The sequence below is a fragment of the Paenibacillus sp. FSL K6-0108 genome, from assembly GCF_045040695.1.
In the GTDB taxonomy this organism is placed as follows: Bacteria; Bacillota; Bacilli; order Paenibacillales; family Paenibacillaceae; genus Paenibacillus; species Paenibacillus pabuli_B.
Genome location: NZ_CP150288.1, coordinates 1 through 57671, shown reverse-complemented (window position 1 = coordinate 57671; position 57671 = coordinate 1). Strand labels below are relative to the sequence as shown.

Genomic DNA, 57671 nt, shown 5'->3' with positions numbered 1-57671 from the left:
CGCGGTGGTGTGGAACCCCCGGCCTTATTGTGGTTTCATCCGTTTGACAAGCCCCTTGCCGACAGGTCACTTGTCTGATTTTGAACCGGACGCGCTTCGCCATCGCCACAATTTGAGCAGGATACCTGTGGAATGCCACGGAAACCTGTCGGTAAAAAATGGTAGACGACAAATGTTCTTATGTAGTTTCTTTCCTGTGCAGAAAAACTGGGGATATGGAGCTTCACTTTACAAAAACGGCAATGAATGCGGTTAAATGTCTATATCTAAACGGATAACTTCAAAATTAAAAAAGACGCAAAAAAACCGCCAGCCCCAAGGCTAACGGTTTTTCTTATATTTTAAATCAGGTTGAACCAGATTACACGCGTTTGGCGCCACGGCCACCACGTTTGCCTTCTGTGTTCTTCTTCAACGAAGAAATCCGTTCTTCGCTATCTTTCAGGAAGCGTGACATTTTATCCTCAAATGAAGGTTTGCCTGCTGCGGGCTTGAAAGAACGGCCTCCGCGGTCACGGTTGAATCCACCACCGCCGCCACGGCCTTGGCCACCACTTGGGCCTCCACCGCTGAATCGTTCGCGATCTCCTCCACTGCGTTCCGGTCTAGGAGCTCTTGGGGGTCTGGACTGCGTTTGTTGCTCAACCGGTTTGTCAACAGCCTGTTTGATGGAAAGTCCGATCTTGCCGTCTTTGTCAACGTTGATAACCTTTACTGTAACTTGGTCATTCAGCTTCAGGTGGTCGTTGACATCTTTGACATAATTGTCGGCGATTTCCGAGATGTGAACGAGACCCGTGACACCTCCTGACAGATCCACAAATGCTCCAAAATGCGTGATTCCTGTCACCTTGCCCTCTAACTTGGTGCCCACTTCAATTGCCATAGAATAAAATGATCCTCCCTTAAAAATATACAACCCGATTTTTTGAATGCCAAAATCATGCTGTGCTACTTGTAATTATACCTTATGCCACAAACCAAGGTCAACTGAGCACTGCCCCATAAGGCAGCCTAATTTTTCCGGTATAACGGCTTCAGACATATAGATAACAATCCTTGCTCAATAATGAGCCAAATTACATCAGTTCCCTGACTCTTCAACCTGAATTGGTGTTTCTTCAGGTAGATAGTATCCTTTTTTTCGAGCCAGCTGTCCTATGTATTCGGGATCCTTCAACCGACTGACTTCGTACTTCAATTGATCCAGCTTCTTCAATGTCTCTTCCTTTGAAGATTGCTGGGCAGCCAGATGAGAGCTCTTGTCCGAAATTTGCGCAGTCTGCACAAGGAACGTATAACCTGCCCATATGATAAAGACAACCATAAAAGTCATCCAGAGCATGAGACGCCTTTTGGCACCTGCAGATTTTCCTTGGCCTGCCGGAACTTTTGATTTGCTCATAGGTGTTCTACCCATTTTGGACCTCCTTAAAACCAGCGTTTCCACATCGCTGCGATACTTGAACCCGCACGGATCAGGAAGCGTGGTGTAACCCAATGTTTCAGGATTGGCCTAAACATCCAGCGGAACAACTTGCCGAAAGGTACCAAACATTGCAGCACCAGCTTACCAAGGAATAACAATAGCGCGAGTACAAAACCAACTAATACGCGCACTAACTTATATAGTCCTTTAGCGGGCATAACGATCAGGATGTTAAGGATATGTCCACACCAATGAATCAGCGTTCTTGCGAGTTTAATTAACATTACCACAAAACGCTGGGTTGTAACACTTAAAAGCCAAAAATAGAAGCAAACCCCTATAATCAGCCCCAAAAAGACATAAAACCGCAGCTGTCCGTGATTCCCGGCATACAGCATCCGGAAGACGAACAGCGCGGAAGCAACCCAATACAACAGATCCAGCGTGTGGACGCTCCATCGCGGGAACCGAAGCTGACCGGACAGTACCCGGTAACTGTCGTAGGCCATCCCCATCACGGCTCCCGACATCAGCATCCACATCAATGTGATCCATTGAGTATCCGGACTCATCGGAACATCTTGCCGAACAGGCCCTTACCGTTTTTGGACTGGGAACCGGGGTCCAGATATTGAAGAGAACTGACTGTACCTTCGATGGATAACAGACCATCCTCCAGGCTCAGGTTTTTAATATGTAAATTGTGCCCCCGGATGGTCAGATGCCCAAGTTCAGTTTGCAGCAAAAATTCCTCACTGTCGAAGCTCTCCACATTGGAGACACCCGTCAGATCCAGCAGTTTCCGATTCTGCAAGCTCAGATGATGCTGTTTCGTCTTACTTTGCTCAACCATGGCATGTACCCCTCCTTCTTAACCCTAGCTTATGGATCAGAAGTGCAGAATAGAACCAAGGTTGGATGAAAGCAAAGATCTGAATATGACGCAACACAAAAAATGCCCTTCCCTGTACGGGAAAGGCATTTCTCTTCATTTTGCAATGAATGTGTACAAAAGTATATCAGGCATCCCTGTTACCAGTTCAGACCGTTATCCTTGGCGATCGGCTCTTCCTTAACCAAGGTGTAGAGGCTGCTCGCCTCATCCTTCTTGGTACTCTCGGCAAGACGCTCCACCTTCACGGTGACCAGCTTTTGACCGAACTGAACCGTAAGCTCATCGCCCACTTTGACAGCGGCGCTTGGCTTCGCTTCACGTCCGTTCACCAGCACACGTCCCTGTTCGGAAACGTCCTTGGCTACAGTGCGGCGTTTAATCAGCCGTGAGACCTTCAGGAATTTATCAAGACGCATTATTTTACGGCTTCTTTAAGTTTGTTGCCTGCTTTGAACGCAGGAACAGTGGACTCAGGAATCACGATTTCATTCCCTGTTTGCGGGTTACGTCCGGTACGACCGGAACGTTTGCGGGTCTCAAAAGTGCCAAAGCCGATCAGTTGTACTTTGTCTCCGCTGGCAAGTGCATCTGTAATTTCTCCCAAAAAGCCGTTCAATACGGACTCAACGTCTTTTTTAGTCAAACCGCTTTTGGTGGAAATGTTGTTAATCAGATCTGTTTTGTTCATTTTTAAAAGCCTCCCAAATTGAAAAAAAAGTATCTGCGAATCCGTGACAGCAGATCTGCTGCTGCTGGCTCCGCGCAAGGTTACTACACATGTATTCTGGCTTGGCATCTGAAATCCTGCCTCGGTCTTCGACTTTTTTCACTTTTTGTCGGTCCTGCCCAAGAACAGTCTAAGTCCAGTACCCGAAACATCTCTCCGTTAATCACACGCTTTCTTGTGCAACCTGCCGGAGATGTTTCGACAACACGATACGCATGATGCAAAATGCTCGCCTATGTGAATGATATCGGATCAGCGCCCAAAATGCCAGAACCCTTTACAATCCAGCCTTCTTCGCTTCCTGCCAGTATTGCTCCATCTCATCAACATTGCTGTCTGATGGAGTTCTTCCCTGTTCACGCAGACGCTCCTCAATATACCGGAAACGCTGAATGAATTTCCGGTTGGTGGCGGCAAGCGCCTCCTCCGGATCGGTATCAATAAATCTCGCCACATTGGCAGCCGCAAACAATAAATCACCCAGTTCCAACTTCCGTTCTTCCGCAGACTGGTTATGCTGCACTGCTTCTTTTAGCTCTACCAGTTCTTCCTCGATCTTGGCAAAGACACCTTCCACGTCATCCCAATCAAAGCCGACCTTGGCCGCTTTTTTCTGTAATTTGTACCCTTTCATCAAAGCAGGCAAGTCGCGTGGAATACCGTCCAGCACGGAAGTCTGCTGCAGATGCTGCCCCTTGCGCTTTTTCTCCTCTGCCTTCATCTGTTCCCAGTTTTGCAGCGCTTCATCCGCATTCTCTGCCTGTTGTTCACCGAATACGTGCGGATGACGGAAAATCAGCTTATCGTTCAATCCTTCAATAACGTCGTACACATTAAACGTGCCAACCTCTTCTTCCATCTGGGAGTGCAGCAAAATCTGCAACAGGAGATCCCCCAGCTCTTCTTTCATGTGATCAGGGTCATCTTCATCAATCGTTTCGATGACTTCATAGGTTTCCTCGATCAGGTTTTTGCGAATGGATTGATGGGTCTGCTCCTGATCCCATGGACATCCGCCTGGGCTGCGAAGGATATTTACGATTTCATGCAGTCGTGCAAAAGAACGTCGACGAAGCGCGTCATCCGTATTTTTCGGTACATAGATCAATGAGAGATTACCGTACCCTTCAATCCGGTCCAGATCATGCAGCGGTACCTTGTGAATGATCTCCTGTCCCTGCACACCCAAGGCATGTCCGACAAATACCGGATAATCGTCAGGGTAAACGTCCATCAGACACAGTTTTACGTCAGAAGCGGTAAACACATCATATACTTGTCCAATCAAGGTATGAAGCTGCGGCTGCACCAACTCCGTATTCAGACTACTGGCATCGAGAAGCTGGAAACCCTCAATCGGATCGAATCCAAGACGAATAAACGCTTCATCCAGAAAGCTCTCCCCGCCCATGACACGCAGTGAAATGCCCATTTGTGGGCAGCGCTCCTTCAACAGGCGTACGCTCGCTTCAGCGACCATGGGATGCCCTGGCACGGCATAGACAATCTCGGTACCTGGCTCGCCCTTGCGTGCGGCCTCAAGCAGCCGGTCTGCAATTTCGTCATACACTTCCGGAAAAGAGTCCTTTGCCTCATAGATGGCATCGAAGGATGTCATCTCCAACCCCTCCTGCTTGAGATCATTCAATACGGGATGATCCAGTGTCCGTACGTACAGCGTCGCTGCATGTTTCATTTTTTTGATGATTCCTACCGTCAGCTGATCTGCATCTCCAGATCCAAGACCAACCACTGTTAAAGCTGCACTCATCTTAATAAGCCTCCATCCGAACTATCCTGTTCCGAATTTCCATCCTTGATCAAAACCAATCGTGGACGGGCCATACGTTGTACAGAACAGGGCTCTATAATTACACGTATTATAACAGAATTAGACATTATCCTATAATTGCATTTGCATATGAAACGGTGTGACTCTTTCAATCTCTTCTGCCCAGCTTCATCGTGTGAGTGCTGGGTTGAATGGACGGCGTAGCGCTAAGTGTAGCGGCACAACGCGGGGGTTAGCGCAGCACTCGCAGTCTGCGCAGCAGCTTGGCCAGCAGCGGCCCCAGCTTGGGCACAGCCGCCAGCTCTGCGGCGGTCAGCAGCCCCGTCCGGGCAGCGGCCAGCACGAACACGGCCGAGCCTGCGGCAATGCCAAGCAGGCTCACGCCCATCGCGGCCAGCCTGCGGTCGGCCGCGATCCCGATGCCGCCGAGCACTGCTTCGGCGGCCCAGGCCGTGCCTGCCGCCGCCAGGCTCATGGCGGCGATGACCAGCGCCGGCTTCGCCAGGACGGCGCCAGGGGCCGGGCGCAGGGCGACAAGCCGTGCCAGCAGCGCCACATTCAGGCCAGCCGCCAGCATGTAGGCGACTGCGCCTGCCAGGGCCGCGCCGCTGATGCCCAGCGCAGGCACAAGCATGACGTTCAGCAGCACTTTGACGCCTGCGGCGGCCAGCATGCTGAACGCGGGTGCGCGCACGGCGCCGAGGCCCTGCAGAAGCGCCGCCGCGATAATGCTGACGGTGCTGCCCGCAGCCGTCAGCGCCATGTACCGCAGGGCTTCGGTGCCTGCGGCATCCCCGTACAGCATGCGGTTGATCGGCTCTGCCAGCACCGCCAGACCTGCGGATGCCGCCAGACCGATCAGCCAGAACCAGCGCAGCGCCAGGCCTGCTTGCTGCCTCACCGCTTCCGGACCGCCTTTCAGCCGGGCCTCGGCCATCGCCGGAATAAAGAGCACAGACAGCGATGTGGCAAGCATCGTCACCAATTGAACCAGTGGCAAGCCCCGGTTGTAAATCCCGAAAGACACCATGGATTGTAGTTCATCCAGCCCCTCTCGTCTTAACAACCGAGGTACCGTAAAGGTATCCACCAGATTCATCAATGGCACGGCCAGTGATCCGAGACAGACCGGAATGGCATACCATAGCAGCGTCCGAATCCATTCGCCGTTGGATCGCCTCTGTTCGGGAAACAAGCTGCTCTCCTCTCGGTGGCGACCTTTTGTTTCGTCCATACTCACAGCAATTGCATCAACAGATTGCCCCGCTACCGATCCGGCACTTTCCATCATGACGGGCCGTTTCCCATGTTTCGCCCGATAATGATACACATATCCGAGCATTGTAACTAACCCTGCAAACCCTCCAGCCACTGAGCCAATCATGGCTCCTGCTGCAATGGTCTCCAATGAAGCGCCCCGCCTCATGAGCCACAAGAGCAGAACAATCATCACCGTGACCCGTACCGTTTGCTCTACCACTTGGGATACCGCTGTAGGCACCATCTGCTGCAAGCCCTGGAAATATCCGCGCAGTCCAGTCATCACCGGTACAAACAACAATGCCATTGAAGCTGCCCGAATGGACGGTACGACACTTCCGTTTCCGATCAGGTTTCCAACTAACGGTGCACCTATATACATCATTAAGGAAAGTGCCAGTCCAATCCCACCGAGCAGCATCGAGGACAGGCGTATAACCCGTTCACCCTCCTTCGGTCGCCCCAGAGCGTGCTGCTCGGCCACGAATTTGGATACTGCAACAGGAAGTCCGGCAGCAGCAATAGTAATGATCAGCATATAGAACGGGTACACCGTATTGTAGATGCCAAAAACACCGTCTCCTCCCAGATTCTGCAGCGGAATCTTCTGAAAAGCACCAATGATTTTGGATATAATGGCGGCAAGCCCAAGCACAAATGCGCCCTGAAGTAATCTTGAGCCTGTAGACGACTGTTTCATATGACCCTCCTGCGTTTGTCCGTGCATTCATTCCTTCAAAGTATACCTCGTTATTATACCTGTCCAAAGGCTCACAGACTAACCCTTCAAGGCATTCTACCCTTAAGGTCATAATCCAGACTGTCTACACTTCCCGGAAATGCAAAAACTCCTGTATGCCTCTAGGCACCAGGAGTTGATCTGCTTTTCTATTGCTCCATCTGTTTGCCAAGGAATCCGGCAGCCGTCTCGGACATTTTGACTTCCATTTGAGACATCTTCACCGATTCATCCTTGTTGAAAAGGATAACCGTTCCGATGGGATCACCACCCGAAATGATTGGGGCGATAACAAAAGATGATAACGTCTCGTCATGATCTTTGCTCAGCTCATAAGAACCATTGTTTGTCTCCATAATCGTCTTCCGGTTTTCCATACAGCTCTCCACCAGTTGACCAACCTGCTTGTCCAGATACTCTTTTTTGGAGCCACCTGCCACCGTAATAATCGTATCACGGTCAGAGATCATTGTTACATGGCCTGTACTTTCATACAGTGATTCTGCATATTCTTTGGCAAAATCACCAAGTTCGCCAATGGGCGAATATTTTTTAAGAATAACCTCTCCATCGCGGTCCACAAAAATCTCAAGTGGATCCCCTTCACGGATACGTAACGTACGGCGGATTTCTTTCGGAATGACCACTCGACCGAGGTCATCAATACGGCGGACAATACCAGTAGCTTTCATTTCACATGTTGCCCCACTTTCTCGAGAAGATTTTTCAACTACTGTTCCTTAATGGGTAGAGGAAAGTCCCAGAACGTTTAGTGTGATATCTTGACCATAGTATTCATCTGTTCCCATTTCCTTATACATACTTTGGAGAATATAGTTGTGTAACCTTCCACAGAAGGCGACCATGTACCCACTTCGCCCCATAGATACAAGGAAAAGCAAGAGGTAGGCCTTAAGTCCCCCTCTTGCTTTTCGGTATGGTTGTCCATGTTTGATGCATTCAGTGTATCACCCAGACAACGGGTTATCCTGAATGGTTGCGTCCACTATGTTACTTAGCGCTTGAATCTGTGCCTTCGCCTGTTGTTTTATCTTTATCGGTTTCAGTTGTTCCTGTATCCGTTTTGGTATCTGTACCCTTATCGGTTTTTTCACCCTCAGTACCTTTTTCCGTCCCTGTACCGGTTGTACCTTCAGTTGTACCTTCTTCAGCCTTGTCCGTTTTTGGCAGTTTTACTTCTTTGACGATTTTATCCAATTCGCTGGTCATGAATGTGTCGATTTCAGCAGCAGCCAATTGGCTCTTAAGTGTTTCTTTTTGTTCAGCAGTCAGTTTGCTGTAGTCCGCTTCTGTACGGGATTCCACTTTCATAACGTGGTAACCGTATTCTGTTTCAACAGGATCGCTGATTTTGTTCAATGGCAATGTTTTAGCAGCTTCTTTGAAGGCTTCTACCCAATTGGCTACAGGAGTATCTTCATAAAGACCGCCTTTTTCTGCGGAACCTGGATCTTCGGAGTATTCTTTTGCAATCTTAGCAAAGTCGGCTCCGCCGTCCAATTTCTTTTTAACTTCTTTTGCAATTTTAAGCGCATCTTCTTTTTTACGCTCTTTTTGCGTTTTTGGATCTGTAAAGTTAATCAGTACGTGACGTACAGACGCCGTTGTAAACTGATCTTTATTTTTTTCGAATTCAGCTTTAATCGCATCTTCCGTAACGCCAGTTTCTTTATCCTTGATTACTGTCATGATGCGGGTCATGTAGTCCTTGATGTTCTGGTCTGTAAGATTCTGAGCCTTCAGCATCTCGGTCCATTGGTCAGCTTGAACAGAGGCTTTCATTTTGTCAAATTGCTCTGTCGCTGTTTTTTCACCCTCGGTTTTGGCTGCATCACTTGCTTTTCCGCTCAAATATTCATATGCAACTTCCTGTTTTACCAGGTATTCCTTGAAATCATCCATATCCATCATTTGTGCATATTCCGGATACAGGAATTTCATGACCCGTTGCTCCATGTCAAATTCATTGGCTGTAATTGTGCCGCCATCATACGTAGCGACTACAGCACTTGTATCCTTCGTTTCTGTTGCTGCTTCTTCCTTCTTGCCACAAGCGGCAAGCAGTGATAAGGACAGCACTGCCACCATACTCACAGACAGTACTTTCCCTACCTTTTTATACTTTGCTAACATTCTTTAGTTCCCCCTTTGATTTAAAAGCACTTTTCATGGACTCCAGAAATTTCTCTACCAGCTCAATCAGTTGCTTGTCCCCAAGCCCTTTGCCTTTGACATGAATAAGCATTTGGGGTCCTTGTTCAAATTGTACACGTCTTTCGAACTGATTTCCAATGTGTGCGATTTTTGACAGCTCAAAGGCATGTTCTCGGCCTTCGTAGAACTTCAAAGTAAGATCATCGCCGCGTTGGGAGATGGATTCAATTCCATAGATCTTGCCATAAACTTTCAGTCTGGCTACCGCCAGCAGATTGATCACGGCTTCCGGAAGGTCACCGAACCGATCAACCAATTCGTCTTCCAGTTCCATCGCATCGTCGAAGGAGGCAATAACCGCCACTTTTTTATAAATCTCAATCTTCTGAATACTGTCATAAATATAATCAGACGGCAAGTACGCATCGATACTGAGATCCAGCGTTGTATTCCACTGATCGGATGGCACTGGCTCTTCCCCAAGCATTGTCACTTTGCGTTTGTTGATTTCCTCTGCCAGCATCTGAGAATACAGATCGAATCCGACAGACGCAATGAAGCCGTGCTGCTCAGCTCCAAGCAGATTGCCCGCGCCGCGGATCGACAAATCGCGCATCGCGATCTTGAATCCCGAACCCAGTTCGGTAAATTCCTTGATCGATTGCAGACGTTTCTCAGCAACTTCGGTCAGTACTTTATCCCGTTGGTACGTGAAATAGGCATACGCAATCCGGTTGGAACGACCAACCCGTCCACGCAGCTGATACAGCTGGGAGAGTCCCATTTTGTCCGCATCATGCACAATCAGGGTGTTTACGTTAGGAATATCCACCCCGGTCTCAATAATGCTTGTGCTGACGAGCACATCATATTCACCATCCAGGAAGTCCAGAATGGTCTTCTCCAGCTCCGTTTCCGACATCTGTCCATGCCCCACACCAACCTTGGCTTCAGGGACCAATTCGGAAATTTCGGCAGCCATCTCCTGAATTCCCTGCACACGGTTATACAAGTAATAGACTTGACCGCCGCGAGCCAATTCACGTTCAATCGCTTCACGAACAAGCGCCTGACTGTGTTCAACGACATACGTCTGTACCGGAAAACGATTTTCCGGCGGTGTCTCGATAACTGACAGATCCCGAACGCCCAGCATGGACATGTGAAGGGTACGCGGAATCGGCGTTGCTGTCAGTGTCAGCACGTCCACGTTGGTTTTCAGCTTTTTCAGTTTCTCCTTGTGCGTTACACCGAAGCGCTGCTCTTCATCTACAATTAACAGACCAAGATCCTTGAAGACCAAATCCTGTGACAATAGACGATGGGTACCGATGACGATATCGACAGTGCCTGCCTTAATGCCCTTGGCCGTCTCGTTTTGCTCTTTACGTGAACGGAATCGGCTGAGTACATTAATGTTAAATGGATAACCGGAGAACCGCTCACGGAACGTTTCATAATGCTGCTGTGCCAAAATAGTTGTCGGTACCAATACAGCAACCTGTTTCCCTTCAATGGCTGCCTTAAATGCAGCGCGGATTGCAACTTCGGTTTTGCCGTAACCGACATCTCCACACAATAAACGGTCCATCGGACGATTTTGTTCCATATCCTTCTTGATTTCCTCGATGGCACGCACCTGATCACGTGTCTCATCATAAGGGAACATGTCCTCGAACTCCTGCTGTTCTGCAGAGTCTTTGTCGAAGCCATAGCCTTTTGACGTCTGGCGTTCCGCATAAAGCTTAATTAGATCATCAGCAATATCCTGTACAGATGTGCGGACTTTGTTTTTTACCCGTGTCCACTCATTGCCGCCCAGCTTATATATTTTCGGCTCTTTCTCTTCCGAACCGACATATTTCTGAATGAGATCAATCTGCTCAATCGGTACAGACAGTTTGTCTCCACCGGCATAGAGAATATGCATGTAGTCCTTGTGAATACCGCCAACCTCAAGTGTGCCGATCCCGAGATACTTACCAATCCCGTGATTCTGGTGAACGACATAATCGCCCACTTTCAGCTCACTATACGATTTAATTCGTTCAGCATTGTCCACATTACGAATCGGTTTGCGCACTTTACGCTGCTTCTGGGAGAACATCTCACCTTCGGTAACGACAGCCAGATGGATGGATGGCATTTCAAAACCCGTTTGCAGGTGGCCAATCAGCATCTCCGGCTCTGGAATATCATAATCCATGAGTACCCGGCGCATCCGATCGAGCCTCTCCTCACCGTTAGCCAGCATGATCACCTGAACCCCGGCTTTCTGCCAACGCTCCATCTCTGCTTTGAGCACGTTCATCTGACCATGGAAGTCCTGCATTCCACGGCTGATAAAGTTGAGGATATTCTGCGGCTGGGTATGAGGTACCTGACGTAAAAAGATAGACATAAACAGCGTCTGGAATGGACGTTCATAGATTAGATCATCCCCATCTGCCGACAGATGCAGGTCCGGAAGGGTCTTCCCGTTTTGCATCAAATGCAGATTCCACTCTGACTCATCCCGGTCAAGCTGTTTCGACGTCTCTGCAAGTCTTGCTGGTTCGTCGAGTACAAGCAATGTATCTTCCGGCATGTAGTCGTAGATCGTCTTGTTTTCCGGATAGAGCGGTGAAATATATTTATACATTTCGGAGAAATACACATGCTCCCGCAAAAGTTCGATCTCGCGATGAATTTCTTCACGCAGACGCAGCTTCGCCTGCCGGTCTGTCATTTTCTCCAGCTGTTGGTCAAGCAAAATAGCGGCTGCATCCGCAGCCTTCTCCATGCGTTCCCGATCTGCAATTAACTCTTTGCATGGCAGTACCGTCACTTCGCTAATTCGTTCAATGGAACGCTGATCTGCAGGATCAAATGTCCGAATGGAATCGATCTCATCATCAAACAATTCCACACGATAAGCAATGGACGATGTGACCGGATAGAAATCAATAATTCCTCCACGTACACTCATCTCGCCGCGTGATTCTACACGCTCCACGCGTTCATATCCGAGCTTCACCATCTCCAGAAGGAATGAATCGAGCTCCAGCGTATTACCTTGTTTAATTGTAATCTGAGCATTAGCCATCACTTCCGGAAGTGGAACATAACGCCTTACCCCGGAAAACGGGATAACAACAACGCCCCTGAATCCCTGGGCGCAGCGGACCAACACGTCAATACGCTGACCCAATGTTTCCGGACTGGAAACAGCAGCTTCAGCGGCAACAAGTTCATTGGCAGGATATAGCAGCACTTGATCTGGTGAAAGCGCTTCCTGTAAATCTTCTGCGATTTTTTGAGCGGAAAACATATTGTGTGTCACAACGAGCAACGGACGGTTCATTTCCTGATGTAAGGCGGCCAGCATAATCTGACGTGCAGATCCCGATAAGCCCGAAACCAATTGCTCCTTCATGCCGGATGAAATCCCGGCCGTGATCGACCCGAAGTCTGGATCTTTGGAAAAAGCCTGTATAAGTGCTTGTAACAAAAGGGGCACCTCTCTTATAACTTACTTGAGTATCTCACGCCTGCGCGCAGGTTCACCACATTAAAATGGATACAAATTCCTTTTTGTCCTGTTTCATCATAAAGGATTCATTGCTACTTTGCCACATCCGTTTGATGTGGCTGAGGGTGATTTGGCATATAGTCTCGTTTCGTCCCAACTGAAAAGAAGCCTCAGCAGGCTGCCAAGGCTATAAAGGCGGAGCGGTATTCCGCAGCCGCCATCATCTGTCATACGTTCTTGCTGCAGGCGAGATCATTATTGAAGCGGGCTCGCAAGCAGGCTCAGCTCAGGATTGAACTCCAAAGCTTCTTTGCAATAATCACATGTAATTCGTACGGTTATATCGCCACCGGAATTATACGCTATTATATCCCTCCGCTCGTCGGGGGTCAAGAAATGAAAGCCCAACTGCGCTTCCGTTATCCGGGCAGAATCGATTTGTCCAATAAATGTACGGCAATGCCTACACACATAATTCACTGACATGTCTATGCCTCCTGAACATGGTTTATACGTCCAGTATGCCCATTATGACAGAATCGAACCCGAATCTTGATCATTTTCTAGTGTCATTTGCAGTGGTTCACCCGTTGAACTTGGCCATCGTCTGCTCAAACGTATGATCCAGACTATACTCCAATGCATCACAGGTCTGTTCGATCGTTTGATCGAGCGCTTCCTTTTCGTTCTTCATAAACTTCGACAGTACGTAGTCTACAATGGCATGTCCGGGTTCTGGTCGGGATATTCCCATCCGTACCCGGTTAAACTGCTGAGTACCGGTATGTTGGATAATGGATTTGATTCCATTGTGACCACCCGCACTACCTTGGTAACGCAATCTGACTTTGCCTGTTTCCGTGTCCATGTCGTCATAGACGACAATCAGGTCCTCGAGACTAACTTTATAAAAATCCATATAAGCCCTTACCGACTCACCGGACAGGTTCATAAACGTCATTGGTTTAATCAGCACCGTTTTGACGCCACCAATTATACCTTCTCCAATCAGCGCCTTACATTTGCTCTGCGTTATGGAGATGTTATGACGATCTGCAAGTCGATCAAGTGCCATAAAACCAATATTATGGCGGGTTTTGGCGTAGTTCGGGCCTGGATTTCCGAGGCCGACAATCCACTTCATCTTGTTCCCTCCTTCGGATCAGCCTAAGGTGAAGCATAGACTTCGAATGTTATATTTCATATAATATCAACAAAGTGAAATTCGAATTGGTTATATAATTTGAACGATTATTACACCTAACCACTCCGATTGCAGTACCATCTTTCGATCGCTCTTATCCCCAGATTTTCTTTATTCCCTTGATCCAAGGGAAAAATCCGGTGATAGCCTATGCTTCCGAAGTAGCTTTCTTGCAGAAAGCTTTCAGGCGCACGCTCCGCTTCTTCAGATTGGTTCTGCACTCTCCGTTTTGGTGTAAACGCCAGTTTCAACTTATATCATGTTTACAGCTTTTATTCATCAACCCAGGAAGGTGAGCGGGTTTTGCGCGAAGACAACGGACAACTGACTCAACATAGCGATTTTATCTATCATCTGGAATATCACGTACCTGTACAGGTATATGACCGCGACACCCATATTGAGATCGGACTTATCACACGTTTCGATAATCAATTTGTCGAAATTGCCGACACTCTTTTCCATCGGCGCCGATTCCGTTTTATCTCCCGCCCCGGATATTAAACATTCGGCAGGCACCGCTTCACTTCCAATATAACGGCACGCCGACAGGGGTTACATTTTCCATTGATCCGGAAAACGTAACCCCTCTACTACTTTATGCAGACATCCTTATTCAATTTCAAACAGTTTGCTGATTGACAATTCCTCATGAACACGGATAATGGCTTCTCCAAGCAAAGGTGCTACAGACAACACTTTAAGTTTGCTTGTCGGGTTAGCATGCGTAATTGGAATGGTATCTGTTACGATAACTTCCTTCAGCGGTGCATTCTCCAAGCGTTCCATCGCAGGTCCCGACAATACCGGGTGAGTACAGCAAGCGTACACTTCCTTCACGCCGCCTTCCATCAGAGCATTCGCTCCCAGTACAATCGTTCCCGCCGTATCAATGATGTCATCGATCAGAATGGCTGTTTTACCTTCGATGTTACCGATAATGTTCATCACTTCGCTGACATTCGGCTCCGGACGACGTTTGTCGATAATTGCGAGAGGTGCATTCAGGAAGTCCGCCAGTTTCCGAGCGCGTACTACGCCGCCGTGGTCAGGCGATACAACAACCGGATTTTCGATCTGTTTCGAGCGGAAATATTGAGCCAAAATCGGCACGCCGAGCAGATGATCGACCGGAATATCGAAGAATCCCTGAATCTGCATGGCATGCAAGTCCATCGCGATTACACGGGTTGCACCTGCTTTTTCGATCAGGTTGGCAACCAGCTTGGCTGTAATCGGATCACGCGAACGGGCCTTACGGTCCTGTCTGGCATAACCATAGTACGGGATAACAACGTTAATCGTCTTGGCGGATGCCCGTTTAAGTGCATCAATCATTACGAGCATTTCCATCAGGTTGTCATTAACCGGCAAGCAAGTAGACTGCACGATATAGACGTGACAGCCCCGAACACTTTCAGAGAGTTTCACTTGGATCTCACCATCACTGAAGCTGGTTGTGTGAGATTCACCCATAGGAATTCCGATATAATCAGCAATTTGATGGGCAAGCTTGGGGTTAGAATTGCAAGTAAATATTTTTAATTTCGAATCAAAATAAGTCATAAAATAAAAACCCTCCGTGCTGGTTCATTGGAATCTATAAGCGTCTGCGACATGTCGGCACCCCCCGGTGTACGGGAGACAATTCTTAATATCAATACCCCTTATTCGGGTTTGGCATTTTGTTTCTTCGCTTTGGCACGACCACGGATTTTCTCCGCATACCCAGGTTTGTTCTCCTGGCGTGGGCGGGCAATTGCGAGATCGTTGTCGGGAACAGAATGGGTAACGGTAGAGCCTGCAACAACATATGCGCCTTTTCCTACCGTGACAGGTGCAATCAGATTGACGTTGCTGCCTACGAACGCATCATCCTCAATCGTCGTTACAGCTTTATTATATCCATCATAATTCACCGTTATTGCCCCACATCCAACATTTACGTTTTTCCCTACTTTAGCATCCCCAATATAACTGAGATGAGATACTTTGGAGCCTTCATCAATTGTAGCATTTTTCACTTCAACAAAGTCACCAATTTTTACTTTGCGGCCCAGTTTGGTGCCTGGACGCAAATAAGCAAATGGACCTACAGTTGCTTCTGATCCAACCTCGGCTTGTGACAGTACAGAATGCTTGATTGTAACGCCATCCTGAATGATACTATCTTCCACATCTGCCTGAGGACCAATATGGCATCCTTCACCAATGGTAGTTGTACCTTTGAGTATGGTACCCGGATACAATACTGTATCTGATCCAATGGTAACATCCGCCCCGATATATGTCGATGCCGGATCGATGATCGTAACACCGTTCAACATATGTTTTACCGCCAAACGTTCACGCATGAACGCTTCTGCTTGTGAAAGAGCAAGTCGATCATTAACTCCGATGGATTCCGCGATGTCATCTGACATGTAGGCTTCCACCACTTCTCCATCATTACGGAAAATGCCAACCACGTCAGTGAGATAATACTCTCCCTGAGCATTCTGGTTCGTCACTTTCTCCAACGCAGCGAATAACTTGGCATTATCGAAGCAGTACGTGCCTGTGTTGATTTCGTTCACAGCATCTTCCTGCTCTGTGCAATCCTTCTGTTCAACAATGCGCTGAACGGAACCATCTTCGCCGCGAATAACACGGCCATACCCTTTGGGATTGTCCAGTTTAGCTGTAAGTACCGTTGCTGCTGCTCCGCGACTCTCATGAAGCTGCATCAGCCCTTCAAGCGTCTCACTGGTCACAAGTGGTGTGTCTCCGCAGACAACAATCGTTGATCCTGCTTCGCTGCCGAGCAGGGATTTTACCTGCTTCACCGCATGTCCTGTTCCCAATTGTTCAGCCTGAAGTGCATACTCTGCTTTGGAACCCAAAAATGACTGCACCGCTTCGGCACCATGACCGACCACAACGACGCTGCGTTCAACGCCTGCGCGAAGAGCTGCATCCACCACGTGACCCACCATTGGTTTACCGCATACGGGATGCAGTACTTTGTACAATTTCGATTTCATCCGTTTGCCTTGCCCTGCTGCAAGAACGATTGCCATTCTTTTCAAAATTTACGACCTCCTGTTCTGAAAAACCCATCGTTTTGACCTTACCTGTATATATCCGATGAGTAACGTTCAGCCGGCCCTGCGCCGGTCTTGTTCATCGCCTGCTGTCTCTGTAATCACGCGTAACAACGCGGACACCAACAAATCGTGACCTATATGTATACGCCGTGTACCTGCGAGCTTAACCGATTCCCATGATTCCTAAGATGCCGCCCTGTTACCAAGCGCACGCTGCGCTTTTTGTTCTTTCAACATTTTGCAACATTTAAGCTGCGGAAATGCTCTTCTGTGAATAAACTCAATACTGAATATATCTTATTCCGGTCAAAAAGAAAAGAGAGCCATAAGACATGGCTCTCTTTTCCTTCGAACCCCAATAATGTTCTCAGGCACCTTCTTCAATGACTTCTTCCTCAGTTGCTGCGCGATCGTACTCAGTCAAAACTGCTGCTTGAATCTTCTCGCGAGTACCGGAAGAGATCGGGTGGGCGATATCACGGAATTCTCCGTCAGGAGTCCGCTTGCTCGGCATAGCAACAAACATTCCGTTATTGCCATCGATGACGCGAATGTCATGAACGACGAATTCGTTATCGATGGTAATGGATGCAATAGCCTTCATTCTCCCCTCCGAGTTAACACGGCGGAGTCTGACATCCGTAATTTGCATGTGTGTGTTCACCACCTTTTTCCATCAGAACTTGGTGTATAATTCCACACAGCCTATACGAACTCCTTCTTTTTATGACCATAAAAATATCCTAATATCAGGAATTTTTTTATTTAATACACAATTCGACACCGTTAGTGCCAGGTCGATGGAAAAGAACCTTTCCCGACATGTAATTCGTCATGATTCTACAGGTCAAAATAGTTGCCAGGCTTGACGGAAATCTGTCTGCTCTTCGCATCAACCGCCGTCAGCTTCGCCAGAGAAATGTAATCCGTCAGCAGTCGTTCTTCCGAATCAACCGATCCAGATTCTACTAATACGCCTACTCCCGCTACCGTAGCATTAAACTCGGCTAATAGGTCGATCATCCCTTGGACGGTTCCCCCTGCTTTCATAAAATCATCTACAATGAGCACTCTGGAGTGCTCACGCATAGCCCTGCGAGATAGGGACATGGTATGTAGGCTTTTATGGGACCCGGATACATAATTGATACTTACGGCCGATCCTTCCGTAGCCTGATGGTCCCTGCGCACGAGCACTACAGGCAGGTTGAGCTGGGCTCCGGTCGCATAAGCAAGCGGAATTCCTTTCGTCTCGACCGTCATCACCACATCAATATCCATATTGCCAAAGGCAGTTGCAAAGATCTTGCCGGCTTCATTCATCAATGCGGGCTGTCCAAGCAGGTCGGACATATACAGGTACTCACCAGGGAGTATCCGATCGGGCTGCGCGAGCTGGGTAGAAAGTCGTTCTGCAAAAGCCAGTGCCAGTTCTCTGGACACCTTTGGAATCCACTTTACTCCCCCGGCTGCTCCAGCCAGTGTATGCAGTTCTCCCGAACCACCTTCTTCGAACACTTCCTTGATAATCGCCAAATCTTCACTGATCGACGACTTCGCAGCTCCATAGCGTTCGGCAAACGTGGTTAACGGAATAACCGTATGCGGCCTAGACAATAAGTACTGCGTCATTTCAACCAGCCTTGCGCTTCGTTTTAATTTCTTCACAGAGATCCATCCTCACGATCACGGAAAACATCCAAATCCGAATAATTATTTAAAAATATACCACCTTTATACGTGTTTGTACATTATAAAAGCGAATTTTAAGTTAGCATACGTACAGCATACACTTCTTTACAGAAGCCTCGCAGTCCATTGTAAATCCGGGCAACCTTGGACTCCTTGGAGACCAGTCCAAACACGGTCGGACCGCTGCCTGACATTAATACTCCGTCTGCTCCGAGCCGAATCATGGCATCTTTCAGATGCTGGACTTCCGGATGCAGCTTCAATGTGACGTCCTCAAGCACATTTCCCATTTGCCCGCACACTTCGGCAAAGGATTGGTTGCGGATGGCCTGCTCCATTTTGGCGGCACTTGGATGACGGACAATCTTATCGCTGCGGAAACGTCCATACACGTCGGCTGTGGACACATTAATCGGCGGCTTGGCCAAGATTACCCAACATTGCGGGGGATTCGGCATCGGTGTCAGCTTCTCCCCACGGCCTGTGGCGAGTGCTGTTCCGCCTGTAATGCAGAAAGGCACATCCGATCCAAGTTCAGCTCCGAGCTCCTGCAGCTCTTGATCCGGGATGTTAAGACGCCAGAGGCGATTCAATCCACGCAGGGTTGCCGCTGCGTCACTGCTGCCACCAGCAAGTCCGGCAGCAACCGGTATTTTTTTGTCCAGATGTATATGAACCCCGGTTTTCACGTCATACCGTTCTTTAATAAGCCTGGCTGCCTGAAAAGCCAGGTTCTTCTCATCCAGGGGAATATATCCCGCCTGACTGGAGATAAAGATCGTATCACGAGGCAGTTCAGACATTTCCAGTCGATCGGCAAGATCCACCATCGTCATGATCATCTCAACTTCATGAAATCCATCTCTTCTTTTATGTAAAACGTCCAGCATCAAATTAATTTTAGCAGGCGCTTTTTCGTAAATTTTCAAGGCGTTCACCCGTCCTCACCTTTTCCCTAAGACAACTTAACATATTATATCAAAATGGGGCTGTCAAGTCATTTCTATTCCGCATCCATGGGGAAAAAGCGAGGTCATTCCTGCCGGATTGCCCCGCTCTCCAAACCGATTGAACCGGATTACGATTTACGTGCCGCTTCTTCCGCCATTTGAATGGCCCGTTTCACCATATTGCCCGCATCCTTCGCTTTAATCCCGCCCCAACCTTCTTGTTGGACGGTATCATAGAACCCCAGGTCTTTTGCCAGTTCATTCTTGAGTTCATCCGACATTACACTTCTTCTTCTCCGGCTCATGGATCATCCTCCTCCAAATAATTCATTTACGATAAGTCCATTCGTTTCCGGGACTATTTGCCCTCAGGCCAAGTACATTTCTTTGAGCTGCTTAAGAAAATGTCTTGAACCTGTCCAAATAGTATGCCGCTTCTTCCCCAGACTCATTCCTGATCCTATATGGCTTCCAATAAATCGGTGTGATTATTTGTTTCTGAAAATAAAAAAAGCGATCTGCCCAATGGGGGCAAAATCGCCGTAAATCGATACTTACGTCTCCATATAGGAGCTATGCGTCTGGCTGCCTGGATCAAATACCATGACTTCCACCGATTCCGTAAGTATATCAGCATAACTGTAGGATACTCGCTTGAACGTTTCTTGCTCCTCATCAAGCTTGACAATAAAAACAGAAGGGTACGTTTCTTCCAATACACCTGTACGCTCAATGGTCTTACGGCGGCCACCATTAGCCCGCAGCATAATTTTCTGACCAATATGTGCATCGAGATTGCGTTTGATATCCAATAGCGTATTTTTAGCCATTGTCGACGACCACCTCTTTTCTTGTCCATTATACCGGATTTTACAGTCATTGTCAAATCAAAACTAATTATTATATCAGCATCAAAAAGTTGTTGTCAATGAATTTTTTTGCAAACAAAAAAAGCCCCTAGATGGGACTTTCTTCTGCCATCATCAGACGGCTGATGGATTCACTTTTAACGTGGATAAATCATTCAACCCGGGCAGTCCTACCCGGTAACTTCCTCGTGTCTCTACACCGCCCACACCCTGACTGCCACTGATCGTATTATGCAGAACGTCATTCATGTTCACCGTTTCCCGCACCGACGTGAAGGCTGCCTTGGCTGCCACGTAGACCGGGTCCAGGGCATGAATGAGGATTCTGCCTGGTGAGCTCGCAAAGTTGGCTCCGGCCCGCAACAAAGCCTCAAAGTGGGACTGACACGCCCCAGCTACAATCGTGAGTGCATCGAGATGGCGTTCATATTGTCTAGCCACCTGAATAGCGGATACAAAGTTCTGTGAATTCTTGTAACTTCCCAGACTATATAAGTCATAAGGCTGACGAGTCTTGAGTACCCCGTCATGGCCAGTAATGACAACAATATCTGGACGCACTTTGGGCAGCAGACGATATAAAGTGTCCGCCATCGCAGACTCATGTACATATTGCCCCTCCGCCGGGACGCGAAGCTGTTCATAAAGGTTCATGCTTTTTTTAAGATAATTGGGGTCACCATCCAAGTGCAGCACTTTACCAGGCATCTCGAAATAAGCCGGGTCTTGTTGAACTGACCATTCCTGAACTATACCTTCACGATTGCGCTCTGCCTGTTCCATTCGATTCTGCTGCAGGCGTGAGAGCGTCTGATGAGCCTTCACATGAGCCTGCCGCGTCTTGGCACTCTGCGGTTCATAAGGAACCTGTATCAAATCGTCAACAGGGGAATCGGCTAACAGCCGGAACTCGGTCCCTTTAATAATGGCACCGTCCGATTGGAGGCCTTCCACCCGGAAAGTCACATCTCCACCGTATGACTTTCGAACGACCAAGTCTCCGATATTCATCAACATAATCACCTCTACCCCATCGTATGGGCAGAAACCCGGATTGGTTCATCCGAATTTTACAATGGTGCACGTACCCCGGCTTCCCACATGACGGTACTGAGCGTAGCATACTCCTGCAGACTCAACGTTTCTCCTCGTCTCGAAGGCTGAATACCCGCCTGCTCCAGCAGCTGATCAGCCTGTTCTCTATTCTCTTTCGTGAAGAAACGGGCTTTCAGGTTATTGGAGATTGTTTTTCTGCGCTGAGCAAATGAAGCCTGTACCACTTCGAAGAAATGTGCCTCGTTCGGTATTTCAACCGGCGGTTGCTCACGCACCTTTAACTTGATTACAGCCGATTCCACATTAGGTTGCGGAATAAAGACCGTAGGTGGCACGATACAGACCAATTCCGGCATACTGTAGTACTGAACCGCGATACTCAGACTACCATAGTCCTTAGATCCTGGTGCAGCAGCCATCCGTTCAGCCACTTCCTTTTGAATCATGACCACAATGCTGTCCACAGGCAGCTTCTCTTCAAGCAGCTTCATCATGATTGGCGTCGTTACATAATAAGGAAGATTAGCTACAACACTCACTTTATCTACTGTTCCAAAATCCGTACGGAACAGCTCAGCCAGATCCAGCTTCAACACATCCCCATGATGCACACGAACATTCGGATAAGGCTGCATTACTTCACCCAGAATCGGCAACAGCCGCTGATCAATCTCTACAGCTGTTACGGGTCCGGCTACCCGAGCCAGACGTTCTGTGAGTGCTCCAATACCTGGTCCAATCTCAAGAGCGCCCTTGGACGCGTCCAGATCAGCTGCAGTTACAATTTTGTTCAATATATTTTGATCGATCAGAAAGTTCTGACCCAAGCTCTTCTTGAATGAAAATCCGTGTCTTTGAATAATTTCTTTGGTTCGTTTGGGTGTTGCAATCTCTATGGTTTCTTCCATGTCTTTCATACGCTCACAATCCTTCACGTTCAATTTGCGATAATGCCTCGGAGAACTCTTCCCGGGTAATCTGGAATACACTTAACCGCTTATGGAACTGCTTGCCGTTGCAATATCCTATGCCCAGCAGATTACCCATCTCCATACGACGTGCAGCAGCCTGTGGGTGCACAATCAGTCCCGCCGCAATCAGATCCTCCCAATCGATCAGACTGGGTGCACCTTCATATGACGTGTGTACGCGTGCCAATGCATGACGAATCGCCTCCGGTGAGGCGTTCTCCACTCCAATGTCGCCTTTGCGCGTTGCATCTGCCTCCGGAATGAAAGCATGCTTGCAACCAGGTACTTTATTGGCAATGATTTTACGAATACGTTCACCAGCATGATCCGGGTCTGTCAGTACAATAACACCACGTCTCTCTTGAGCAAGTGCAATCCGCTTTAGAATGCGCTGGTTGATAGCAGAACCACCAGTCTCAATCGTATCTGCTTGAACTGCACGTCGAATAGCTACAGTGTCGTCACGGCCTTCCACCACGATCACTTCTTTTATCATGTTCCATTTCTTCCTTTCTAACGCAAAAAGAAGAGGAATATCCTCTTCTCTGCCAAACGGCGGGGGAGACTGAAATCAGACCCCTCCGCCGCATATTCCGCATGAATCTTTCATGCACCTATTTTATAGCATTCCCATTTCAAAGTAAAACGATTTTAGTTCGCTTCCGGCTTCACCGGTCCGATTACATATACCGTCTTGCCTTTCTTCCGTCCGAAGTTCAGAGCATGCTTCACACTATCATAATACACATCAATTTTGTTGCCTTTAATGGCACCACCTGTGTCTTCCGCACGACGGAAGCCAAGGCCCTCGATATACACCCACCAGCCAATTGGAATGACTTTGGGATCAACTGCAATGGTACGTCCCTCGGTTACCCGAGTACCTGATGCTGTTTTTGTGCCGATACCGGGCTCTTCAGAAGAGTAAGCCGTCATGGATACATTTTTTAATACTTTTGAATATTTAAAAGAATTGCCTGATACAGTAATCACTTTGCTGCCCGATGCAGCGGTTTTCTTCGAGTTCGAGGTTGTTGCTGTTTTTGTCGTGGAAGTCTGCGCCGATACCGTCTGAATCACCGGCTCTTTCACAACAGGTTTGGCTTTGGTGCCAACGGCGATCACTTTATCAACACGATTCGTTGCGATCGATTTGCCCACCATTTTTTTGGAGACCAACTCTCCATCCTGAAATACCTTTTCGATATGCTGTACAAGTGTACCTTCTTTACCGCTCACAATGACACGATTGTCGCCCTTGTACAAGCTAGGGTCAGCCGTTTTGACCACTTTATAAGCGATGGGCTGTTCTACCTCTACCGTACGCTTTGTTACCCGCACTACGCGGATTTTCATATCCGCTTTGATGGTCGTTTCCAGCGCAGGATATACTTTGTCTTCACTTGCAACCTGAATACCTGATTTTTTAATCGCATCTTTTACCGATGAATCGGTTGTATACAGTGTCTTGGTGTCTCCGTCTGCCGTGATATTAACTGGAACGGCCCGCTCAATAACGATGCGGTCCCCATCTGTGATAGCCCCATTCAAGGGCATGGATACCTGATCGTGAGGGCTGACTGTGATTGACTGCTCCTCCAACATTTCCTGAAGCATTCCTGTACGAGTCTCTACCGCCTGAGCTTTGCCATCAATAACCAGTGAAATTTGTTTCCCGGCCTGACCGTAAACGACTAACAAGATCATGATTGTAAGCGCAATTGAGAAAATCGCGATCAATGCCATTTGACGCAAGTTCTCATGCTTCCACCGCAACGCGAAAGACTTACTGGATGATCGTGACTCATGGGTCTCTTCTGGTTGGAATGTGCCCACTTCTCCGTCCTCCTTCATAGCCTCGCCGTCTAAAGTAATGCATGATGTCTTTGACGCGACTATACCAAATTTTCTACAGAACACAGATCGGACCAACATAATCCGGTTCTGCACCATGAATCAATCTTCGCAACATGATGTCATCCTCCTGAATACTTACCGTATGATGACCGTTTTTCTTTTATTCAAAAACAAAAAAGCCAAAGAAAGAGTTTAAGAGGAACTCTTTCGTGGCTTCCGAATGATTCTGAATATCGGAAATTCATGCACGAGGTTGCCTCTCTTTTTCCGCTTGCGAGGTTAGCTGTCGGGTTCGGGCGAAAGAGAGCCGCCCTATCTCCGGTCACCCGCTCATGGCGGACGCCCTTGAATTCACCCCGAGACCCAAAGAAGAAATCAAATACGGCTTCGCAGATTCATACGCTGCTTTTGGGTCAGCGCATGTTGCGCATCGGCTGCAATCACCGATGTTTAAGCCCTATTGGTTCCCCCGCTCTCCGTTAACGGAGACTCAGCGAGACTGATTCATGAAAGTAATGTTGTATCATCGGAAAGTGTCCCTTTGTTCATCCCCCGAACATCTGTCCAATTTTCCGCACAACAATTCACTGAAAAGATGATATCCTGTTTCCATGCATGTTGTAAAGCGTTGTTCAAGTACGTTTTTCTAAATATTTGGTTAAAATATTGTAATATTCTTGATTTATTTGGATCAAAAAGCAAATTAACTCCGCCTAACTCACTTTTTCACCTGTTTTGCTCGATATTTTAACGAATCCCAAATCGTTCCATGGCATTTTTGGTCGTTATTGCTGCAATTTCCTCTACCGAAATGCCTTTAATTTCCGCAGCTGCTTCTGCAACCAGACGTACATGCGCTGTCTCATTTCGTTTTCCACGATAAGGATGTGGTGTCAAATAAGGAGAGTCTGTCTCGATGAAGAATCGGTCCATCGGAACCTTCTCAAGTACCTCTTTGGGCTGCTTCGCATTTTTGAACGTGATTGGTCCTCCGAAGGAAAGATGGAAGCCCAAATCCAGGCACATTTTTGCCGTTTCCCAGCTGCCAGAGAACGAATGCATAACACCGCCTACTTCTCCTGCTTTCTCTTCACGCAGAATCTTTACAATATCCTCATGCGCATCCCGGTTATGAATGACAATCGGCATATTCAACTCACGGGCCAGTCCGATCTGTTGTCGTAATACGCGATGCTGTACTTCTTTCGGTGAGGTGTCCCAGTAATAGTCTAGACCAATTTCACCGATGGCTACCACTTTTTCATGCTTGCATAAAGATGCAATCCATTCCAAATCATCCTCCTGCATTGTAATTGCATCCACTGGGTGCCAACCTACTGCTGCATATATAAAATCATAGGTTTCAGCCAGCTTCATCGTCGTTGGAATAGTCTCCCGGTTAAAGCCCACGTTAATCATGCGACCAACACCTGCATCCACAGCACGCTGGATCATTTCCTCGCGGTCCTCGTCGAATTGTGGCGCATCCAAATGTGTATGTGTGTCGAACAACATCATGCTGTATTTCTCCCTTCATGTCGAATAAACGACCATCTCTTTTTAATCCATCCTGTACATCTTAATCAGAACATAAATATCACTAAAATTGGATCATGTTTTTTTACATTTCGTTCCACTTATTTATTGAGCACAACATGTAGAACGAACAAGTTCTTTCATATCTATATGTGCTTATTTTTAGCAGATCAGGTTGTATTCTAATTGCTCTGATTACAAAATTATGTCGATCTACATGTACTCTCCATTAAAGCAGATTACTGTATCATGAAAAATAGCTCTTTTCGAAAGCTTTTTGCATCATGATTATTGAACAGCATTGCACATCATTTAGTGTGAGAAATAGGGGCGTATACGGGACGGTAACTCATGAACAATCGCATCCACCTTATTTTGCGGATAATACAAATGATGCTTTCCGCGATGAAGACCGCTGATTGAACGGACAATGTCGGACACTTCTGACAACTCATGTAACTTGTCTTGTCGATCAAGCAGCAAAATCTGCTTGTCCGTGGATTCATCCGGACGAAACACATCATACGGATTATCCGATGGAAAATCAATTTCCAGATCATACTCGGGGTTGAGACCTGCTGCATTGAAGGCTTCCCGAATCTCTTCAATCAGGCTTACGTCGATCTGTTCAATCTCTACATACTTGTATAACTTGCGATCGATAAAACGTTCGCATAACTCACTTAGAACAGCATCGTCCTCTTTTCGCCACTGCATAAATGCCGTCTGAATCAAAGCTTCGTCCAGTTGCAAATATTCATCCACCGACAGATCCCCACGGAATAACTGGGGCAGTGGATCGATCATGAATCGGAATTGGAAACCTTGCTTTATGAGACTTTTCGCCCGCTTAAATATTTGCCGCAATATAATTTCCGAACTTCGGGTAACCGGATGAAAGTAAATTTGCCAGTACATCTGGTACCTGGACATCAAGTAATCCTCCACGGCGTGCATGCCCGACTCCTTTACCACGATTCGTCCGTGATATGGACGCAGCATACGAAGGATACGGTCAAGGTCGATCGTCCCATAGTTTACACCTGTAAAATAGGCATCCCGAAGCAAATAATCCATGCGGTCCGCATCGAGCGGACTGGTAACCAGATTAACAACAATAGGTTGCTCGTACGTTTTTTGAATAACTGAAGCCACTTTCTCGGGAAAATCGGGAGCATACCGTCTTAAGATCGCCCCTACTTCGGTATCACCTGTAATGATCCGACAAGTCCAGTCCTCATGATTCATATCAAACGCTTCTTCTATAGAGTGGGAGAAAGGACCATGTCCAAGATCATGTAGCAATGCTGCACAAAGGGCTACTGTTTTTTCCTCCTTTGGCCAATCTGAGTAATGACTTCTTTCGAATTGGGAAATAATCTTCCGTGTAATTTCGTAGACACCCAAGGAATGTGAGAAGCGACTATGCTCTGCACCGTGGAAAGTAAGAAATGATGTTCCCAATTGACGGATCCGGCGTAAACGTTGAAACTCGGGCGTGTTGATCAACTGCCATATAATTGGATCTTGCACATGGATATAATTATGTACCGGATCTTTAAACACCTTTTCTTCCGTCAAACGCTGTTCCATGTCTATTCACTCCTTTGAATATCGTTTGTATTTGTCGCTTTTCAGTATAATGTCGCCAATGATTCGACATAGTTTGACGAAAAATGTCGAATAAGGTAGTTTTGACGTTTTCCAAATCGACAAAGCTGACATCGATGTTTAAATACGAAAAATAGCTCCCAATCCCTTACCCCTCGTAATCTTATCAAAAACAGCCTTTATTTTAAGCTAATTTTAAGGTTGACTGTTTTGGGAATCGTTGGTATGATGAGTATCATAAAACATAAAATAATGTCGAATAATGACAATGATCGTTAGCTGAGAGGAGCACTGATTATAATGATGAAATCAACAGGTATTGTAAGAAAAGTGGATGAACTGGGACGGGTAGTTATTCCAATCGAATTGCGCCGTACGCTCGGTATTGGTGAAAAAGATGCTCTGGAGATCTATGTTGACGGCGAGCGCATCATGTTGAAAAAATACGAACCAGCTTGTATCTTCTGTGGCAATGCAGAGAACGTTACTTATTTCAAAGGTAAAATTGTTTGTAACGAATGTATTTCCGAAATCCCTGCACCTGTGACAAAATAAGAAATATCAGGTATAATGGTCTTATTAAATTGTTATTTCTAACCTTTTTATATTCCTTGATCGCCTTCCCGGTGTGAACCCCACCGTTGGAAGGTATTTTTTTGCTCTATTTGATTTTCATTACCCAATGATTGAGCTGCGAGTCTGTTCAACACGAAAGAGAAGAGCGGTTACGTTGGAAATATTTTTTTTCGCTCTACTCTTTTCATATTCCATTAAGGTTGGATCTAAGGTTCCTTTAAGTTTATGTTCCCTATTCCAATATATTTTTGATGATTTCTTGTTAGATTAAAGCGTTATATACATCTCGTTTTGTCAAACCCCGATCTGTTGCTGTTTTCTTCATCGCATCTTTTCGCGTAAGTCCTTCACTCTCGTAATGGCTCACATGATCCTCCAAAGACAGCAGCTGCCACCAGGCTTCCCGCTCTGCCTTACGCTCCTCTTCCCTGATCCCTTCTACAAGCAGACAATATTCCCCAAGCGGTGGATGTTCCTCCAGCCAGTCTATGCATTCTTGAATACTGCCTCTTGCGAACTCTTCATGACGTTTCGTCAGCTCACGTGCCAGTACAATAGACCGATCACCCAGAATCTCCTGGAGATAAGCCAAAGTTTTACGAATCCGGTGAGGAGACTCATAAAATAGCAACGTACCGTTGGACTCATTAAAAGCTTCCATCACTTTTCGCATGTCTTTTTTCTCCCGCGGCAAAAAACCGCCGAATGTGAAGCGCTCCGTCGGTAGGCCGGATACGATCAGAGCTGATAACGCTGCATTGGCTCCTGGGATAGGTATGACCGTAATTCCAGCTTCAAGAGCCAGTTTTACGAGGTCGGAACCAGGGTCCGAAATGGCCGGCAGACCAGCATCACTGACGAGTGCCAAATTTTTTCCTTCTATTATATAGCGTATTAATTCAGGTCCACTGGCACCCTTATTATGCTCATGATAACTGAACAACATGGACGGTGTAATTTCAAAATGAGTAAGCAGCTTTCGAGTCTGACGTGTGTCCTCCGCCGCAATGATGTCACAACTTTGCAATGTTTTAATTGCCCGGAATGTCATATCGTCCAGATTACCGATCGGGGTGCCAACCAGATATAATTTGCCGGCGTCACCCGACTGCTCCGCATAGCTCTTCTGAATATGCAATGTCATCTTATAGTCCTCCTTCCATTGTAGGTTGTTCATGCTGTGCACCGTAATATATGTCCATGATTTCTTCGCAGTATTTCCCCTCTTCATTGTAGACAATCAGGGGTGGAAGCATGCGTACCTCCGGTTTGCCATCCTTGAGCGCCTCAATCAGCACCATATTGGCTTCCAAATGAGCACGAGGATGAACCATCCGAATACGCTTCGGTTCAAGTTTATATTCACGCATCAGAGAGATGATCTCACCGAGACGCTGCGGACGATGAACCATGGATACTTTGCCACCATTGCGCACCAGCCGATTACAGGCCTGAATGACTTCCTCCAGTGTACAACCGATTTCATGGCGTGCCATTGCCTGGTGCGTGTTCATCTTCAGGTCACTTCCATTGAGCGGCATATACGGAGGATTCACCGTTATAGCATCATATACAGCATGGCCGGTTTCTTTCACGAGTTCACGCAAATCACCTTCATGAATCGTAATTAACTCCTCCAATGCATTCAGCCGTACGCTGCGACGTGCCATATCCGCCAATCGCGGCTGGATTTCAATCCCCTCCAGGCTCGCCTGCGTTCGTGTGGTCAACAGGATGGGAACGACCCCATTGCCTGTGCACAAATCAAGCACACGACCACGTTTGGGTACTGAAGCAAATCGGGCTAACAATACGGCATCCATTGAGAAACTAAACACTTCATCACTTTGAATAATCTTCAAATCATGAGAGAGCAGATCGTCGATCCGCTCCGAATCTTGCAGGTTTACTGATTTTTCTGTCATATGACACACTCATCCTCCGGTACTCTATATCTGAGACAAGGTTCTTAACCTTGAAAAAAAACCGTAGGGGATCCCTACGGCCACTTCATTTATTCAAAAAAGACAGGCAGAACAGACAATCGCCTTCCGTCCGCAAATGTCCATAATAGACATTGCAGATATGGAATCCTTCATGATACAACCGAGCCAGATTATCATACCCTTCACCTACAACATCTTCCCCCGTAGCCGGACCCGCAGGCCTTGCTACCGGAGCGAGTGCCGATTCGATGGGCAAATCTGCAGGCGCTTCACGCTTCAACAATTTGCGTAATTGCTCATTCTCGATGGTAAGCCGCTGATTATCCTCGAGCAGCTCTTTAACAATCATTTTTAACTCTCCTAAATCACTGTGCAACTGACCCAATTGGGTTTCCATTTCATGAATGTGCGTAAACAGATTTTTCTTTTCCAAGTTTCCACCCCGAAGCAACCTTTATGGTTTACTTGATAACGACGTCATCCATCGGAAGTTCTTTGACTTTACTGATGTCGAACAATTGAACATGGACTGTGCGATTACCGGCATTGATGCCGACAACTTTTCCTTCACCCAAAGAGGTGACAACCAACTTGCCTACTGCCGGCAATTCTTCTCTCACACTTTCATAGTTATCATGCTCAAACTTCAGACAGCACATGAGTCTTCCGCACAACCCGGAAATTTTCGTCGGATTCAGTGACAGGCTCTGATCTTTAGCCATCTTGATTGATACCGGCTCAAAGTCTCCCAGCCAGGAAGAACAACATAACACTCGGCCGCATGGTCCGATCCCTCCAAGCATCTTTGCTTCATCACGTACACCGATCTGTCTCAGTTCGATCCGTGTACGGAAAATGCTTGCCAGATCCTTGACCAGCTCCCGGAAATCAACTCTTCCTTCAGCTGTAAAATAAAAAATAATTTTATTCCGGTCAAACGTAAATTCCACATCGACCAGCTTCATTTTGAGGCCGTGGTCTTTGATTTTATTTAAACAAGTACCGAATGCTTCCTTCGCTGCGCGCTTGTTCTCATCTACAACACGAGCATCTGTCTCACCCGCCACACGGATGACCTTCTTGAGCGGCAATACCACATCGGACTCGCCTACTTCTTTCTTGCCAACGACAACCTTACCGTACTCTACCCCCCGCGCTGTCTCCACGATAACGCAGTTTTCTTTTTCGATGGGAAGGTCCAGGGGATCGAAGTAATAAATTTTGCCCGCTTTTTTGAAACGGACACCCACTACACTGTACAAAAAATTAACCCCCTCGTAAGCCAACCCCACTTCGTCTGAAGCCCTGTCTTCTTAGGGAACCCTCCGAAGTTATAACCGTTTGCATATGATTGGAACAAAATCTCCTCTCCCACTCTTATGCCAAACCGATCAAAAATTGCTCCAGACAAAGCTGGCTATTGACGTTGAAACGCAATTTTTTTCTGCATGCTGCGGCCATATCCATGTAGGAAACCCACTGCTCGGTGCTGCGGGTATGAGCCAACTGAGACAGCATGTCCAACTGATCTATAAAAACGATATGTTCATGCCTACCATACTGGACATACAGCATATCCCTGAACCATAAATGGAACAGGCTAAGCATCGTATCCAGGTGTTCTGAGAGTCCGGTTTTAAAAAGCTTCTGCTGTGCAGAGATCAAGGATGTACTTCCTCTACCCAGGGACTCCTTCCCTAATTGTAACATTACGTTTCTAATTTCTGCAAACCAATTCTGCTGGAGAATTTCTCTACATGCTTCCAGTCCTGACGCTAAATGGACGGCAGAGCGAGCCAGATTGGCAGGGTGCCCTTCCGCAATCAGCGATTGCAGCATCTCTTCCGGATTCAATGCACTGAAAGGAACCAATTGAGAGCGTGAACGAATGGTGGGCAGCATAGCCTGTCCATTATCCGTAATCAAAATGCCTACCGCGGGCACCTGAGGTTCTTCCAGAAACTTCAGCAAACTGTTGGCAGCTTGGACAGTCATTTTCTCAGCCTGTTCAATAATATATACTTTGGGATGCCCCGCCTCTGAACGGTACGAAAAGATACGCTGCAGATCCCGAATTTGATCAATTTTAATGTTATTCCCATCCGGTGCGAGCATGGTTAGATCCGAATGATTTCCATGCTCCACCTTACGACATTCAAGACACTGTCCGCAGGCATCGTCTTCAAGCTCGGTACAGAATATCGCTTTCGCAAATGTAATCGCCGTCTGCAATTGTCCACTGCCGGATGGTCCGCTAAACAAATAGGCATGACTTATGGCATGACGTCTCAAACTGCTCTGTAACATCTGCTTGGCTGCCTGCTGACCCATAATTTGTTGAAAGGACATACTTCCTCCTCAGAAGCTTAAATTAATAAGCATTCCCCGAATTTCTCCTACTTGCTGTAATAACGTAATCTTGCCTTCCTCTGTTTCCAAAAGCTCATCAGCCATAGTTAATAAGGCAGAGTCAATCTCATCAATTAACTTGTAACGCTTCCCTCTCCCCCGACGATCCCATCCTCGAGTCTCTTTCATAGAGACACCACGACGGACCGTTTCCTCCAGAAATCTTTTTACAAGCTGCTTGTATGCTTTTAATTCTCGAATGGTCATGGAACGAGACAAACGGTCACCCTGCATCTGGATCTCACTTAATCGGCGGGTAAGTTCAGCCTGTGATGCTCGTTCGCCCTGGTGATTCATCATATCAGAGAAATTTTTGGATTGAACCGGTTTGGAGCCGGAATCGGAAGAACTGAGTCCACTCTGCATCGGTCGGAATCCAGGATTGATTTTCATGGAAACGCCTGCTTTCTACCTTAGTAGGCCAATCGCCCATCAGCACAGTGCGCGCTGCGCCTGTGCGTGGAGGAGACCTTATATATGTGCTTCATCATACTCTATATATAATAGTAGATAAATATCACCACATGGATCTATTCGTTGGTTAGTCAACCTCTGTCCGAAATAAAATCTTCCCTGATCGAAAAGTTTTTTCCGGACAGAGAACGCGATTCTTGATAACAAGAAGGACGCTCAATAGGATTTATGCGAAATGCATCATTAAAAGTGTTCGAATCGATCTACCGGAAGAACAAACACGGTAGCTCCACCTACTTGAACTTCGACAGGTAGCGGCAGGTAAGAGTCGGTTGTTCCGCTCATCGGAGTGACTGGAGTTACGAGCTGTTCACGAACCTTACAGCTGCTGCGAATGACGTTCATTACGGACTCGACCTGACCATCATCAACACCGATCATAAACGTCGTGTTGCCTGCCTTCAAAAATCCACCGGTACTGGCCAATTTCGTAGCCCGAAAATTTGCTTTGACCAATGCGCTGGATAATCGGTTGCTGTCTTTATCCTGTATAATCGCAACAATCAGTTTCATCCTGCATAACCTCCTTCAGATAATAAGCACCTTATGAAATGCCATGTCTATATATTAGACAATTACTCGTCAAAATCCTTCAAAATCCCTGTCTCAAGCGACAAAATCATCGCTGCGAAGACCTCTTCTTGCTTTTGAGAAGCATCGATGACCCTGATCCTGTCCGGAAACTGTTCCTTTAACAGAAAATAGCCTTCACGCACTTTGCGGTGGAACTCCAGACTTTCGAGATCCAGACGGTTAACTTCACGTCCATCGTGGGCATCAATACGAGCGAGACCAGCTTCGGGCTCGATATCCAGATAGAGTGTGACGTCCGGCATCAGTTCACCTATTGCAAACCGATTAATGGCCCAAACATTCTCTACGCCAAGACCACGAGCGTATCCTTGATAGGCAAGACTGCTGTCGACAAATCGGTCACAGATAACGGTCTTCCCTGCCTTCAATGCAGGCTCCACCTTCTCTGCCAGATGCTGGCTGCGTGCAGCTGCATAGAGCAGCGCTTCGGTTCTTGCATCCATTGCCGTATGAAGAGGATTGAGGATGATGGCACGTATTTTCTCCGCAATTTCAATCCCGCCAGGTTCTCGGGTAACTACATATGGAATACCCTGTTCTTCAAAGTAAGAACCTAGCTTACTGATCATCGTTGTTTTGCCGGACCCTTCTCCCCCTTCCAACGTAATGAATTTACCTCTGCCCTGCATATGCTTCCCTGCTTTCTATATCGATAATTGCTCCTAATTGTGCTGCGAAAACGACGACCTCGACCCTCTCATACTCCAGACTATGAAGGAACCTGCCCAGAGGTGTATGTTCATGTTTACTCCATAGATTAGTTCGAGTACGGTACAAGCTTCTTTCTATAATAACATAGATGATAATGCGTTAGTGGTCAGCAATTCTCCAATATTTTCGACAGGACGGGCCTGTCCTAATCAGCCGTATATCATCCATACCCATAGTGGGAGCATAACAGAGCCGGCAATAGCACTGACAATCATGGATACGGAACTCAGCGCTACCGCATTTTCTCCATACTCAAAGGATCTTGCCATACCCAGTGCATGCGAAGCGGAGCCAAGTCCGATACCATACGCATTTTTGCTGCTTACTTTAGCCCATTTCAGAATCATGGGTCCCAATAATATCCCCGAAAATCCGGCTATCATCACAAATAACGAGGTGAAAGATGAATTTCCTCCTACCTGATCAGCCAGTTGAATGGCAACGGGTGTCGTGATGGATTTGGGCAACAACGCAATAACAATATCTTGCGGATAACCCAGCAGCAGCGATATGGCGGCCCCTGTTGACATGCCAACGATGCTCCCACCCAAGGTACCACCCAAGATCGGAATGATGTTCCGTTTCAGTACATCAAGGTGCTTCGCCAAAGGGAATGCCAAGGAAACTACGGCTGGCCCCAATAACTCCTGTATCCACCTTCCACCAAGCATGTACGTATCGAGCTTAATATCGGAAATGATCAGAATCAGTACGATTACAGTCGTTGCCGTCAGAACGGGCATAAGAATCGGCCACTTCAACCTTTTATATAAATGGGTCGCCGGAATATATATAGCCAGGGTCAATGCAATCATTCCGATTCCGAGGATGAATGGGAGCATGAGATCGCCTCCTTCTTGCTTTGGTGGGTCGATCTCCATGCCATGAGCCATTCACTGATTTTTGCAGACAACAGACAGGTAACTAATGTACTAACGACCAATCCCAGAACAAGCAGCACGGTATTGGCTCTAAAAAAATCAAAGTGATTGATAATACCCACCGTGGGAGGGATGAATAATAATTGCAAATTCGATTGAAGCCAGGATGATCCCTCTTCGCCCCAACTTACTCTGATCCATCCCAGTTGAATGACGATGAATAGAAGCAGCATCCCAACAATACTTCCTGTTAACGGCAGACGCAGTACAGCCTGAATCAGGTTTCCTATCCAATAAAAACCGTACATCAGTATGACTTGCAGGACTATTCCCGTATATTTTTTTAGCGGAATATCCAAGGTTTGTTCCCTTCTTTCTTTATGTTCAGACAACCATGATGTCCTAACTTGTTTCAGCATTTCGAATAAATCCAAAGAGAGTCTTCTAAACTCAATTATTCCCTAATGATTTTCAAGGATTGCAGCGAAGTATCCGATACGCCATGGAACCTTGCTCCCTCATCTCTCAGCAGCTTAATACGTGCAGCCATGGACGCACTTATTCGCTCACCAGCGTACACAAGAGGTATGCCTGGCGGATACGGAATGACCATCTCGGCAGAGCGAAGACCAATACTGTTTTCGATAGAGACCTCTGTCGTATCTTCCTCCATAATTGGCTGCAACGTAAAGGGGATCGGCTCCGAAAAAGGAGTCCCTCCTTGAAAATTGTTCCACGTGGAAATATAGTTTGCAGTCTCTTTTGTAAAAAGCTGTGATTGCTCACCAAGAGATTGGATCTGCTCCTGTGCAAGGCTGATTTGTCGTAAAGCCTGCAACAGGTGCTCGACATCGCGCAGCGTCGAGCCAAGGCTAAAGAGCAGGACGACGTATCGTTCGTCGCTCATCTCGGGCACGCAGCCGCGCGCTTCCAGCTGCTGCTGCAGCCCATAACCGCTCAGCACCCCTGTGCCGTCATAAATGACGGCCTTGAACGGGTCCTGAGCGGTGTACCCCGCGGCTAATGGCAGCGCCGCCGCGGGCACTTCTTCAGGCCGCCCCGGTGCACCGGCGGCCCCGGAATTACCGCCAGCTGCCGGCTTCGCCCCGGCTGGCGGCTCTTGCTGCAGCAGCTGCCCCGGCTGCAGCAACCCAAAGCGCGGCAGCTCCGCGAGGCCGCGCTTAAAGGCGTCCACGGCGGAAAGTCCCGCCGTGAAGGCATTCGCGCCCTGCACATGCAGCAGGCGGCGCGCCAGATCAAGCGAAGCCATCACCGGGTATGATGGGCTTGAGCTTTGCACCATGGCCAGACGCTGACGCAGCAGGGACCGATTTAACCGTGGTCCCTGAACGTGCAGCATGGCTCCCATGGTGAAAGCAGACAGCATCTTGTGGGTCGACTGCACCACACCGTCTGCTCCGCAGGACAGCGCAGAGGCTGGCAGCTCCGGATGCTGCCCATAATGCGCGCCATGCGCTTCATCCACGAGCAGCGGCATGCCTGCCTCATGGCACACCTCAGCGATGGGCGTCAGATCAGCGCCCATGCCGTAATAATTGGGCAAAGTCACAAGTACTCCCTTTGCCTCAGGATATGCCTGGACAGCAGCCTGCACCGTCTCCAGCGACGGCATTACCGCAAGTCCACTCGCAGGATCAACCCATGGCTCCAGGAAAACTGCCCTTGCGCCTGCCAGCATCAACCCGTGAATGACAGACTTATGCACATTACGCTGTACCAATACAAGGCTATCAGGTTCATTACATACGGTCAGCAGCAAAGACAAGTTACCAGCCGTACTGCCTCCGACAAGGAAGAAGCTCTCCTCTGCCCCAAAACAATCCGCCGCCAGCCGCTGCGCCTCCAATATAACCCCTTCCGGATGATGTAGGTCGTCTGTGCCCGAGATTTCCGTTACATCCAATCGCATCATCTTCAGAAACGCACTCACCGGTACAACATCAGCTCCAGATCGGTCAGGGCCACTCCCACTATGAACAGTCAATCCACTAATTTCATTGACACGCCCTTGTTCCTCATCTTGTCTAAAGTACTCTTTCCCATCCGTTACTAACCGGCCCCAACGTCGATTTACCTCTGCCTCTACTTCACCCTCATTTCGGTGATTGTCACTAATTCCTCCATCCGACAGCTGCTGATCCACTTGTTCCATTAACCTGCGATAGACTTGTCCATTCTTATGCCCAGGTACATGAAAAGAACGCTGCCCTGAATCACGATACGCAAGCAACGCCTCATATAAAGGTGCGGTATTTGATTTATGTTCCATTGAATAATCATCCTGTACATTCATAAATTTTGATACTGCCGTACCAATGCTTCTTCTGTAGCAAAGCAACGTTATCTGTATTACAAGTGCTGTCGTTTCCTTCTTCCCACTCGTGTTCCTCTCCCGCCATCTGTGTATTCCAAAAGAAAAGGTGAAACACTTCTCTTTTCATTATATCAGGGATTGTCCAGCCCTCGTGTAAATCAGCGTTATCCACCGATTACCGAAACAGCAGAACCATAACCGTCCGAATATGAACCATCTGTTGCCCTCTACACCCTTTTAAACAAACAGAAAAAGGCCCCTGGGGCCTTTTTCCACATCGATACCAATCAATGTGATGTTTCATTAATATGACTTAACGCTTCTTATGCGTTCTTTTGCACCCAAATCTGCTTCATCTGATGGATAAAATAATTGTACTTGGCATCCTGTGCATCCGTATGAACCATTTCTGCTTCGCAAGCGTCACATATAAATTCAGATACAATAAAAATGCCTTCTTTTTTTGTCTGTTCGCAGATAATGCATGTGTGTTCGGCGTGTCCTTCCATCAACCATCCCACCTTGTTTTACGTATTACTATCAGTATTGCACAGTTTCTATTATTTTAAACCTTTTCATAGTGCTTTCTTTCTATAAAATATATATATTCGCCTACCCCTCTACGGGTGTCTGTACCGAAAACAAACATAAAAAAAATGCCTTTTGTTCCATACTCCAGCGAGACAGCCTGCATTGGTTAGCCATTTTTCTTACCATATAGCATAGTAATAACCTCTTAGACCGCAATTTCTTTTATTATATGAGATGCCTTCATGAACGGAACCGCATTACAAGAAACGTCCCCGCAGTTCATAGTATTTCTCATGTGGTTACTTCCTCCGCTTACTGCTATAAAAACTTATATTCTATAATCTTAAAAAAACTTCGATTTCCAGCCGATATATAATACATCACCATTCAAAACCTGACAGCCAGATCGTTCAAAGGTATACTTATATAGGAATAATTTATTTCCATATCTTGTACATCAATCTGGAGTGCATACAAGGTTCATATATGCACCTCTTCATTATCCAATCCCTTATTAATGAAAACGAATACCTTTTACAAATGAAACGTGACCCCAGAAGGAGGATTTGTAATCGTATGATCGCCGAACCGGAGAATAAAGCAACCTTTTATCAATACCGGCTTCTGAAAAAAAAGGCCATTGCCCGCAGTGTAATCTTTAGCTATTTGTGTCTGCCTGTAATTATGCTTTTGTTTAATCTATTGGCATTCTCCTGGACTGGCCTCTTCTACTTTATCCTTGCAGGCCCAATTACATTGTGGATTCATTATGTCATCGCCAGAACCATATTACTGCTGGTCCGTACCTCCTATGCACGCCGTTGGCGGTGGAGCCTCAAAATGCCTTGGTTCGGCTATATCCCAGACCAGCATTTCAGTTATCGCATGTTCGTCCGGGTCCATCTCAATATGAGCTGGATTGGACTATGTATCATAACCGTCTGTTTAATATGGTCACCCTTGTCCTTCACCCTTTCGCTGATTTTCTGGCATCTATGGCTACTTGTTCCGCGTCTGTATGTTGTTTTGGTTCTTTCACGCGAACGTAAGGACGGGCTTATCAAATTAAATGAACAAGATGTCTCCTACTACCTGCAATAATGGTTCAATCCTTGATCTATAACCTTGCTAACGCAATATATAGTTCAGACCAGTAATACATACAACGTTAAGCCTCATTTATACATCCGATTTAAACTGGAGCAATCACCTCCTTTGACACTCATACAGAATTACTGCGATATACTTGCAATCCGTAAAGGTTATCCACAGTGGATAACCTTTACTCATTTCGCTTCCTCTTTTCCTTATCCACAGGTTAATGAGTATAGTTAAATGGTTATCCCCAAAGCTTAGATCCATTTCCATTTCTATTTTCGTTCCGCACATCCTAGTTCGTTGAATCCCTTTTCTGATATTGAGTGTGTATGGCCCATAACATGCTTTCTTTTGACTTCCTCCTCTGCTCTGTTTGGATACTCTAACGACAACGGTATAAGGCCTCTACAGGCATATAATATCGATGCCTCACATCTTTTCTATGTATTTGATATAAACTGACTTTCTACATATCCTGATCAAGATACCGTCTAAGGAAACCGCCAAACGTTCCATTCTCATCTCCTATAAGTTTATGACGTACAACAATATACAAAAAAGCCCCCAATCACTGTCGGGAGCTTTTACTATCATACGGACCATTACACCGTTAATTGTCATACCAATTATCAAAGCACAACGTATTCAATCATCATCATCAAGTGATTTTACTGTCGTCTGAGCAGCTTCATTTTTCGGGACCATCACCGTGAAGAAGCCATCATGTACAGCTAGATGTACAGTATGCCCTTCTTTCGCAAATACACGTAGGGAACTTGAGTCATTGGATGTACTCTTGGCTTGCTTTTCTGTCCAGCCCCAGCTTTTAATCTCGTCTAGATACACCTCAGGTATACTCGTACTCTCACTAATACCAGATAGCGTATATCGAACATAATCCATATCCGAATTGTTCTCAGACTGGTCAGATTTATTCGCCACTTTAGGAACCGGGAAACCCTTCTCGTTTACCGCTCCTTCATAAGAAGTCCATGCAGATCCTGCTTCACCACATCCTACAAGCACGCCAATCAGGCCGAGCAAGAGAAACGAATGAAGAACTAGTCTTCGCCAACTTATCACACACACCCTCCTTTTCACAGCTGCACATTCCAGCTCTGTGGTCAGGTACTTTTAGCATATTTAACATAGTCCTATTATACTGGTTTCGAATGCGTTTTCCGTAACAAAAATGTTACCTTCAAATCAAGACTTTTTTAAGGCATTCTTTTACCCTCTTTTGAAAATCAATCCACCCTCTATTTATATCAGCTTCTAAGCTGGAATTCATTCCATCTTCAGACTATCTGATTCTGCATTTTGCTTATAAACAAATAAAAACCACCACCGAATTACATCGGCAGTGGTTCTTTGCTTGGCGGCTTCCTACTCTCCCAGGACCCTGCGGTCCAAGTACCATCGGCGCTAGAGGGCTTAACGGTCGTGTTCGGGATGGATACGTGTGGAACCCCTCCGCCATCGCCACCAAACGCGATTTGTCGAAGCATAGCTTCTTGAAATCAAAGTTGGAACTGAAAATCATACACACTTTCTGTGATGTACCGATTTTCATTTCAGAGTTTATTCTCTGAAAACTAGATCCGAAACGAAATCTGCGACTTACAACTTGCATATTGGATAAGCCCTCGACCGATTAGTACTGGTCAGCTCCATGCATTGCTGCACTTCCACCCCCAGCCTATCTACCTCGTCGTCTTCAAGGGGTCTTACATACTGGGAAATCTCATCTTGAGGGGGGCTTCACGCTTAGATGCTTTCAGCGCTTATCCCGTCCGTACATAGCTACCCAGCGGTGCTCCTGGCGGAACAACTGGTACACCAGCGGTACGTCCATCCCGGTCCTCTCGTACTAAGGACAGCTCCTCTCAAATTTCCTACGCCCACGACAGATAGGGACCGAACTGTCTCACGACGTTCTGAACCCAGCTCGCGTACCGCTTTAATGGGCGAACAGCCCAACCCTTGGGACCTACTTCAGCCCCAGGATGCGATGAGCCGACATCGAGGTGCCAAACCTCCCCGTCGATGTGGACTCTTGGGGGAGATAAGCCTGTTATCCCCAGGGTAGCTTTTATCCGTTGAGCGATGGCCCTTCCATGCGGTACCACCGGATCACTAAGCCCGACTTTCGTCCCTGCTCGACTTGTAGGTCTCGCAGTCAAGCTCCCTTATGCCTTTGCACTCTTCGAATGATTTCCAACCATTCTGAGGGAACCTTTGGGCGCCTCCGTTACTCTTTAGGAGGCGACCGCCCCAGTCAAACTGCCCACCTGACACTGTCCCCGCACCGGATTACGGTACCAGGTTAGAACCTAGATACGATCAGGGTGGTATCCCAACGGTGCCTCCACCGAAGCTGGCGCTCCGGCTTCAAAGGCTCCCACCTATCCTGTACAGATCGTACCCAAATTCAATATCAAGCTGCAGTAAAGCTCCATGGGGTCTTTCCGTCTTGTCGCGGGTAACCTGCATCTTCACAGGTATTAAAATTTCACCGGATCTCTCGTTGAGACAGCGCCCAAGTCGTTACGCCATTCGTGCGGGTCAGAATTTACCTGACAAGGAATTTCGCTACCTTAGGACCGTTATAGTTACGGCCGCCGTTTACTGGGGCTTCGGTTCACAGCTTCGGGATTACTCCCTAACCGCTCCCCTTAACCTTCCAGCACCGGGCAGGCGTCAGCCCGTATACTTCGCCTTACGGCTTCGCACAGACCTGTGTTTTTGCTAAACAGTCGCTTGGGCCTTTTCACTGCGGCCCCCTCGTGCTATTCACACTACCGGGGCACCCCTTCTCCCGAAGTTACGGGGTCATTTTGCCGAGTTCCTTAACGAGAGTTCTTCCGCGCGCCTTAGAATTCTCTTCTCGCCTACCTGTGTCGGTTTGCGGTACGGGCACCATCACCTGGCTAGAGGCTTTTCTTGGCAGTGTGAGATCATGACCTTCGCTACTATAATTTTCGCTCCCCATCACAGCCCAGCCTTAACGATGTGCGGATTTGCCTACACATCAGCCTCACTGCTTAGACGGACATCCATCAGTCCGCGTCACTACCCTGCTGCGTCCCCCCATTGCTCATAACGGCTTACGGTGGTACAGGAATTTCGACCTGTTGTCCTTCGACTACGCCTTTCGGCCTCGCCTTAGGTCCCGACTTACCCTGAGCGGACGAGCCTTCCTCAGGAACCCTTAGGCTTTCGGCGGATCAGATTCTCACTGATCTTTTCGTTACTCATACCGGCATTCTCACTTGTATAATGTCCAGCGCTCCTTACGGTACACCTTCAACCCTTATACAACGCTCCCCTACCCCTGATGCAAAGCATCAAGCCATAGCTTCGGTGGTGTGTTTAGCCCCGTTACATTTTCGGCGCAGAGTCACTCGACCAGTGAGCTATTACGCACTCTTTCAATGGTGGCTGCTTCTAAGCCAACATCCTGGTTGTCTGTGCAACTCCACATCCTTTCCCACTTAACACACACTTGGGGACCTTAGCTGATGGTCTGGGCTGTTTCCCTTTTGACAATGGATCTTAGCACTCACTGTCTGACTCCCGGAAGTAAGTCTATGGCATTCGGAGTTTGACTGAGCTTGGTAACCCTTGCGGGCCCCGCACCCAATCAGTGCTCTACCTCCACGACTCTGTTTTCCGAGGCTAGCCCTAAAGCTATTTCGGGGAGAACCAGCTATCTCCGAGTTCGATTGGAATTTCTCCGCTACCCCCACCTCATCCCCGCACTTTTCAACGTGCGTGGGTTCGGGCCTCCAGTGCGTGTTACCGCACCTTCACCCTGGACAGGGGTAGATCACCCGGTTTCGGGTCTACGTCCACGTACTCATTCGCCCTATTCAGACTCGCTTTCGCTGCGGCTCCGGCTCTTCACCTTAACCTTGCACGGGAACGTAACTCGCCGGTTCATTCTACAAAAGGCACGCCATCACCCCTAAAACGGGCTCTGACTTTTTGTAAGCACACGGTTTCAGGTTCTATTTCACTCCCCTTCCGGGGTGCTTTTCACCTTTCCCTCACGGTACTGCTTCACTATCGGTCGCTAGGAAGTATTTAGCCTTGGCAGATGGTCCTGCCGGATTCATACGGGGTTTCACGTGCCCCGCACTACTCGGGATCCGTCTCGGAGAGAGCCAACTTTCAACTACAGGGCTTTTACCTTCTTTGGCGGGCCTTTCCAGACCTCTTCGTTTAACCGGCTCCTTTGTAACTCCATGTGAGACGTCCCACAACCCCAGAGAGCAAGCTCTCTGGTTTGGGCTTCTCCGCGTTCGCTCGCCGCTACTGACGGAATCACTATTGTTTTCTCTTCCTCAGGGTACTTAGATGTTTCAGTTCCCCTGGTATGCCTCTACGTAACCTATGTATTCAGTTACGAGTAACTGGAAATTACCCCAGCTGGGTTTCCCCATTCGGACACCCCCGGATCAAAGCTTGCTTACAGCTCCCCGAGGCAGTTTCGTTGTTCGCCACGTCCTTCATCGGCTCCTAGCGCCTAGGCATCCTCCGTGTGCTCTTAGTAGCTTAACCATATTGCTCCGGTTTTGACTGCTCGCTTCCCTTGTTTTGCTTGCGCAAAGCCAAAAGTCGCTCCCATTCAATACCATCGCAAAAGCAATTAAGTACCAATTTATTGAAACTTGTTTAACACAAGTTCAGCTAAAAAGGAATGTTCTAATTCGCATATTTCGTTTCGATATCTAGTTTTCAAAGAACAAGCTCCATGCAAAAGCAAGCTGTTTGAGAGTTTGAGCTCTCAAAACTGAGCAACGAGTGAGTTAAAAGCTTTACGAAGTAAAGCTCGCTTCGGAAGCATGCTTCCTGAAGACTTGATTTGAATGTTTCCGCTGCGGGAAACGATTCTCCATAGAAAGGAGGTGATCCAGCCGCACCTTCCGATACGGCTACCTTGTTACGACTTCACCCCAATCATCTATCCCACCTTCGGCGGCTGGCTCCTTGCGGTTACCCCACCGACTTCGGGTGTTATAAACTCTCGTGGTGTGACGGGCGGTGTGTACAAGACCCGGGAACGTATTCACCGCGGCATGCTGATCCGCGATTACTAGCAATTCCGACTTCATGCAGGCGAGTTGCAGCCTGCAATCCGAACTGAGACCGGCTTTTTAGGATTAGCTCCACCTCGCGGCTTCGCAGCCCGTTGTACCGGCCATTGTAGTACGTGTGTAGCCCAGGTCATAAGGGGCATGATGATTTGACGTCATCCCCACCTTCCTCCGGTTTGTCACCGGCAGTCACCTTAGAGTGCCCATCCGAAATGCTGGCAACTAAGATCAAGGGTTGCGCTCGTTGCGGGACTTAACCCAACATCTCACGACACGAGCTGACGACAACCATGCACCACCTGTCTCCTCTGTCCCGAAGGAAAGGTACATCTCTGTACCGGTCAGAGGGATGTCAAGACCTGGTAAGGTTCTTCGCGTTGCTTCGAATTAAACCACATACTCCACTGCTTGTGCGGGTCCCCGTCAATTCCTTTGAGTTTCAGTCTTGCGACCGTACTCCCCAGGCGGAGTGCTTAATGTGTTAACTTCGGCACCAAGGGTATCGAAACCCCTAACACCTAGCACTCATCGTTTACGGCGTGGACTACCAGGGTATCTAATCCTGTTTGCTCCCCACGCTTTCGCGCCTCAGCGTCAGTTACAGCCCAGAGAGTCGCCTTCGCCACTGGTGTTCCTCCACATATCTACGCATTTCACCGCTACACGTGGAATTCCACTCTCCTCTTCTGCACTCAAGTCACCCAGTTTCCAGTGCGATCCGGGGTTGAGCCCCGGGATTAAACACCAGACTTAAATGACCGCCTGCGCGCGCTTTACGCCCAATAATTCCGGACAACGCTTGCCCCCTACGTATTACCGCGGCTGCTGGCACGTAGTTAGCCGGGGCTTTCTTCTCAGGTACCGTCACCTTGAGAGCAGTTACTCTCTCAAGCGTTCTTCCCTGGCAACAGAGCTTTACGATCCGAAAACCTTCATCACTCACGCGGCATTGCTCCGTCAGGCTTTCGCCCATTGCGGAAGATTCCCTACTGCTGCCTCCCGTAGGAGTCTGGGCCGTGTCTCAGTCCCAGTGTGGCCGATCACCCTCTCAGGTCGGCTACGCATCGTCGCCTTGGTGAGCCGTTACCCCACCAACTAGCTAATGCGCCGCAGGCCCATCCCCAAGTGACAGATTGCTCCGTCTTTCCAGTTTCCTTCAGGCGAAGAAAACAACTATTCGGTATTAGCTACCGTTTCCGGTAGTTGTCCCAAACTTGAGGGCAGGTTGCCTACGTGTTACTCACCCGTCCGCCGCTAACTATCAGAGAAGCAAGCTTCTCTTCAAGTCCGCTCGACTTGCATGTATTAGGCATGCCGCCAGCGTTCGTCCTGAGCCAGGATCAAACTCTCCAATAAAGTATTGAAAAGAGCGATAAGCTCATTTTGAATCTGACGAGATTAAAAATCTCAATTTATCGATCTTGCAAGCAAGATCGTTACTCACTCGTTGTTCAGTTTTCAAAGATCAAACTTGTTTCGCTGCTCAGCGTTGTTCACCGCAGCAACTTTTATATCTTATCACATCCGAACCAACTTTGCAAGCTCTTTTTTTAAGTTTCTTTCGAATCTTATTGGATTCGCTTGCCGCACCGTGTTTCTCGTGTTTTCTTGGCCGGAATTAGAATATACCATGTACAGATATCGAATGCAAGCTTTATTTTAAATAAACTTATCTCTCTGTATCTATCTCTTAATATATGTCCTATAACTAGCCAAACTTCTTTATATTATTCTAATTTAGTATATTGCGAGCGATGCCTTCTCTCCATAAAAAGTTGCTCCCCCCATGTTTCCCTATCCCTACTTCACAACTAAATATAAGAAAAGAGCCTCTTCATATTCGAAGGGGCCCTACTCCTATATATGAAATGAAAACTGAATTAGGCAATGACTTCCTGGATATACAGCTGCCTTTGCTGCATCAGATTGATAATCGTTCCCTCCACCGATACCATCGGCCGAGTAGGATGATCGCGATCAGAGAATATGATCTCGCCGATTTGATTATTACTGAGCTTCACTCGGATACCGTTATGGATCTGTGTAGAACGCTGAACGAATACATTAACGATTGCAGGATCCAGTTTGCCAAAAGCCTCACTTTGAATTTGCTCCAGTACCAGGTATGGCGATTGCGCTTTTCGATAGATCTTCTCCAATGTCATAGCGTGGAATATATCAGCGATAGCTACAATCTTCGCATAGATGTGAATCTGCGTGCCGCTGAGCTGCAGCGGGTAACCCGATCCATCCACTTTTTCATGATGCTGCAACGCTGCGAGTCTAGCTCCCTCATTAATGGCCTTCGCCTGTTTCAGCACCTGATAGCCATATTTCGTATGCTGTCGGATCTCTGCCTGCTCTGACGCAGTTAACGCAGAGGGTTTATGGAGGATCTGTGGATCCACTTTGTTATTACCAATGTCATGAAATAATCCTGCAAAAGCTACCTGCATCCAGTCTTTGGACGGCAGATCAATCCACTGGGCCAACTGATAAGATGTAATGGCACTCAATACGGCATGATGATACACATAATCATGTTCCTGCATCACTCGTGGAGTGAAGGTAAGCACATTATACTGTTTGAGATGAATAAACAATGCTTCCAGCTGTGTACGCAACTCATATACAGGTAATTCAGCCGCCAAGGAGGATAGAAACGCATTTTTGGTCAGTCCCACCATCTTTTCATACTCTTCATGCAGAGACGGTACTGCGGGTGCTGAGACTGCGCTGCTGCCTTTCCCTGCCCGTTCCCCGTTCTTCTCATTACCACCTACGCCTAAAGCCGTGGATGAGACCTTAACAGCTGTACCGCTTGTCCCTGTTCTCTCTTGCTCGATGTCCACTTGATGGATCATAAAAGCTCTAAGTACTTCCACATCTTTGGGCAATATGACTTTGCCCTTCTGAAACAGAACATTGCCCCGAAGCGTTTGCACGTCATTTCCCAGTTTAAGTCCTGGTTTGACTTCAGACAGGGTGATTAATCCCATGTTTATTCCCCTCACTCATCGTTCTTCTATAATAACAAGACCATAGTCCCGGTTTTTCACGTTAATTCCCATTATATTACTCAACAATCAGGCTGTACATCCCGGATTTTGAGCAGAATGGCCTGGTACTGTGAAAAATATAAAGGGCCCCCTTATGGGAGCCCTCCAACTTCATGGCAAACATGAAATATCTTAATATTATCTGAATTTGAACCTAAGCCTCGGAACCCGAATCATCGCCCTCAACTTCAGCATCGGAAACCACGCCTTCATCCAGAGTTGACTCTGCACCTTCGGAATTAGCAGATCCTTCACCTTCGAGCAATTCTTCGTCGTCTGGTTCTTCTTCATTCTTGTCAATTCGGCTGACTGTAGCTACGGCATCTTCATCACGAATATGAATCAGCTTCACGCCTTGCGTGTATCGACCCATCGTGGATATGCCTTCCATGCTCATCCGAATTAACGTACCGCTGGAAGTGATGATCATCAGATCCTCTTCCGTTTTAACCATTTTCAGACTGACTACTGCGCCATTCTTTTCAGTAACGTTAATGGTTTTAATACCTTTACCACCACGCGTCTGCATCCGGTAATCGCTGACAGGTGTACGTTTACCGTAACCTTTTGCTGTAACAATTAGAACATCAAGTTCCTGATCTACAACGTCCATACCAATTACGACGTCCTGCTCATCCAGCGTGATCCCTTTAACCCCGGTTGCACTCCGCCCCATAGAACGGACATTTCCTTCCGAGAATCGAATGGACATCCCGTGAGCTGTACCCATAATGATCTCTTGCTGTCCGTCTGTCAGCTTAACATCAATAAGGGCATCATCATCACGCAGGGAAATCCCGATCAGTCCGCCTTTACGAATATTCGTGTAATCCTCAAGTGGTGTCTTCTTCACAACCCCTTGACGGGTAGCAAAGAACAGATACTTGTCACTTTCGAATTCCTGAACTGGAATCACGGCATTGACCGATTCACCCTGCTCAATCTGAATCAGGTTGATAATCGGCGTTCCTCTTGCTGTACGTCCAAGCTCTGGGATCTCATAAGCTTTGAGACGGTACACCTTACCTTTGTCGGTAAAGAACATGAGATAATTATGAGAGTTGGTCACAAACAGATGCTCAACAAAGTCGGTATCTTTCGTGTCCATTCCCACAACCCCACGGCCGCCACGCTTCTGACTGCGGTAAGTGGATACCGGCAGACGTTTCACATAGCCTGTATGGGTGATGGTGATGATAACCTCTTCACGTGGAATCAAATCCTCGTCCAGAATGCTCTCTTCACCTACCGTGATTTCGGTACGACGATCATCGCTGAAGCGATCACGGATTTCTTGCAGCTCCGTGCTGATAATTTCGAGCACCAGATGCTCGTTGGCCAGAATTTCACGGTATTCCTTAATTTTGACCATCAGTTCGTTATACTCATTTTCGATGCGCTCACGTTCCAAACCTGTCAGGCGCTGCAGACGCATATCGAGAATAGCTTGAGCCTGATCATGACTTAGTGAGAATTGCTCAATCAGACCTTCTCTGGCTGCATCTGTATTGCTGGATGAACGAATTAACGCAATAATTTCGTCAATATGATCCAGGGCAATACGCAAGCCTTCCAAGATATGTGCACGGGCTTCGGCCTTTTTCAATTCGAACTGCGTACGTCTACGTATAACCTCAATCTGATGCTGCAAGTAGTGATACAATACTTCACGCAGATTCAGAATCTTTGGTTCTTTGTTTACAATCGCAAGCATGTTGATCCCGAAGGTAGACTGCATCGAAGTATGCTTGTACAGATTGTTGAGCACAACCCCCGGATTCACGTCTCTGCGAAGCTCAATTACAATCCGCATACCCGTACGGTCAGATTCATCACGGAGATCCGTAATACCATCAATCTTCTTGTCGCGTACCAATTCGGCAATTTTCTCGACGAGTCTTGCCTTGTTCACCTGGTAAGGGAGTTCTGTAACCACGATCCGAGCCTTGTTGTTGTTCTCTTCGATGTTGGTTTTGGCCCGCATCGTTACTGATCCACGTCCGGTTTGATACGCTTGACGAATGCCCGAGCGTCCCAAAATATAACCGGATGTAGGGAAGTCTGGCCCCTGAATGTAATCCATCAATTCCATGGAGGTTATATCCGGGTTTTTAATCATAGCCTGTACACCGTCAATGACCTCTCCCAGGTTATGAGGAGGAATATTGGTCGCCATACCTACTGCAATCCCGCCGACACCATTGACCAGCAAGTTAGGGAAACGGGCTGGCAGAACGATAGGTTCACTTTCTTCCCCGTCATAGTTCGGCTGGAAGTCAATCGTGTCCTTATTGATGTCTCTGAGCATTTCCATTGCAATCTTGGACAACCGGGCCTCCGTATAACGCATGGCTGCTGCCATATCGCCATCCACCGATCCAAAGTTACCATGTCCATCTACGTGCATATAGCGCAGGGAGAAATCCTGTGCCATCCGTACCATCGTTTCGTATACGGCAGAGTCACCGTGCGGGTGATACTTACCGATAACTTCTCCGACGATTCTGGCTGATTTCTTATGTGGCTTATCAGGTGTCATGCCAAGCTCCGACATTGCGTACAGAATACGCCGGTGAACCGGCTTCAATCCGTCACGCACGTCAGGTAAGGCACGGCTCACAATGATGCTCATCGCATAATCCATAAACGATTCACGCATCTCGACGCCAATATCCCGATCTTTAATCTGCGAGTTCATTTCTTCCGCCATGCTGGACCTCCTTCTTGTCCTTCAACAAACATTCCATTCAGTCATTCAAAAATTGATTATATGTGAAGAGCCTAACAGGCTAAAACCGCATAAGGACGCTACTCTTTATTATATTACTTTCACAAAAGGTAAACAATTAAACGTCCGCTGGGCAATAGCCTTTCTTCCGGGAACTTCAGAGAGTCTGGGGGTTCGCCCTGCCTTCCTCCCCAATCGCACATACAATGCTAGGAAAAGCGGCAAATGTACTGTGTTTATTGAGGCTGAGACTGTTCCCGTTCTACGATCAAACTACATCTGTGCAACAATACCGCACAAAACGCCATATTTCTCTATTATACCACTGAAATCATCTCTTGTCCTTTGATTTCTCTGCGTCCCTCACTCTTAGAAACCCCATTAAAACAGGAAAGGACTGATGGCTCTTGGGCATCCAGCGTGTCTCCAGCAAATGGACCAAGACAGCTGTGTTACAACGCAGCCGTAATGTGAATGGATATATACCGGTAACGCGACAATATAATCGTCAGGCCCTGGAACAGATGACTGAATTATTCGAGACAAACTATATCAAACCCGATCGGGGAACCTATGGAAATGGCGTCATGCGCGTGAAAACCATTCGTGTGCAGTCACTGCCAGCCAATTCTGTAGATTCGGACACGGAAGAAAAAGCAACCGAAAATGCTGATAAACGACACTCTTCTTCCACAGCCGAAGTTACCACCGAGATCTCTGCTGTGACAGTCATGACAACGTATGAGTTACGATATGGAACAGAGGAGATATACTTCCATTCCCTCGATGAGCTGGGTCTGGCGCTCGATGAACGTATCCAGAAGCGGGACTACATCATTCAACAAGGCATTCCGCTGATGAAACATGATGGATTACCTTTCGACCTGCGGGTACTGACCCAGAAGAATCTACAACGCAACTGGGAAACGACAGGTATCCTGGGAAGAGTTGCTGCACCGGGCAAGATCATTACCAACATTCATGGCGGCGGACGATTGGCCACTTTTAATGAGTTGGTACGCCCTCATTTTGATCAGGAGCGGTTCCAGCAACTACGCAGTGAGCTATATCGTTTAGGCATTCATACGGCGGTACAGTTACAGAGGTCATTTCCAAGACTCAAAGAGATTGGTATCGATATCGCCCTGGATGAAGACGGCCGGCCATGGATTATTGAAGTCAACACATTGCCGGGCATCTATGCTTTTGGCCTGTTGCCTGATAAGGAAACGTACCGGAAAATTAAGCGTTATGCGAGAGCGTATGGCAGATTACCCTCCAAAAAGGGGAAAACATCGCGTACCTCTTCAAAAGCCCAGGCCTCCTCTGCCAGAAGCCGCACACACCGATAATAGGCACTCCAGAGTCCGAACTAATACTTCTATGCTATAACCCCATAATGTAAAAGAGGCGCCCTCGCAGGCGCCCCTTTGGATATCGTTAGATGTCGAGGTTTTTCACGTATTTTGCATTTTCCTGGATAAAGTCACGACGAGGTTCAACATTATCTCCCATCAGGGTGTCGAACATCGCATCGGCCAGCATCGCATCGCTGATCGATACTTGAAGCATGGTCCGGCTCTCAGGGTCCATCGTCGTTTCCCATAATTGTCCGGCATTCATCTCACCAAGACCTTTATAACGCTGGACATTGAACTTCGCATTTTCACCGAGCGTTGCAATAATTTCATCGCGTTCCTTCTCGGAGCCAGCATAACGAATTACTTTATTGCGCTCAATCTTGAACAACGGCGGTTGGGCAATATATACATACCCCGCTTCAATGATTTTGCGCATATAGCGATAGAGGAATGTCAGAAGCAATGTCCGAATGTGGGCGCCATCGACGTCGGCATCCGTCATCAAGATGATTTTGTGATAACGTGCTTTGGTAATATCAAAATCATCACCAATTCCCGTACCCATTGCGGTAATGATCGCTCTAATCTCCGCATTACCCAGAATCCGATCAAGACGTGCTTTCTCCACGTTTAGGATCTTACCACGCAGTGGCAAAATCGCCTGGAAATGACGATCCCGTCCTTGCTTCGCTGATCCACCGGCGGAGTCACCTTCGACAATGTACAATTCGCTGATTGAAGCATCCTTGGATGAACAGTCGGCCAATTTACCTGGCAAAGAGCTGACTTCCAGTGCACCTTTACGACGCGTCAGTTCACGGGCTTTACGAGCTGCTTCACGTGCACGAGCCGCCTGCAGTCCTTTTTCCAAAATGCGACGGGATACGGAAGGATTCTCTTCCAGGAATTCCTGCAGCTTCTCGGCAAACAGGGATTCGACAATTCCGCGTACTTCACTGTTTCCCAGCTTGGTCTTGGTCTGTCCCTCAAATTGTGGATCAGGAATCTTGACCGATATAATCGCTGTAAGACCTTCACGAACATCATCCCCGGACAGGTTGCCTGTGCTGTCTTTGATTACACCCGCTTTGCGCGCATAATCATTGATAATCCGGGTGAGGGCACTCTTGAATCCAGACTCGTGCGTTCCTCCTTCATGCGTGTTGATGTTGTTCGCAAAAGAATAAATATTCTCGGTGTAGTTGTCGTTGTATTGCAATGCAACTTCAACCTGTATGTTGTCTCTTGATCCTTCCACATAAATCGGGTTTTCGTGCAGCACTTCGCGCTTCTGGTTCAGGAAGGAGACATATTCGATAATCCCGCCTTCGTACAGGAACGAGTTGGTTACACCCGTACGTTCATCCGTTAATGTCATACCAATGCCCTTATTCAGGAACGCGAGCTCACGAATACGAGTCAACAAGGTATCATAATCATAAACAGTCGTTTCCGTGAAAATTTCCGGATCTGGATGGAACGTTACGGTGGTTCCCGTATCTTCCGCTGTGCCAATCGTTTTCAGGTCATACTGCGGAACACCACGACGGTATTCCTGTTGATAAACATGGCCGTCCACCTTAACTGTGACAACCACTTTTGCTGATAGAGCATTGACGACGGATACACCCACTCCATGTAGACCACCGGATACTTTGTACCCGCCGCCACCAAACTTACCACCCGCATGAAGAACGGTCATAACGACCTCAAGCGCAGGACGTTTCATTTTGGCATGTTCACCGACAGGAATACCACGTCCGTTATCGACTACAGTGACACTGTTATCTTCATGGATAGTGACTTCGATGTGGTCACAGTAACCTGCGAGGGCCTCATCGATACTGTTGTCCACTACTTCCCAGACCAGATGATGCAGACCTTTGGCGCTGGTGGACCCGATATACATCCCCGGACGTTTCCGTACGGCCTCCAGTCCTTCAAGAACCTGAATTTCATCTGCACCATATGACGGTTGATTCATAGACATGGTTTCACCTACTTCTATAGATTCAATATCGTAAATATGCGTTAACTAAAGAATGCGTACTGAAAAGGGTATATTCCCTTGATTTCAGCATGCTGTCCAAATAAAAACAAGCAGCAGAAGGCACAATAAATCGTAACGTAAATGCTAGAGATCAGGAAAAATGTGAGCCCGCTTTTTGAGCGTTGCTGAGGAAATAGGCGAGTAATACACAATATTTTTGGTCACAACAATGGACTTGGCTTCCTCTTCACCGATATGTTCCACTGTTTTTTCCTGCTCGGCATGCGTGACGTACTGCTTGGAGATTTTTGAGGATTTTTCAATCGATATATCAAAAATAGCAACCAATTCGGAAGAACGGATAATCTTCTCACCGCCCAGATGAATGTACATAAGCCCTCACTCCTTAGCGTTCAACCTGTCCGGCATGAACGTGATAAATACTGGCATCTTTGAGTTTGTCAACGTTCAGACTCTCAATGCCGGTAGCCGTAATAAAGGTTTGCACCTTGCTCTGGAACGTTTCGATCAGCTGAGTCTGACGAAAAGGATCCAGTTCAGACAGTACATCGTCCAGCAGCAGGACCGGATATTCTCCGATTTCTTCATGAATCAGTTCAATTTCCGCAAGTTTAAGGGACAACGCCGTTGTGCGCTGCTGCCCCTGCGAGCCATACGTTTGTACTTCCCGATCGTTAATGAAAAAGGACAGGTCATCCCGATGCGGCCCACTAAGCGTTGTGCCTCGGCGAATCTCCTGCTCTTTCATTTGTGATAATTTTATCATAAATTGGTCCATTAAGACAGCTTCATCTTCCTCAGCGGCTTCGCTGAAGGAAGGAAGGTAGGCCAGGCGCAGGACTTCTCCGCCTCCGGTGATGCCCTGATGAATCGTTTCTGCCCACTTTTGCAGTTTCTTTATGAATTGTTTCCTTTTTTTGACGATTTTAACACCATGCTCCACCAGTTGCTCATTCCACACTTCAAGCATGGTCTGGGCTGAAGCGTTCTGCCCCCATAATTGCTTAAGCAGATTGTTACGCTGGACAAGCACTTTCTGATATTGCTGCAGATGAAATAGATAGCCTGGAGCCACCTGTCCAATCTCCATGTCAAGAAACCGGCGGCGGACCCCCGGCGTGCCTTTGACAATCTCGAGATCTTCCGGTGCAAACATCACCACATTTAGCGCTCCGACAAAATCACTCAGCTTGCGCTGTTCCAGTCCGTTGATCTTTGCTTTTTTGCCTTGTTGTGACAAAGATAGTTCGAGCTTGACCGATCCGTACTTTTTGTCAACCTCTGCTGCAAGCCTGGCACGCTCTTCACCGAAACGAATCAGTTCCTTGTCGCGGGATGTGCGGTGGCTCTTGGTGAGTGCAAGCACAAAAATGGCTTCTGCAAGATTGGTCTTGCCCTGGGCATTTTGTCCGATCAAAAGATTTACAGGACCAAAAGAATCCAGTCTCAGATGTTCATAATTGCGGAATTGCTGCAGATCTATGCTGTTTACAAACACGCGGTAACCTCCCTTTTATCCCGTCCGTCAGGAGGCAGCAGGATCTAACTGATTTTCTTATTGTGCAACAACCTCGAACGAACCTTCTCCGTCCACCTCAACGATATCCCCAGGGTATAACTTGCGTCCCCGGCGTTCCTCAGGCTCTTTATTCACACGTACAAGTCCGTCCTGAAGCAGTGCTTTGGCCATACCTCCGGTTGGGATGCAATCGGCCAGTTTCAAAAATTGGTCGAGCTTAATATATTCCGTGCGAATCGCTACTTGGTTCACTATGATCTTCCTCTCGTTAGTTGGTCGTCCGGTAAGGCAATATGACGTACAAGCTGTGACTGTCGTCCAGCGGTTTCAGGATGATCGGGCTCATAACGCCAGTGAAAGCAATCATCAGCTGCTCACTCTCCACCACTTTCAGTACATCCAGCATATATTTGGAGTTGAACGAGATTTTCAGAGGTTCACCGTTAAAGTCGGCAGGTTCGATCTCTTCTCTTACTTTCCCCAGTTCGGAAGAGCTTGATGAAATTTCGATTGATCCGGAATCCATCGTTTGCATACGTACAATGTTTGTTTTTTCTTCACGCGACAGCAAATAAGCCCGGTCGATCGATTCACTTAATTTTTTTGTATCCAAAACGAGTTCTGTTTTGTACGAAGTCGGAATAATTCTAGAAGTATCCGGATAAGTTCCGTCCAAAATACGCGAATAGAACAGAACACGGTCGATTTTGAACAGGACCTGGTTGTCAGCAACAACGATATCCACAAGTGTATTTTGATCAGGCACAATTTTGCTAAGTTCGTTCAGCGTTTTACCTGAGATTACCACATTGTTGAATCGCACACCTTCTGCATTATCCAGCATTGCCGAACGAGTAGCAAGACGATGACGGTCCGTTGCCACAAATTTCAATTCATTGTCACCCAAACTCCAAAGTACGCCTGTCAGAATTGGCGTGGTTTCATGTGTGGAAATGGAGAATACGGTTTGTTTAATCATATTTTTGAGCAAATCTCCTGGAATGGAGACGGTTTGGTTCTCTTCGATGCTTGGCAATACCGGGAATTCTTCCGGATCAAGGCCAACCAGTTGAATTTCGGTAGCTCCTGCGGAGATAAAGGTGTTGAAGTTTTCTTTGACCTCCATCTGAACTTCTTGGGAAGGCAGCTTTTTGATGATCTCTACAAAAAATTTGGCTGGCAGTACAACACTACCTGGCTGTTCCACCTGAACAACACTTTTATCTCCATCTTCAAGCGGGATGAAGGATTGAATTGAAATATCAGTGTCACTTGCTGTCAACGTCACACCTTGATGATTAACGTCGAATTTGATACCGCTCAGAATGGGGATCGTTGTACGGCTTGAGATGGCTTTGGATACGTGCTGGATGGATTCGTTCAAGTAGCTTTTCATTATGCTGATTTTCATGGTTTCACTCCTAGCGGTTTTTTTGGGTTTTGAGGTGTTGAAATGTGTTTTTCAAAAGGCCGGAGGCCGAGCTTCGAATTCGCTTATTTGGAGATGATATCTTTTAGATCTTTATAGTAATAATAGTAATAGGGGCACTGAATATGTGGATAAGTGGGTATAAACCCATAAAATCAAGCCTATCCACATGTGTACACGTTGTGCATAGGCTTGGGACTTGTTCAGGTTGGATTCTTAATTTTTTCGGTTAAGTTGTTGATAACTTTATAGAGATCTTGATCGCTTTTAATCGCTTGGGTGATCTTTTCGTGCGCATGTATGACGGTGGTATGATCTCGCCCTCCGAATGCTTCCCCGATTTTGGGCAGAGAAAAATCTGTAAGTTCACGAGAAAGATACATGGCAATCTGTCTTGGGAACGCAACGGCTTTGGTCCGTTTCCGTGCTTTAAAATCTTCAAGCTTGAGGCTGTAATACTCGCCGACCTTTTGTTGGATGTCGTGAATCGTGATCATTTTTGGGCGACTGGAAGGAATAATATCCTTCAATGCTTCAGCTGCCAGATGAGTGGTTACATCTTGGTTAGTCAGAGAAGAGTAGGCAACAACCCGAATAAGGGCACCTTCCAGTTCACGGATGTTGGTATCAATCTGGTTGGCGATATACATCATCGCCTCATTGGGAATATCCAGATTTTCCGCACGAGCTTTTTTACGCAAAATAGCAATCCGTGTCTCCAGATCCGGAGGCTGGATATCCGTAATTAATCCCCATTCAAAGCGGGAACGAAGCCGTTCTTCCAGGGTCGGAATTTCCTTCGGCGGTCTATCGCTGGAGATGATGATCTGTTTCCGCTCCTCATGCAGCGCATTAAACGTATGGAAAAATTCCTCCTGCGTTGATTCTTTTCCAGCTAAGAACTGAATATCATCAATGAGCAGAATATCGACACTACGGTATTTGTTGCGGAAACTCTCCCCGCGGTTGTCACGGATGGAGTTAATGAATTCGTTCGTGAATTTCTCGGATGACAAATAAACAACCTTGCTGCCCGGATCATGCTCCAGGACGTAATGTCCGATTGCATGCATCAAGTGGGTTTTGCCGAGACCTACTCCTCCATAGAGAAACAGAGGATTGTATGCTTTGGCGGGCGCTTCAGCGACCGCCAGCGATGCGGCGTGGGCAAAACGGTTGCCTGGCCCAATGACAAATGTATCGAATGTATATTTTGGATTCAGCATGCTGAGTACCGCTTCTTCCTGAACAACTGTAGGCGTTGGCGCTGGCAGTTGAGGGTCCGGTTCAACAGGCTTGTTCTCCTCGATGACAAATTTCACATCGACCTGTTTGCCAAGCAGCTCATATACCGTCGATCCGACCAGTTTAGTGTAGCGGCTCTCCAGCCATTCGACAGCAAACGTGGTTGGTGCGGATATGATGATCGATTGATCATTCAGCTTGGTCGCTTTGGTTGCTTTGAACCAAGTGTCAAAGCTGGGTTTGCTAAGTTTGTTTTGTATGATTGATAAAATTTGCTGCCATAAATCAGAAGTATGGCTGTCCAC

The 57671-nt window shown here is 47.3% G+C and carries 51 protein-coding genes, 3 rRNA genes and 1 riboswitch; of the genes, 4 read left to right on the top strand and 50 right to left on the bottom strand.

The window, feature by feature from the left end; genetic code table 11:
* Positions 1 to 361: 361 nt before the first annotated feature.
* The 13 genes from MHB49_RS00270 to pth form a co-directional block, all read right to left on the bottom strand.
* Positions 362 to 886, bottom strand: coding sequence for a S1 domain-containing RNA-binding protein (locus MHB49_RS00270; protein WP_056697430.1), 525 nt, complete (start codon positions 884 to 886; stop codon positions 362 to 364).
* A 198-nt stretch (positions 887 to 1084) separates the two neighbouring features.
* Positions 1085 to 1420 carry a septum formation initiator family protein gene (locus tag MHB49_RS00265; RefSeq protein ID WP_247900150.1) on the bottom strand — a complete coding sequence of 112 codons (336 nt, stop codon included), beginning with the start codon at positions 1418 to 1420 and terminating at the stop codon, positions 1085 to 1087.
* A gap of 11 nt (positions 1421 to 1431) precedes the next feature.
* A complete protein-coding gene (yabQ, locus tag MHB49_RS00260; RefSeq protein ID WP_247900149.1) occupies positions 1432 to 2001 on the bottom strand; it encodes a spore cortex biosynthesis protein YabQ in 570 nt (189 codons plus the stop codon).
* Positions 1998 to 2282: a sporulation protein YabP gene (yabP, locus tag MHB49_RS00255; protein ID WP_247900148.1), complete on the bottom strand. Its 285-nt coding sequence runs from the start codon at positions 2280 to 2282 to the stop codon at positions 1998 to 2000. The genes yabQ and yabP overlap by 4 nt, the downstream gene beginning before the upstream one ends.
* A gap of 179 nt (positions 2283 to 2461) precedes the next feature.
* Entirely contained in the window at positions 2462 to 2740 is a 279-nt protein-coding gene (locus tag MHB49_RS00250) for an RNA-binding S4 domain-containing protein (RefSeq protein WP_024633720.1), read from the bottom strand.
* Positions 2740 to 3012: an HU family DNA-binding protein gene (locus tag MHB49_RS00245; protein ID WP_017691362.1), complete on the bottom strand. Its 273-nt coding sequence runs from the start codon at positions 3010 to 3012 to the stop codon at positions 2740 to 2742. The genes MHB49_RS00250 and MHB49_RS00245 overlap by 1 nt, the downstream gene beginning before the upstream one ends.
* A gap of 316 nt (positions 3013 to 3328) precedes the next feature.
* Positions 3329 to 4822 (bottom strand): nucleoside triphosphate pyrophosphohydrolase, encoded by a 1494-nt coding sequence (gene mazG / locus MHB49_RS00240; protein WP_405154617.1) that lies wholly within the window; start codon positions 4820 to 4822, stop codon positions 3329 to 3331.
* A gap of 253 nt (positions 4823 to 5075) precedes the next feature.
* Positions 5076 to 6803 (bottom strand): oligosaccharide flippase family protein, encoded by a 1728-nt coding sequence (locus MHB49_RS00235; RefSeq protein ID WP_405157011.1) that lies wholly within the window; start codon positions 6801 to 6803, stop codon positions 5076 to 5078.
* A gap of 188 nt (positions 6804 to 6991) precedes the next feature.
* The gene (gene spoVT / locus MHB49_RS00230) at positions 6992 to 7534 is read right to left on the bottom strand and encodes a stage V sporulation protein T (RefSeq protein ID WP_090905211.1); all 543 of its coding nucleotides are present in this window, start codon (positions 7532 to 7534) and stop codon (positions 6992 to 6994) included.
* Between the two features lie 319 nt (positions 7535 to 7853).
* Complete coding sequence (locus tag MHB49_RS00225; protein ID WP_247900145.1) at positions 7854 to 8996, bottom strand: peptidylprolyl isomerase; 1143 nt, start codon at positions 8994 to 8996, stop codon at positions 7854 to 7856.
* The gene (mfd, locus tag MHB49_RS00220) at positions 8980 to 12507 is read right to left on the bottom strand and encodes a transcription-repair coupling factor (protein WP_405154616.1); all 3528 of its coding nucleotides are present in this window, start codon (positions 12505 to 12507) and stop codon (positions 8980 to 8982) included. Before mfd ends, MHB49_RS00225 begins: the two co-directional genes overlap by 17 nt.
* 276 nt (positions 12508 to 12783) lie before the next feature.
* The gene (locus MHB49_RS00215; RefSeq protein WP_247900143.1) at positions 12784 to 13014 is read right to left on the bottom strand and encodes an anti-sigma-F factor Fin family protein; all 231 of its coding nucleotides are present in this window, start codon (positions 13012 to 13014) and stop codon (positions 12784 to 12786) included.
* Positions 13015 to 13111: 97 nt separating this feature from the next.
* The gene (gene pth / locus MHB49_RS00210) at positions 13112 to 13672 is read right to left on the bottom strand and encodes an aminoacyl-tRNA hydrolase (protein WP_247900142.1); all 561 of its coding nucleotides are present in this window, start codon (positions 13670 to 13672) and stop codon (positions 13112 to 13114) included.
* Positions 13673 to 14035: 363 nt separating this feature from the next.
* Between pth and MHB49_RS00205 the strand changes: the two genes are divergently transcribed.
* On the top strand, positions 14036 to 14236 hold the full coding sequence (locus tag MHB49_RS00205) for a hypothetical protein (protein WP_024633712.1): 201 nt from the start codon (positions 14036 to 14038) through the stop codon (positions 14234 to 14236).
* Between the two features lie 108 nt (positions 14237 to 14344).
* Here the strand turns inward: MHB49_RS00205 and MHB49_RS00200 are convergent, their stop codons facing one another.
* The 13 genes from MHB49_RS00200 to MHB49_RS00140 all read right to left on the bottom strand — a co-directional run bounded on the left by MHB49_RS00200 (position 14345) and on the right by MHB49_RS00140 (position 27342).
* Positions 14345 to 15298 carry a ribose-phosphate diphosphokinase gene (locus tag MHB49_RS00200; RefSeq protein ID WP_017691370.1) on the bottom strand — a complete coding sequence of 318 codons (954 nt, stop codon included), beginning with the start codon at positions 15296 to 15298 and terminating at the stop codon, positions 14345 to 14347.
* 101 nt (positions 15299 to 15399) lie between these two features.
* Positions 15400 to 16791: a bifunctional UDP-N-acetylglucosamine diphosphorylase/glucosamine-1-phosphate N-acetyltransferase GlmU gene (gene glmU / locus MHB49_RS00195; RefSeq protein ID WP_405157010.1), complete on the bottom strand. Its 1392-nt coding sequence runs from the start codon at positions 16789 to 16791 to the stop codon at positions 15400 to 15402.
* Between the two features lie 394 nt (positions 16792 to 17185).
* The gene (gene spoVG, locus MHB49_RS00190; protein WP_017691372.1) at positions 17186 to 17470 is read right to left on the bottom strand and encodes a septation regulator SpoVG; all 285 of its coding nucleotides are present in this window, start codon (positions 17468 to 17470) and stop codon (positions 17186 to 17188) included.
* A 188-nt stretch (positions 17471 to 17658) separates the two neighbouring features.
* Complete coding sequence (gene purR, locus MHB49_RS00185) at positions 17659 to 18486, bottom strand: pur operon repressor (RefSeq protein WP_247900141.1); 828 nt, start codon at positions 18484 to 18486, stop codon at positions 17659 to 17661.
* A 98-nt stretch (positions 18487 to 18584) separates the two neighbouring features.
* Complete coding sequence (ispE, locus tag MHB49_RS00180) at positions 18585 to 19439, bottom strand: 4-(cytidine 5'-diphospho)-2-C-methyl-D-erythritol kinase (RefSeq protein ID WP_247900140.1); 855 nt, start codon at positions 19437 to 19439, stop codon at positions 18585 to 18587.
* Between the two features lie 149 nt (positions 19440 to 19588).
* A complete protein-coding gene (locus tag MHB49_RS00175) occupies positions 19589 to 19765 on the bottom strand; it encodes a small, acid-soluble spore protein, alpha/beta type (RefSeq protein WP_062329399.1) in 177 nt (58 codons plus the stop codon).
* 249 nt (positions 19766 to 20014) lie between these two features.
* Positions 20015 to 20290: a biofilm formation stimulator Veg gene (veg, locus tag MHB49_RS00170; RefSeq protein WP_053778931.1), complete on the bottom strand. Its 276-nt coding sequence runs from the start codon at positions 20288 to 20290 to the stop codon at positions 20015 to 20017.
* A 153-nt stretch (positions 20291 to 20443) separates the two neighbouring features.
* Positions 20444 to 21340, bottom strand: coding sequence for a sporulation peptidase YabG (gene yabG / locus MHB49_RS00165; RefSeq protein WP_247900138.1), 897 nt, complete (start codon positions 21338 to 21340; stop codon positions 20444 to 20446).
* 59 nt (positions 21341 to 21399) lie between these two features.
* Positions 21400 to 22302 carry a 16S rRNA (adenine(1518)-N(6)/adenine(1519)-N(6))-dimethyltransferase RsmA gene (gene rsmA / locus MHB49_RS00160; protein ID WP_405154615.1) on the bottom strand — a complete coding sequence of 301 codons (903 nt, stop codon included), beginning with the start codon at positions 22300 to 22302 and terminating at the stop codon, positions 21400 to 21402.
* Positions 22303 to 22306: 4 nt separating this feature from the next.
* A complete protein-coding gene (gene rnmV, locus MHB49_RS00155) occupies positions 22307 to 22852 on the bottom strand; it encodes a ribonuclease M5 (RefSeq protein WP_024633704.1) in 546 nt (181 codons plus the stop codon).
* Between the two features lie 155 nt (positions 22853 to 23007).
* A complete protein-coding gene (locus MHB49_RS00150) occupies positions 23008 to 24192 on the bottom strand; it encodes a 3D domain-containing protein (protein WP_247900136.1) in 1185 nt (394 codons plus the stop codon).
* A gap of 273 nt (positions 24193 to 24465) precedes the next feature.
* Positions 24466 to 24719: riboswitch (cyclic di-AMP (ydaO/yuaA leader) on the bottom strand.
* A 241-nt stretch (positions 24720 to 24960) separates the two neighbouring features.
* Entirely contained in the window at positions 24961 to 25731 is a 771-nt protein-coding gene (locus MHB49_RS00145) for a TatD family hydrolase (protein WP_405154614.1), read from the bottom strand.
* A 330-nt stretch (positions 25732 to 26061) separates the two neighbouring features.
* Positions 26062 to 27342 (bottom strand): HD domain-containing protein, encoded by a 1281-nt coding sequence (locus MHB49_RS00140; protein WP_405154613.1) that lies wholly within the window; start codon positions 27340 to 27342, stop codon positions 26062 to 26064.
* 318 nt (positions 27343 to 27660) lie between these two features.
* On the opposite strand from MHB49_RS00140, the gene MHB49_RS00135 reads away from it, so the two are divergent.
* Positions 27661 to 27915, top strand: a complete 255-nt coding sequence (locus MHB49_RS00135) for an AbrB/MazE/SpoVT family DNA-binding domain-containing protein (protein ID WP_024633700.1) — start codon at positions 27661 to 27663, stop codon at positions 27913 to 27915.
* A 283-nt stretch (positions 27916 to 28198) separates the two neighbouring features.
* Here the strand turns inward: MHB49_RS00135 and rsmI are convergent, their stop codons facing one another.
* The 12 genes from rsmI to MHB49_RS00075 form a co-directional block, all read right to left on the bottom strand.
* Complete coding sequence (rsmI, locus tag MHB49_RS00130) at positions 28199 to 29080, bottom strand: 16S rRNA (cytidine(1402)-2'-O)-methyltransferase (protein ID WP_405154612.1); 882 nt, start codon at positions 29078 to 29080, stop codon at positions 28199 to 28201.
* Position 29081: 1 nt separating this feature from the next.
* Entirely contained in the window at positions 29082 to 29861 is a 780-nt protein-coding gene (locus tag MHB49_RS00125) for a tRNA1(Val) (adenine(37)-N6)-methyltransferase (RefSeq protein ID WP_405154611.1), read from the bottom strand.
* Positions 29862 to 29946: 85 nt separating this feature from the next.
* Positions 29947 to 30315, bottom strand: coding sequence for a DNA replication initiation control protein YabA (gene yabA / locus MHB49_RS00120; protein ID WP_247900131.1), 369 nt, complete (start codon positions 30313 to 30315; stop codon positions 29947 to 29949).
* A gap of 28 nt (positions 30316 to 30343) precedes the next feature.
* Positions 30344 to 31144: a stage 0 sporulation family protein gene (locus MHB49_RS00115; RefSeq protein WP_247900130.1), complete on the bottom strand. Its 801-nt coding sequence runs from the start codon at positions 31142 to 31144 to the stop codon at positions 30344 to 30346.
* Between the two features lie 115 nt (positions 31145 to 31259).
* Positions 31260 to 32231, bottom strand: coding sequence for a DNA polymerase III subunit delta' (holB, locus tag MHB49_RS00110; protein ID WP_405154610.1), 972 nt, complete (start codon positions 32229 to 32231; stop codon positions 31260 to 31262).
* Between the two features lie 9 nt (positions 32232 to 32240).
* Positions 32241 to 32684, bottom strand: coding sequence for a YaaR family protein (locus tag MHB49_RS00105; RefSeq protein WP_113055707.1), 444 nt, complete (start codon positions 32682 to 32684; stop codon positions 32241 to 32243).
* A gap of 264 nt (positions 32685 to 32948) precedes the next feature.
* Positions 32949 to 33278, bottom strand: a complete 330-nt coding sequence (locus MHB49_RS00100; RefSeq protein WP_017691391.1) for a cyclic-di-AMP receptor — start codon at positions 33276 to 33278, stop codon at positions 32949 to 32951.
* Positions 33279 to 33340: 62 nt separating this feature from the next.
* The gene (gene tmk, locus MHB49_RS00095) at positions 33341 to 33988 is read right to left on the bottom strand and encodes a dTMP kinase (RefSeq protein WP_405154609.1); all 648 of its coding nucleotides are present in this window, start codon (positions 33986 to 33988) and stop codon (positions 33341 to 33343) included.
* Positions 33989 to 34219: 231 nt separating this feature from the next.
* Complete coding sequence (locus MHB49_RS00090) at positions 34220 to 34912, bottom strand: LrgB family protein (RefSeq protein ID WP_405154608.1); 693 nt, start codon at positions 34910 to 34912, stop codon at positions 34220 to 34222.
* Positions 34882 to 35343: a CidA/LrgA family protein gene (locus tag MHB49_RS00085; RefSeq protein ID WP_405154607.1), complete on the bottom strand. Its 462-nt coding sequence runs from the start codon at positions 35341 to 35343 to the stop codon at positions 34882 to 34884. The genes MHB49_RS00090 and MHB49_RS00085 overlap by 31 nt, the downstream gene beginning before the upstream one ends.
* Before the next feature lie 62 nt (positions 35344 to 35405).
* Positions 35406 to 37241 carry an aminotransferase class I/II-fold pyridoxal phosphate-dependent enzyme gene (locus tag MHB49_RS00080; protein WP_405154606.1) on the bottom strand — a complete coding sequence of 612 codons (1836 nt, stop codon included), beginning with the start codon at positions 37239 to 37241 and terminating at the stop codon, positions 35406 to 35408.
* Between the two features lie 368 nt (positions 37242 to 37609).
* A complete protein-coding gene (locus MHB49_RS00075) occupies positions 37610 to 37795 on the bottom strand; it encodes a sigma factor G inhibitor Gin (RefSeq protein ID WP_110002322.1) in 186 nt (61 codons plus the stop codon).
* Positions 37796 to 38393: 598 nt separating this feature from the next.
* Between MHB49_RS00075 and MHB49_RS00070 the strand changes: the two genes are divergently transcribed.
* Positions 38394 to 38918 carry a hypothetical protein gene (locus MHB49_RS00070; RefSeq protein WP_405154605.1) on the top strand — a complete coding sequence of 175 codons (525 nt, stop codon included), beginning with the start codon at positions 38394 to 38396 and terminating at the stop codon, positions 38916 to 38918.
* Positions 38919 to 39560: 642 nt separating this feature from the next.
* Here MHB49_RS00070 and MHB49_RS00065 read toward each other — a convergent pair.
* From MHB49_RS00065 to gyrA, 6 genes are all read right to left on the bottom strand, one after another.
* A complete protein-coding gene (locus MHB49_RS00065) occupies positions 39561 to 39998 on the bottom strand; it encodes a hypothetical protein (protein WP_405154604.1) in 438 nt (145 codons plus the stop codon).
* A 290-nt stretch (positions 39999 to 40288) separates the two neighbouring features.
* A 5S ribosomal RNA gene (gene rrf / locus MHB49_RS00060) occupies positions 40289 to 40405 on the bottom strand.
* Positions 40406 to 40549: 144 nt separating this feature from the next.
* Positions 40550 to 43478, bottom strand: a 23S ribosomal RNA gene (locus MHB49_RS00055).
* A 340-nt stretch (positions 43479 to 43818) separates the two neighbouring features.
* Positions 43819 to 45370, bottom strand: a 16S ribosomal RNA gene (locus tag MHB49_RS00050).
* The 16S, 23S and 5S rRNA genes sit together here, the layout of an rRNA operon.
* 524 nt (positions 45371 to 45894) lie before the next feature.
* Complete coding sequence (locus tag MHB49_RS00045) at positions 45895 to 47013, bottom strand: HD-GYP domain-containing protein (protein ID WP_405154603.1); 1119 nt, start codon at positions 47011 to 47013, stop codon at positions 45895 to 45897.
* A gap of 214 nt (positions 47014 to 47227) precedes the next feature.
* Positions 47228 to 49783 (bottom strand): DNA gyrase subunit A, encoded by a 2556-nt coding sequence (gyrA, locus tag MHB49_RS00040; protein ID WP_405154602.1) that lies wholly within the window; start codon positions 49781 to 49783, stop codon positions 47228 to 47230.
* A gap of 425 nt (positions 49784 to 50208) precedes the next feature.
* Here gyrA and MHB49_RS00035 point away from each other — a divergent pair, with 425 nt between their 5' ends.
* A complete protein-coding gene (locus MHB49_RS00035) occupies positions 50209 to 51153 on the top strand; it encodes a YheC/YheD family protein (RefSeq protein ID WP_405154601.1) in 945 nt (314 codons plus the stop codon).
* Between the two features lie 88 nt (positions 51154 to 51241).
* On the opposite strand, the gene gyrB is transcribed toward MHB49_RS00035, so the two are convergent.
* The 6 genes from gyrB to dnaA form a co-directional block, all read right to left on the bottom strand.
* Positions 51242 to 53152: a DNA topoisomerase (ATP-hydrolyzing) subunit B gene (gene gyrB / locus MHB49_RS00030; RefSeq protein ID WP_405154600.1), complete on the bottom strand. Its 1911-nt coding sequence runs from the start codon at positions 53150 to 53152 to the stop codon at positions 51242 to 51244.
* 144 nt (positions 53153 to 53296) lie between these two features.
* Positions 53297 to 53545, bottom strand: a complete 249-nt coding sequence (remB, locus tag MHB49_RS00025; RefSeq protein ID WP_017691405.1) for an extracellular matrix regulator RemB — start codon at positions 53543 to 53545, stop codon at positions 53297 to 53299.
* Positions 53546 to 53558: 13 nt separating this feature from the next.
* Positions 53559 to 54671 carry a DNA replication/repair protein RecF gene (gene recF / locus MHB49_RS00020; RefSeq protein ID WP_247900118.1) on the bottom strand — a complete coding sequence of 371 codons (1113 nt, stop codon included), beginning with the start codon at positions 54669 to 54671 and terminating at the stop codon, positions 53559 to 53561.
* Between the two features lie 57 nt (positions 54672 to 54728).
* Positions 54729 to 54944: a S4 domain-containing protein YaaA gene (yaaA, locus tag MHB49_RS00015; protein WP_024629511.1), complete on the bottom strand. Its 216-nt coding sequence runs from the start codon at positions 54942 to 54944 to the stop codon at positions 54729 to 54731.
* Between the two features lie 16 nt (positions 54945 to 54960).
* Positions 54961 to 56103, bottom strand: coding sequence for a DNA polymerase III subunit beta (dnaN, locus tag MHB49_RS00010; protein WP_247900117.1), 1143 nt, complete (start codon positions 56101 to 56103; stop codon positions 54961 to 54963).
* Between the two features lie 221 nt (positions 56104 to 56324).
* Complete coding sequence (gene dnaA / locus MHB49_RS00005; RefSeq protein ID WP_247900116.1) at positions 56325 to 57671, bottom strand: chromosomal replication initiator protein DnaA; 1347 nt, start codon at positions 57669 to 57671, stop codon at positions 56325 to 56327.

Excerpts from the sequence above, each read along its gene's own strand:
- MHB49_RS00270 (WP_056697430.1), bottom strand. The coding sequence starts at position 886 with ATGGCAATTGAAGTGGGCACCAAGTTAGAGGGCAAGGTGACAGGAATC.
- MHB49_RS00265 (WP_247900150.1), bottom strand. The coding sequence starts at position 1,420 with ATGGGTAGAACACCTATGAGCAAATCAAAAGTTCCGGCAGGCCAAGGA.
- yabQ (WP_247900149.1), bottom strand. The coding sequence starts at position 2,001 with ATGAGTCCGGATACTCAATGGATCACATTGATGTGGATGCTGATGTCG.
- yabP (WP_247900148.1), bottom strand. The coding sequence starts at position 2,282 with ATGGTTGAGCAAAGTAAGACGAAACAGCATCATCTGAGCTTGCAGAAT.
- MHB49_RS00250 (WP_024633720.1), bottom strand. The coding sequence starts at position 2,740 with ATGCGTCTTGATAAATTCCTGAAGGTCTCACGGCTGATTAAACGCCGC.
- MHB49_RS00245 (WP_017691362.1), bottom strand. The coding sequence starts at position 3,012 with ATGAACAAAACAGATCTGATTAACAACATTTCCACCAAAAGCGGTTTG.
- mazG (WP_405154617.1), bottom strand. The coding sequence starts at position 4,822 with ATGAGTGCAGCTTTAACAGTGGTTGGTCTTGGATCTGGAGATGCAGAT.
- MHB49_RS00235 (WP_405157011.1), bottom strand. The coding sequence starts at position 6,803 with ATGAAACAGTCGTCTACAGGCTCAAGATTACTTCAGGGCGCATTTGTG.
- spoVT (WP_090905211.1), bottom strand. The coding sequence starts at position 7,534 with ATGAAAGCTACTGGTATTGTCCGCCGTATTGATGACCTCGGTCGAGTG.
- MHB49_RS00225 (WP_247900145.1), bottom strand. The coding sequence starts at position 8,996 with ATGTTAGCAAAGTATAAAAAGGTAGGGAAAGTACTGTCTGTGAGTATG.
- MHB49_RS00215 (WP_247900143.1), bottom strand. The coding sequence starts at position 13,014 with ATGTCAGTGAATTATGTGTGTAGGCATTGCCGTACATTTATTGGACAA.
- pth (WP_247900142.1), bottom strand. The coding sequence starts at position 13,672 with ATGAAGTGGATTGTCGGCCTCGGAAATCCAGGCCCGAACTACGCCAAA.
- MHB49_RS00200 (WP_017691370.1), bottom strand. The coding sequence starts at position 15,298 with ATGACTTATTTTGATTCGAAATTAAAAATATTTACTTGCAATTCTAAC.
- glmU (WP_405157010.1), bottom strand. The coding sequence starts at position 16,791 with ATGGCAATCGTTCTTGCAGCAGGGCAAGGCAAACGGATGAAATCGAAA.
- spoVG (WP_017691372.1), bottom strand. The coding sequence starts at position 17,470 with ATGCAAATTACGGATGTCAGACTCCGCCGTGTTAACTCGGAGGGGAGA.
- MHB49_RS00175 (WP_062329399.1), bottom strand. The coding sequence starts at position 19,765 with ATGAGCCGGAGAAGAAGAAGTGTAATGTCGGATGAACTCAAGAATGAA.
- veg (WP_053778931.1), bottom strand. The coding sequence starts at position 20,290 with ATGGCTAAAAATACGCTATTGGATATCAAACGCAATCTCGATGCACAT.
- yabG (WP_247900138.1), bottom strand. The coding sequence starts at position 21,340 with ATGAATATCGGAGACTTGGTCGTTCGAAAGTCATACGGTGGAGATGTG.
- rsmA (WP_405154615.1), bottom strand. The coding sequence starts at position 22,302 with ATGAAAGACATGGAAGAAACCATAGAGATTGCAACACCCAAACGAACC.
- rnmV (WP_024633704.1), bottom strand. The coding sequence starts at position 22,852 with ATGATAAAAGAAGTGATCGTGGTGGAAGGCCGTGACGACACTGTAGCT.
- MHB49_RS00145 (WP_405154614.1), bottom strand. The coding sequence starts at position 25,731 with ATGATGTTGTTCGACACACATACACATTTGGATGCGCCACAATTCGAC.
- MHB49_RS00140 (WP_405154613.1), bottom strand. The coding sequence starts at position 27,342 with ATGGAACAGCGTTTGACGGAAGAAAAGGTGTTTAAAGATCCGGTACAT.
- MHB49_RS00135 (WP_024633700.1), top strand. The coding sequence starts at position 27,661 with ATGATGAAATCAACAGGTATTGTAAGAAAAGTGGATGAACTGGGACGG.
- rsmI (WP_405154612.1), bottom strand. The coding sequence starts at position 29,080 with ATGACATTGCATATTCAGAAGAGCTATGCGGAGCAGTCGGGTGACGCC.
- MHB49_RS00125 (WP_405154611.1), bottom strand. The coding sequence starts at position 29,861 with ATGACAGAAAAATCAGTAAACCTGCAAGATTCGGAGCGGATCGACGAT.
- holB (WP_405154610.1), bottom strand. The coding sequence starts at position 32,231 with ATGTCCTTTCAACAAATTATGGGTCAGCAGGCAGCCAAGCAGATGTTA.
- MHB49_RS00105 (WP_113055707.1), bottom strand. The coding sequence starts at position 32,684 with ATGAAAATCAATCCTGGATTCCGACCGATGCAGAGTGGACTCAGTTCT.
- MHB49_RS00100 (WP_017691391.1), bottom strand. The coding sequence starts at position 33,278 with ATGAAACTGATTGTTGCGATTATACAGGATAAAGACAGCAACCGATTA.
- tmk (WP_405154609.1), bottom strand. The coding sequence starts at position 33,988 with ATGCAGGGCAGAGGTAAATTCATTACGTTGGAAGGGGGAGAAGGGTCC.
- MHB49_RS00090 (WP_405154608.1), bottom strand. The coding sequence starts at position 34,912 with ATGCTCCCATTCATCCTCGGAATCGGAATGATTGCATTGACCCTGGCT.
- MHB49_RS00080 (WP_405154606.1), bottom strand. The coding sequence starts at position 37,241 with ATGGAACATAAATCAAATACCGCACCTTTATATGAGGCGTTGCTTGCG.
- MHB49_RS00075 (WP_110002322.1), bottom strand. The coding sequence starts at position 37,795 with ATGGAAGGACACGCCGAACACACATGCATTATCTGCGAACAGACAAAA.
- MHB49_RS00070 (WP_405154605.1), top strand. The coding sequence starts at position 38,394 with ATGATCGCCGAACCGGAGAATAAAGCAACCTTTTATCAATACCGGCTT.
- MHB49_RS00045 (WP_405154603.1), bottom strand. The coding sequence starts at position 47,013 with ATGGGATTAATCACCCTGTCTGAAGTCAAACCAGGACTTAAACTGGGA.
- gyrA (WP_405154602.1), bottom strand. The coding sequence starts at position 49,783 with ATGGCGGAAGAAATGAACTCGCAGATTAAAGATCGGGATATTGGCGTC.
- gyrB (WP_405154600.1), bottom strand. The coding sequence starts at position 53,152 with ATGTCTATGAATCAACCGTCATATGGTGCAGATGAAATTCAGGTTCTT.
- remB (WP_017691405.1), bottom strand. The coding sequence starts at position 53,545 with ATGTACATTCATCTGGGCGGTGAGAAGATTATCCGTTCTTCCGAATTG.
- dnaN (WP_247900117.1), bottom strand. The coding sequence starts at position 56,103 with ATGAAAATCAGCATAATGAAAAGCTACTTGAACGAATCCATCCAGCAC.